This is a genomic window from Acaricomes phytoseiuli DSM 14247 (assembly GCF_000376245.1).
In the GTDB taxonomy this organism is placed as follows: Bacteria; Actinomycetota; Actinomycetes; order Actinomycetales; family Micrococcaceae; genus Renibacterium; species Renibacterium phytoseiuli.
On sequence record NZ_AQXM01000055.1, the window covers coordinates 1 to 57671 of the forward strand.

Sequence of the window (57671 nt, forward strand, 5' to 3'; positions counted from 1 at the left end):
AGTCGGATCCGCTTGTTCGCCTCGCGGAGCTGCTTACGCTCGTCCTCGGTCAGGCCCGGCACGCGCCCGTCTTCGATGTTTGCTTTTTTCAGCCAGTTGAACAACGAGGCTTCGGAAATCCCGAAGTCTCTCGCAATCTGCGATAACGGGGCCCGGGCTTTACGGGCCACAGCCACGACATCGTCACGGAACTCTTTCGGATAGGGCTTGGGCAAGAGATACATCCTTCCAGCGAGGACGAATCCTCACAGATCAGATGTCAACCAAACCCGGGGCAGACCCGGATGAGCCAGGTGCTCGCGGCGGAATGGGCACAGCACGGTATTACCGTGAATGCGGTCTCCCCCACCGTGGTGGAAACCGCTATGGGCAAAGAAGTCTGGGCTGGCGCAAAGGGTGATGCGTTCAAGGAAAAAATCCCGGTGGGGCGTTTCGCTCAGCCCGCTGAGGTCGCTGCGCTCATCGGATACCTGGCTTCGCCTGAAGCCGCGATGGTGACCGGCCAGAACATCGTCATCGACGGCGGCTACACAACCCTATAAGAGCTAGCTCTTCGCCGGCTCGGTGAGCGCCCGGACCGCGGAAACCACCACATCACGACGATCCGCAGTGCTCAGAGTGCTGGTCATCTGCAGGTATTCGGGGGTCTGTAGATCCCAGAGCGAGCTGAGATGCAGGATGAGCCCGAGCAGCACTTCTGGCGGGTAGGAGTCAGAAACGGCCCCGCGCCGCTGCGCTTCCGCAATGGCCGCAGCTTTCTTCTGATTGCTTTCCAGGACGGTCTGAATGATCGGCGCTTCCGGCTGACGTTCCAGGCGGTACCAGACGGCTAACCGGGCCAGATCCGGATGCTGCTGGTACCCATCAAAAAGCCGGCCGGCATATTCCGGCAGCTGATCAGCATCAATGGGAACCTCTCGGACGACCTCAGTGAGCTGCTCCGCGATCACCGCCTCGAAAAGCCCCTCTTTGCTTTTGAAGTAGTGATAAATCTGCGCCTTATTAGACTCTGCTTCACTGGCAATCCGGTCAACCCGGGCACCGGCGATACCGTAGTGCGCAAATTCGGCAACAGCGGCTTCGAGGAGGCGGTGCTTGGTCGCCTGAGCATCTCGGTTGTGGATGGGAGGCATAGCCATATCATGCCAACTAAACAGATAGTTGACAAGCCATTGAGACCAATCTAGGCTGCTATCAACTAGACAGTTAGAAGTTCATTGACCGAGAGGACCTTTCCATGCCGTACGACGTTCCCAGCCAGAGCGGCCGCCGCATCATCGTCACGGGTGCTAATAGTGGGACAGGAAAGGAAACTGCTACCCGCCTTGCCGCAGCAGGTGCTTCACTGATCCTCGGGGTACGGAACCTGGAAAAAGGCGAAGCTGCCAAACAAGATATTCTCCGACAGAGTCCCGGTGCAGAGATCGAAGTACGCCGGATAGATCTCTCCGATCTGGCAAGCATCCGGGAATTCGCCAACGGGATCCTGGATGACGGCAAACCGCTGCATGTTCTGATCAACAATGCCGGCGTGATGACCCCGCCAACCCGGGAAACCACCAAGGACGGCTTCGAGCTTCAGTTCGGCAGCAACTTCCTGGGCCCCTTCCTGCTCACTACGCTGCTTCTCCCCCGGCTGCTCGAAGCTGATAATCCACGTATCGCCACGATGAGCTCTAGCGCCGCCAATATCGGCTCCATCAACCATGATGATCTGCAAGCAGAGCAGAACTATCAGCCAGTCGCCGCCTATAACCAGTCCAAGCTTGCCGATATGCTACTCACCACACATTTGGCCGAGATCGCCGAACGAAAAGGCTGGCCCCTACTGAGCACCGGCGCTCATCCAGGGTTCACCCGCACCAATCTGCAGACGAGCGGACCTAATATGGGGACCGAGCGCAGCCGCCAGGCCTGGTTTCTCAATATCGTTCCCTCCATGGAGGTCAGCCAGGGCGCCGAACCGATCCTGCGAGCCGCTACGGATTCCACAGCGAAGCAAGGAGCCTACTACGGCCCCCGCTGGTTCCTGATCGGCGAAGCACGCCCGGCGCGGATCCCCCGCTCAGCTCGCAAAGCTGATGCGCAACTGCTCTGGGATGCCGCTGCCGAACTCACCGGCGCACCGGATATCAGCAAACTGTAGAATGCCGAAAGGGTGAGGGAAGAACTTAGTTCTTCCCTCACCCTTTCGACGCGTCTCCGGCTACTTACCGAGGAAGTTCTCGAAGCCCTTCGGTAGATTGATCGCCGAGGGATCAAAATCCTGGTTCTGCGCACCGAAGGCAGCACCAGACGCAGGGGCGCTGCGATTATTCCGCCGTTCCTCGGCCTCCCGCAACTCCTGAGCTGCTTTGGCAGGGTTACCGGAGCGGGCTTTTTTCTTCTTACCCGCAGCGGCTTTACCCTTTTTGCCACCGCCAAAACCGCCACCTGGCATACCCGGCATCCCGGGCATACCGCCGCCGGAGGCCATTTTCTTCATCATCTTCTGAGCCTGACCGAATCGCTCCAGTAGACCATTCACCTCAGAAACGTGCACACCGGAGCCCCGGGCGATACGGGCCCGGCGCGAGCCGTTGATGATCTTCGGCGCAACTCGCTCATGCGGTGTCATCGAGCGGACGATGGCTTCCACCCGGTCGATCTCGCGCTCATCGAACTGCTCGAGCTGCTGACGCATGTTCTGCGCACCGGGCATCATCATGAGCATTTTCTTCATGGAGCCCATATTGCGCAGCTGACTCATCTGAGCCAGGAAGTCGTCGAGGGTGAAGTCTTCCTGATCGGCGAACTTCTTCGCCATCCGCTCGGCCTCGGCCTTGTCCCAGTTCTGTTCGGCCTGCTCGATGAGCGTCAGGACATCGCCCATATCCAGAATGCGGGAAGCCATCCGGTCCGGGTGGAAGACCTCGAAGTCGTTCAGGGACTCACCGGTGGAGGCGAACATCACCGGTTTACCGGTCACCGTGGCCACCGAGAGCGCCGCGCCGCCGCGGGCATCGCCGTCCAGCTTGGACAGCACGATGCCGGTGAAGTCGACACCTTCGTCGAAGGCCAGCGCGGTGTTGACCGCGTCCTGGCCGATCATCGCGTCGATCACGAAGAGCACTTCATCCGGAGAGATCGCGGCCCTGATATCAGCGGCCTGGCGCATCAGCTCGGCATCGACGCCGAGCCGGCCAGCGGTATCGACGATCACCACATCGTGCAGCTTCGCCCGAGCCGAGGCTACGCCTTCCCGGGCGACCGCCACCGGATCACCCGTCGGGTCCTCGAACTCCGAGGAGACTCCCGGATGCGGGGCGAAGATCGCCACTCCGGCGCGTTCGGCGCCCACTTGCAGCTGGCGGACCGCGTTCGGTCGCTGCAGGTCGGCGGCCACGAGCAGCGGTGAGTGCCCCTGCCCTTTGAGCCATTTGGCCAGTTTGCCCGCCAGCGTGGTCTTACCAGCGCCTTGGAGACCGGCCAGCATGATGACCGTCGGCGGATTCTTGGCGAGCCGGATCCGCCGGGTCTCGCCACCCAGGATCTGCACCAGCTCTTCGTTGACGATCTTGACGATCTGCTGCGCCGGGTTGAGCGCGGCGGAGACCTCCGCGCCGAGCGCACGCTCGCGGATCCTGGCGGTGAAGTCGCGCACCACCGGGACCGCGACATCGGCATCGAGCAGAGCACGCCGGATCTCTCGGACGGTCGCATCGACCTCGGCTTCGGAAAGCTTGCCTTTACCGCGCAGGTTCTTGAAGGTTGAAGCCAGCCGATCAGAAAGTGAATTGAACACCGGTGCCGAATCTTTCAGAAGAAAACTATTATGTACTCCTTAAGAGTACCGTCCGAGAGAGTTTTCCGGGCAAGTCCGAGGCAGGCCTGAGCGCCTAGTCGTGGCATGCTGGACAGATGGGAAAGCCTCGTGAAACCACTCAGCAGACAGCCCCGCGAAGCCAGGACTCCGTGAGCGGCACCGGCCCCTCTGCGGAGCCGGAAGATGCCATTCGCACCCTTCTGATACTCGGCGCTACCGGGGATCTGACCGCTCGCCTGCTGCTGCCGGGGGTCGCCAGGCTCATTGCCTCCGGCCGCGCCTCGACACTGCGGCTGGTCGGTGCCGGGAACAGCGACTGGAGTCAGTCGCAATGGCGTGATGTGGTCTCCAAAGCGTTCACACAAGCTCTGCCAGAAGCGAACAGCTCGAATGAGCAGAAGCTGGCCGAGGTGCTCGAGGGAACCAGTTACGAGCAACTGGATGTGACCGAAGAAGGCGCACTGGCCGGGGTGCTGAACAAGCTCGAAGAAGCCGAGCAGACGCCGGTCGCGGTCTATTTCGCGTTACCGCCTGCGGTCAGCCAGAAAGCCTGCGAGCTGCTCTCACCAGAGGACGTTCCTCCGGGCACCCGGTTGGTCATGGAGAAGCCTTTCGGCTCGTCCGCAGCATCCGCGCATCAGCTCAATCAGGTTCTGGCGGCGCTCGTGCCGGAAGAGCGCATCCACCGGGTCGATCACTTCCTCGGCAAATCCACCGTCTTCAATATCCTGGGCCTGCGCTTCGCCAATCAGCTTCTGGAACCGCTCTGGAACGCCCGGCATATCCAGCAGGTCGAGATCATCTTCGACGAGGAGCTGGGGCTGGAGAACCGCGCCGGATATTACGATCGAGCTGGAGCGCTGCGGGACATGGTGCAGAGCCATCTGCTGCAGATCATGGCGATCATCGCCATGGAACCGCCCGCGACGCTTGATGAACGGGATGTCCGCGATGGTGTGTCCGCGGTGCTGCGGGCCAGCACAGCGGCACCGGAGCAGAGCCTCCGGGCGCGGTACACCGCCGGTCAGGTCTCCGGCGGTCAGGTGCCGGATTACACCGCAGAAGACGGAGTTGATCCCGGGAACAACACTGAGACCCTGGCACAGATCGAAGTGCGCATCAATAACTGGCGCTGGGCCGGCGTACCCTTCATCCTGCGCTCCGGCAAAGCGCTCGGAAAGACTCGCAAAGAGGCCGTGATCACCTACCTGCCCGTGCCGCATCTGCCCACGGGCTTCCGCGGCACGGATACGCCGACCCAGTTGCATATCGGCTTCGGCCCGGACACTCTGCAGTTGGATATCGATGTCAACGGCCCCGGCGATCTGTTCACCCTCAACAGCATCGAACTCTGCGCCGAACTAGCCGCTGACCCGCTGCTACCCTACGGCGAAGTGCTGGATAGCGTACTCAAAGGCGATCCGCTGCTGTCGGTGCGAGGCGATGCCGCAGAACTGTCCTGGGGCATCATCGAGCCGACGCTGGCGCATTGGGCGGAACAGGGGTCAGAGGGTCTGAGCGACTATCCCGCTGGCAGCCAGGGCCCCGAGGAGTGGACAACCAATAATCCTGAGTAACCCTGGATAGTGCCGGGTCAGCCCGCTCAGACCGCGGCGGGCCCGCGCTCCCCGGTACGGACGCGCATCGCCTCGTGCACCTCGACGGTCCACACCTTGCCGTCTCCGGCCCGCCCGGTATAAGAGGAAGAGATCAGCACATCGACGATGTCATCGACTTGCTCCTCGGTGGCGAGTATCTCGATCCGCACCTTCGGCAGCAGATCGACCACGTATTCGGCTCCCCGATAGATCTCGGTGTGCCCGCGTTGACGCCCGTAACCGTTCGCGGCGCTCACCGTGAGCCCCTGGACCCCGTAGCTTTCCAGCGCACCCCTGACTGCATCGAATTTCTCCGGGCGGATGATCGCCGTGATGAGCTTCATGCTTCCACCTTCCGCTGTCCATGGCCGGTGCCCTGACCTGAGGCATCCGCTGCTGTTCGCCCTGCGCCCTGCGCCGGCTGGAAGGCGCTGCCCACCCGGCCGCCGAACTCATAGGCTGTCTCGGCGTGCACGGAGAGGTCGATGCCGTTAATCTCGTGTTCCTCAGCTACTCGGAAACCCATGGTCTTATCGATGATCCATGCAATGACGAAAGCTATCGTAAACGAGTAGACCATGACGGCCAGGGAACTCAGCGCCTGCTTGCCGATCAGCTCCAGCCCGCCGCCGTAGAACAGCCCGGCGCCCTCGGCGGGCGAGCCGGGATCTGCCGCGAAGCCGATGAACAGCGTGCCGAGCAGCCCACCTACCAGGTGCACTCCCACGACGTCGAGGGAGTCGTCGTAGCCGAGCCGGTACTTCAGCCCCACCGCCAGGGCGCAGACCGCCCCGGCCAGCGCACCGAGCACGATAGACCACGCCGGGGTGATCGCCACTGCTGCCGGGGTGATCGCCACCAGCCCGGCGACGACCCCGGAAGCGGCACCCAGCGACGTGGCGTGGCCGTCCCTGATCTTCTCCACGAAGAGCCAGCCCAGAATGCCCGCCGCCGGAGCGACCAGCGTGTTGATCCAGGCGTACCCGGCAGTGGCATCGGCCGCCAACGCCGAGCCCGCGTTGAAACCGAACCAGCCGAACCAGAGCAGCCCGGCCCCGAGCATGACGAAGGGAAGGTTATGCGGCCGGTGGCTGGGATCCTTGCCGAAGCCCAGGCGCTTGCCCAGCACGAGCGCCACGGCGAGCGCGGCTGCCCCGGCGTTGATGTGCGCGGCGGTGCCGCCGGCGAAGTCGATGGCTCCGAGGCCCTGGCCGATCCAGCCCCCGATGGGGTTGCCATCGGCGTCTTCGTTGAAATCGAAGACCCAGTGCGCCACGGGGAAGTACACCAGAGTCACCCAGATCCCGGCGAAGAGCATCCAGGCACCGAATTTGGCCCGGTCCGCGATGGCACCCGAGATCAGAGCCACGGTGAGGATGGCGAAAACCGCTTGGAACCCGACGAAGACGATCTCCGGAATGGTACCGACGAGCGGAGCCTCTTCACCGGTATCGAGAACCCCGTTCAGGCCGAATTTCTCCAACGGGTTTCCGAGCAGGCCCGCGAAGAGGTCCGTGCCGAACGCCGCGGAATAGCCGAAGAGCACCCAGAGCACGGTCACTAGACCGATAGCCCCGAAGCTCATCATGATCATGTTCAGAACGCCTTTGGAGCGCGTCATCCCGCCGTAGAAAAAGGCTAGTCCTGGGGTCATCAGCAGCACGAGGGCTGCGGAGATCAGAACCCACGCAGTATCACCGGTGTTCATGGGCAAGCCCTTTCTCATCTCGAATCGGCTGGATCCAGGTCTGCCGGATCACAACGATGTTCACGGCAACTGGTGCCAGTAGATGAGATCGATTCTGCGCAACCGAGGTTTCCGCAGCGTCGGCAAGGTGTTGCCGGAGTGTTACAAGCCGTGAGGTGAGGTAAAGGCTATGTCACCGGTTCTTGTCCGGGATGTTACAGCGCACCCATGGTTCAGGCGCGTTTCCGCCGGTTCAGGCGAGCAGGGCGTCGATGAATTGTTCCGGGTCGAAAGGCGCCAGATCGTCCGGGCCTTCACCGAGGCCCACCAGCTTGACCGGCACGCCGAGGGTGTTCTGGATCGCGACGACGATGCCGCCCTTGGCCGTGCCATCCAGCTTGGTCAGAACGATTCCGGTGATATCGACGACTTCGGCGAAGACTTTCGCCTGGTTCAGTCCGTTCTGCCCCGTGGTGGCGTCCAGTACCAGGAGAGCCTCCCGTACCGGGGCTTGTTTCTCGATGACGCGTTTGACCTTGCCGAGCTCGTCCATGAGCCCTACTTTGTTCTGCAGCCGGCCGGCGGTATCCACCATGACCACATCGACTTCTTGCTCGATACCGGCTTTGACGGCCTCGTATGCCACCGATGCCGGGTCCGCACCGTCGGCATCGGATTTGACCGTGGGCACACCGACCCGGCTGCCCCAGGTGGCCAGCTGCTCCGCCGCCGCGGCCCGGAAGGTATCCGCCGCACCCAGTAGCACGTCTTTATCCTCGGCCACCAGAACCCGGGCGAGCTTACCCACCGTGGTCGTCTTGCCGACTCCGTTGACGCCGACCACGAGGGTCACCGCGGGCAGACCGCCTTGCGGCTCCGTGGCCAGCGAGCGGTCGAGGTCAGGGCCGAGCAACTTGATGAGCTCTTCCCGCAGCATCCCGTGCACTTCTTCCGGAGTGCGGCTGCCCATGATCTTCACGCGTTCGCGCAGGGTCTCTACCAGTTGCATGCTCGGTTCGGTGCCGATATCCGCCAGCAAGAGCGTCTCTTCGATTTCGTCCCAGGTGGATTCGTCGATCTTATCGCTGGCCAGCAGAGCGAGCAGACTGCGGCCGAGTGCGCTATTGGACTTGGCCAGGCGCGCACGGAGCCGCTGCAAGCGGCCGGCGACCGGCTCCGGCTGCTCGCGATGTTCCACAGGTTCTGCAGTATCCGGCAGTTCCGGCTCACCCGTCGTGGGCCCAGCCGTCCCGGCAGCTTCTGGTCCAGCGGGTGAATCCGGCCTCTGCGCCGTTTCATCTTGTGTTCCCGGCGGCTCAAGACCTTGATCAGGAACACTGCCGGCATCCTGATCCTCGGTTTTTGTCCAGGAACCCAGACCACTACGGGAAGCCCGGATCAGAACTGTGATCAGACCGCCTAGAACAGCGATCGCCACGACGAGGTACAAGATGACAAGCCAGAGATCATTCACATGTTCTAGCTTCTCATAGCGTGGGGGCTATCCCCATCCCCGGGCACAGCTCTCAGCAAAGCCCGGGGATTCCACTGACGGCTGCTCAGCCCTCGTCTTCGTCGTCGCTCAGCAGCCCGGCGTGGTCAGCGGCCACCGCGAGCTGGACCCGGTTATCTATGCCCACGCTGCGCATGATCTGGGCCAGATGAGCTTTGACCGTGGCTTCGCTGATATGCAGCAGAGTACCGATCTGCGCGTTGGTCAGACCGTTGGCGATAGCTCTGACGATCCGGCGATCGCGCAGGCTCAGCGAACTGAAACGCGCAGCGGAGGGGCTGTCCAGCTTGCGGAACGCCGAGAGCCGGCCCAGCTGCGGCCGGGAGGCGTAGACGACTCCCCCGGCGCTGATGATCCGGACGATCACCGCGATGTCTTCCAGCATCGACCGTTTATCCAGGAAGCTCGCGGCACCGGCTTCGATCATGGCCTCCATGCTGCCCATTGCCTCCACGGAGGCCAGCACGATGACTTTCGTGCGGGATCGTGCCAGGCGCAGTGAACGGAGAATAGCCAGACAGGTATCACTACCGATCTCGGTGTCGATCACTGCGATATCCGGCCGGTCAGTCTGCAATCTGCGCACAGCCTCGGCCTCAGTTCGACTGATGCCGTTGACTTCAATATAGCCTGCGGCGGCGAATAGCTGCGCTAGCCCCAGCCTGGTGAGGAAATCACCGCCAGCGATGTGGACCTTGATCGGTCTGGTCTCAGCCAATGATTCGGTGTTTATCGGCCGAGACTTCTCTGGCGGCTGAGTTAGGGTTGGTCTAGAGGCTGCTTGAAGGCTCACCCATGACTCCTATTCTCGTTCTCCACCAATGCCCGGTGGGTGGAACTAAGCCAAATGGCGAATCAGCCCGATATCTTGTACGGGCCGGACGCATCACGCTCGCGCCACATTGAGACTATCAGCCAGGATGAGCCGCCTGCGATAGCCAAGTGGCTATATCTTAAACGCAGGATCCGCAAGTTATTGCGCTTTCCCCTAATTTTGCACTAACTTACTTTGTTACCCGTGAGTTTTACTGGGGAGTAACATTCGTTAATTTCGTTAATTCAGGCCTCTGCGGAAATCCGCTGGCCGATCACGGCAGAGACTCCATCACCGCGCATGCTGACACCATAGAGTGCGTCGGCGACGTCCATGGTGCGCTTCTGGTGGGTGATGACGATGAGCTGACTCGATTCGCGCAGCTCTTCGAAGATGGTCAGCAGGCGGCCGAGGTTCGTATCATCCAGGGCGGCTTCTACTTCATCCATGACGTAGAAGGGCGAGGGCCGCGCCTTGAAAATGGCGACGAGCAGAGCGACCGCGGTCAGCGAGCGCTCACCGCCGGAGAGCAGCGAAAGACGCTTGATCTTCTTGCCCGCGGGGCGCGCTTCGACCTCGATTCCGGTGGTGAGCATATCCGAGGGGTCGGTGAGCACCAGCCGGCCTTCGCCGCCGGGGAAGAGCCGCCCGAAAACCCGCTCGAACTGCTGAGCGGTATCGGCGAAAGCCTCGGTGAAGACCTGCTCCACCCGTTGGTCGACTTCCCTGATGATGTCCAGGAGGTCTTTCCGACTGGATCTGAGGTCTTCGAGCTGACTGGCCAGGAACTGGTGCCGTTCCTCCAATGCGGCAAACTCTTCAAGCGCCAGCGGATTGACCTTGCCGAGTGTGCTGAGGTCCCGTTCGGCGCGGCGCAGCCGCTTCTCCTGCTCCGCCCGGACGAAAGGGACTCCTTCGGCACGGAGCGGCTGCCCGTCGGCATCGACCTCGACGCGCAGCTGCGCCCATTTGTCCCCATCCTGCATGTTCCCGCCCTGCCTCGGGCCGGATGGAATGAGTACCTGCGGCCCATACTCGGCCAGGAGATGCTCCGCGGTGAAACCGAGCTCCTCGATAGCGCGGTTCTCCAGGGCCTCAATGCGCAGGCGCTGCTGCGCCCGGGCCAGTTCATCCCGATGCACTGAGTCGGTGAGCTGCGCGAGCTCCGCCGCGAGCGCCTCGTTCCCGGTGCGCAACTCTGCCAGTTCTGCCTCCTGAGCGGTCTGACGCTCTTCAGCCTCGTCTCTGCTCCGGCCGGCCCGTTCGACGGAGACATCGGCGTACTGGAGCGCCGAGCCTGCTGCCCTAGCAACGGCAGCGGCCTTTTTCGCCTGGACCTGCCGTGCGCGCACCCGCTGCGCTGCCTGCGCCCTGGCTTTGCGTTCGTTCTGCGCTGCACGTTCGAGCGAGGAGGCACGTGAGTCGAGTGCGCTAAGCTGCTCCTCTCCACTGCGTAGCGCGAGGCGGGCATCCATCTCCGAAGCCCGTGCCGCTGCCGCAGCGGTCATCAGCTCATCACGCAGATCTGTGGCAGGCTCGGCTTCTTCCGGCGCGTCCTGGGCCGCGGTCAAGCGTTCCGAAGCTGCGGCGAGGGCTTGCCGTTCTGCGGTCAGGCTGCTTGCCGCAGCGTCGATGGCGCGCTCATGGCGCTCGCTTTCGGCGACTGCGGAGCGCAAGGTGCTGCCCAGGGTGCCGAGGCGCTCGGCGACCGAAGCCATTCGGGCGTCGGATTCGTTGAGGCGCTGCAAAGCGGTATCAGCATCCGCCCGGGCCTGCTCTAGGCGTCCGGTCAAGCCTGAGAGCTGAAAGTTCGCACGCTCGGCTTGCGCGGTGAGTTCGTTGATCCGTGATTCGGTCTCCTCGATCACGGCGAGCAACTCCAGTTGCGAGGGTGCCGAGGTTGACCCGCCCCGGACTGAGTAACGCGTGAAGACGTCGGCTTGCGCAGTGACCGCGGTGATCTCAGGATCGGCGTCGATAGCTATCGTGGCTTCAGCAAAGCCGGGAACCAATACCGTCTGGCCGAGCAGCCTGCGCACGAGCCAGACGAGCTCGGGATCCACCGTGACCGCGTCCACGGCGGCAAGCGCTGAGGGGATCTGCTCTGCGACTCGCCGAGCCGCCTGCTCGCTGACCTCTCCGGAGGCGCCGTGCTCCGGCTGAACAGGTACTGCGAGCAGGATCTCTAGCCGGCCGGCGTCATCCTGGCGCGCCCAGTCAACAGCAGAGGCGGCTGCATCGAAATCGGCCATCAGCACCGCGTCGGCTGCACTGCCCAGGGCCGCGGCGATGGCCGCTTCGTGACCGGATTGCACTGTGAGGGCCTCGGCTAAGGTGCGGAGCACGCCCTGATTTCCCGAGCTGAACAGGCGGTCGGAGCCATTCCGATGCTCCAGGCCCACCCGCAGCGCATCCCGCCGAGCGGTCAAGGATTCTCGCTCCCGTTCGGCCTGCTGCCGCTGCTCGGTAAGCTGAGTGTGCTCTGCCTCCAGCTGACCCAGCTCGTTGTTGATGGTCTCGAAATCGGCGTCAAGAGATTCCTCCCCGGCTTCCACCCCGGCAATCTGAGCCTCCAGGCTGGTGAATTCTTCTTGTGCATCTTGTCTGCGCTGCTGAGCCTCCTGCTGGGCTTGCCGGAGCCTGCCGAGTTCCGCTTCTGCGGCTTCGGCTCGTGAGCGGGCCGAACCCACTTGCCCCGCGATCCGCGCCAATGACTCTCGCCGATCCGCGCTGGCGCGCAGAATCAGGGTGAGCCGCTGCTCTTCGGCGGACACCGCGGCTTCCACCGATGTCTTAGACTCCACCGCTCGGGCCAGGGCCTCGGTGCGCTCCTGCACCTCGTGACGCAGCTGCTGCTGTTCGACGCGCAGCTGAGCCGCCTGCTGCTCCAGCCGTTCCGGCTCCCGCCCAGAGCCGAGATCATCGGAGGCCGCAGGAGCACCGAGCAGCCGGTGCCGTTCGGCGGCCAGGGAGGCAAGCGACCTCAGCCTCTCGCGCTGCGAGGAGATGCTGTACCAGGTCTCCCGGATTGCCCCGAGCCGGGAACTTGCAGCGGTCGCCTCCTGCTCCAGCTCGGCCTGCCTGCGGCGACGCAGCTCCAGAGCTTGTTCCACTTCGGCGCGCCGTTCCTTGAGGGAGGTTTCATCAGCTACGTCCTGCGCCAGGGAATCCTGCAACTGAACCAGATCATCGGCCATGAGCCGAGCCCGAGCGTCCCGGACCTCGAACTGCACGGTCTGGGCCCGGCGAGCGACTTCGGCCTGTCTGCCCAGAGGCGCGAGCTGCCGCCGGATCTCAGCGACCAGGTCTTCCAGGCGGGTGACATTGGCCTGCATTGCCTCTAGTTTGCGCAAGGTCTTCTCCTTGCGTCGCCGGTGCTTGAGCACCCCGGCGGCTTCTTCGATGAAGCCGCGGCGGTCCTCGGCGGTGGCGTGCAGCACTCGGTCCAGCTGCCCCTGGCCGACGATGACGTGCATTTCCCGGCCCAGCCCGGAATCGGAGAGCAGTTCCTGGATATCCAGCAATCGGCAGCCCTCGCCGTTGATGGCGTACTCGCTGCCGCCAGTGCGGAAAAGCGTCCGGGAGATGGTGACTTCGGTGTAGTCGATCGGCAGCGCACCATCGGAATTATCGATGGTCAGGGAGACCTGGGCACGGCCCAGCGGCGGCCTGCCCGCGGTACCCGCGAAGATGACGTCCTCCATCTTGCCGCCGCGCAGCGTTTTGGCCCCTTGCTCCCCCATCACCCAGGCCAGGGCGTCGACGACATTCGATTTGCCCGAGCCGTTGGGGCCGACCACCGCGGTCACTCCGGGCTCGAACTCGAAGGTCGTCGCCGAGGCGAAGGATTTGAATCCGCGCAGCGTGAGGCTTTTCAGATGCATGCGACGCCCGCTTCCCGGAAACTCATCCGACGCGCCTGGTTCGGGGCCGGCTCTGGCAACGCGGGCAGAAGTAGGAGGAGCGATTCATGAATGGCTCTCTCCTGATGAGACTCTGACAGCGCGAGCAGGGCTGCCCCTCCCGCCCGTAGGCCTGCAGGGAGCGCTCGAAGTACCCGGACGAGCCGTTGACATTGACGTAGAGCGAGTCGAAGCTGGTACCACCGGCGGCCAAGGCCGACCGCATGACCGCGCGGACTTCGGTGAGCAACGAGGAGATCTGAGGCCCGGTGAGCCGCGCGGCCGGGCGGGCGTAATGGATGCGGCTGGCCCATAGGGCCTCATCCGCGTAGATGTTCCCGATCCCCGAGATCAGGGTCTGATCCAACAGGGCGCGTTTGATCTCGGTGGCCTTGCGACGCAGCGTCCGGATAAAAGCGCGTTCGTCGAAATACGGGTCCAGCGGATCACGGGCGATATGCGCGGCTTCGGCGGCGATCAGCCCCGGGCGGTTATCCTCGTCCCCCGCGCCTGCCGGCAAGCCGTCCGGGGTGGGGATCAGCGGGGCCAGATGCATTCCGCCAAAGATCCTCTGGTCGATGAATCTCAGTTCCGGGGGCGCATCCGCCCGGGGTGCCAGACGCAGCCGGACCTTGAGATGACGTTCGTCGGGGTGGGATTCGGGCTGGATGAGTAGCTGGCCGCTCATGCCCAAATGCGCCAACAGCGCATAGTCTTCAGGAAGATAGGTTCCGGGGTCTGCGGTCGGATCAGAATCATTGCTACTCAGCGGCAGCCAGAGGAATTTACCGCGCCGCACGACTCGCTCCAGACGGCGCCCCAGCAACCGGGCCCGGAAGTCTTCCGTGCCACTCGCGTGGCGGCGCAGCGATCGCGGGTCCAGGACCTCGACATCTTCTATCACCCGGCCTGCGGCCCAGCGCTCGAGGCCGGATCGGACCACCTCTACTTCAGGCAGCTCAGGCACTTTTACGCCCCGTGATCAGACTTATCGGCATGCAGCTCTGAGGTTTCCGCGCTCTTGAAAGCCAGCCAGCTCCGTGCTGCTGCTTCCTGCTCGGCTTCTTTTTTGGAGTGCCCGCTTCCGTTCTCGTAACGGGTTTCACCGATGATCAGCGTAGCGTGGTAGATGCGGGCGTGATCCGGCCCTTCGCCGACGACTTCGTACCGCACCGAGCCAAGGTGGTTCATCGCGGCGTGCTCTTGGATGCTGGTCTTCCAGTCGGTCGCAGCCCCTAGCGCTTCGACGTTCCTGAGTAGTTCGCCGACCAGGCGCATCACCAGCTGCCGGGCGGCTTCGATGCCGTGACAGAGGTAGGTGGCCCCGATAATCGCTTCCATCGTGTCGGCCAGGATCGAGGCTTTGTTCTTGCCATGGGTGATCTGCTCGCCCTGACCCAGCAGGATGAAATCGCCGAGGCCCAGGCCTCGGGCGACGCCGGCCAGGGCACGAGTGCTGACCACCGCGGAGCGCCGCTTGGCCAGCTCGCCCTCGGCAAGGTCCGGGTTATCTCGGAACAATGCGTCCGTCACCGAGAACCCGAGAACCGAATCGCCGAGGAACTCAAGGCGCTCGTTGGTTGGAATACCGCCGTGCTCATAGGCATAGGAACGATGAGTCAGCGCAAGACGAAGAGTCTCGGCGTCGATATCGACGCCGAGACGCTTCTGAAGCGCGGTGTAATCAGGCACGCTCTGGCCTGCCCCGGCTTTGGACCCAGACCTCATCGTGGTCAGGCCAGACTCAGATGTCGGCGACCTTGCGGCCCTTGTACTCAAGGAAAAGCGGAGTACCGGCCGAATCGGAGACAACTTTGGCCTGGTGCGGCAGTGAGTACGTCACTTGACCGTTCTCGACAGTCTTGACCAGGTTAGGGGCAGCGGCCTTCCACTGAGAGCGGCGGGCTCGCGTATTGGAGCGGGACATCTTCCGCTTGGGAACAGCCACGGCTAACTCTTTTCTCTCGTCTACTTCTGCTCTGGATCTTCGGTGAAGCCACGAAGTGCATCCCAGCGAGGATCCACAGCCTCATGGTGGTGGCCGGGGTGGTCCGCCAAGTGCACTCCGCATTCGGAGCACAGGCCTGGGCAATCATCCCGGCACACCGGTTGGAACGGCAGTGCAGTGACTACCGCGTCCCGAAGCGCCGGGTCGAGGTCGATCATCTCGTCCTCGATCAGGCGCTGTTCATCATCAGCTTCTTCGTCTCCGCCCCGAGCCCGAACCGGCTCGGGAGCTTCGAAGAAGAACATTTCCTGGATATCGATATCGAAGTCACGCTCAAGAGGATCAAGGCATCGGCTGCACTCACCCGTCCCGTGGACGCGTGCGGCACCCGAGACGAAGATTCCCTCGTGCACGGCTTCTAAGCTCAGATCCAGGTCAACGGGTGACCCTTCCTGAACCGCGATCATGCCCGAACCGAGATCTCCCGGCGCGGGTATGGTCTGTTGGATCGACCGGGTGCTACCGGGGCTGCGACCGAATTCTCTGATCGCAACCCGGAGCGGCGATTCGCCGGAGCGGTGACTCGCGTTGATGATCGACTCCTGTTGAAAAATCTATGACCGACGAACTATCTTAGCCTGAAAGCAGAGTTCTACTCAAACGCCAGATTCTCAGCTTGGCTTTCCTCGGCCTTTGGTAGTTCTAATCTAGCTTTTGAGCTCGCGCAGAACGCCACGAGGCACATAGCCCGAGACGTCCCCTCCTAATTGCGTGACTTCTTTGATCATGGTCGATGACAGATGTGCGTACCGGGCCTCCCCCAGAAGGAAGACTGTTTCCACGCTGCTAAGCTGGCGGTTCATCACCGCCATCGGTGCCTCGTATTCATAATCCAGGGCGGAGCGCAAGCCCTTGACGATAGCGCTGGCTCCCCGCCGATGGCAATATTCAGCGAGCAGGCCATCATCCATCGGTTCCACGATGATGCCACTCAGCGAAGCGAAAGTCTCCTTAGCCATCGCCAGCCGCTCCTCCAGACTGAACCGGTACTTCTTGGAATAGTTCGTGGAAACCGCGACGATTACTTCATCGAAAAGGGCTGCGGCCCGAGTGATCACTTCAAGATGACCATTATGAATAGGATCGAAGGATCCGGGGCAGACAACACGTCGCATGAAGTTAATCTACCTCTTGATACATGCCGACCACACTACCGCGTAGCGTAAATTCACACATACATAACTGGCGCGACCCGAAATATAATCAGGGTTGAGTCACGACGACTTTGCCGCCACCGCTTTCCGCGATACGGTGCGCCTCGGCGATATCACTCACCGGCAGAATGTGATCGACCCTGGGCGTATACGAGCCCTCGCGGCCGAGCGCCGCTGCGTGCCTGAGCAACGCAGATTCGTTGCGGGCATTGACCTTATGGAGACCATATCGCGCTGCGCCTTCATCATCGATCACTGTCACCACGCGACCTGGGGACCCGGCAATCGTCACCAAATCTGGTAACGATGCTGACGGGGCGGCATGCAAAGCCGCGTCAACTCCGTCTGGGGCAATCTGTGCGACACGATCGATCAGACCCGGGCCATAGCTGACCGGGACCACGCCAAGAGATCTTAGGTAATCATGGCTCGCCTCCCGCCCGGAACCGATGACAGTCGCACCCGCCGAGAGCGCGATAGCAGCGGCGGCGCCACCAACAGCACCCGATGGGCCTTCGACAAACAGGGCCTTACCTTTCAGATCCCCGAGCACTTCCAGCGCAGCCTCTGCGGTAGCAGCAGCGAGCCCTGCCGCAGCGGCCTGGGCCATCGACCAGCCTTCCGGGATCACGCTCCACGCGGTGAGCACCGCGTATTCAGCGGTAGTATCACTTACTCCACCGAGGCCGAAGACTCTGTCGCCCACTGCAGTATCTGTGACACCAGCACCAACCTCATCGACCACTCCTGCGGCGTCCCGGCCTGGTATTGCCGGAAGGTTTAGCGGCATGACGTCCTGAAAGCCCCCGCCTCTTAAGAGGTAATCTATGGGATTCACGCTACTAGCCTCCACCTTGATGCGCACCGATCCTTCGATCGCGTGGGGCTCGGGGGCTTCATCAACAATCAGCACCTCCGGGGATCCGTAGCTATAGAAACGAGCGGCGCGCATGATATCTCCTATGGTTTGTGCTGAATTTATAGTGGGAGTAAATTTACTTTCCACGGAAAGTAAATTTACTATGAAACATTTTCCGCAGCAAGTAATGCTAAAATGTGAAGCGTGAATGACCACCTCTCCCCCCAACAGGAACGGGCTTTCACCCTGCTGTCCGGGGTAATCATGTGGCTGCCGTCCGAACTGGATGCTTATCTCGGAAGCACCGCCTCTCTCAGCTTTACGGAGTACCAAGTGCTGAGATGGCTTTCCAAGACCGGAGACCTCGAGGTGCACATGGGTCGCCTAGCAGCTACAGCCAGCGTCACACCCTCGCACTTATCGCGGATCATCGGAAGGCTTGAGAAGCGGAACCTGCTAAGCCGGAGCACGGACCCCTCCGATGCGCGCAAGACACAGGTCCAGCTGACACAGGAGGGCACCCAGTTGGTGAACCAAGTGGAACCCGGATTCGCCACCGAGATCCGCCGACGAGTTTTCGACCTACTCAGTGAAGGACAGGCAGAACATCTAGAAGACATCACCGAAGCTATTCTCCTATTTTTAAAGGAAGACTGCCTCCAATTCCTCCCACCCCGGAACGGCCAGCAGGCACGCCCGTCATGAGGGAGCCTCAGCGGATGCTCTCCGATTCCGGACTGCTGGCCCGGATCGTGCCGGATGAGCTGAGCGGCGGCAGCGTGCTGGAGATCGGCGGAGCCGAGCAGTCCCATGTGGACCTAGCGCAGCCGGCCCGGCTGCAGTATGAATACCTACACCGGATCGGCGCACTGCTCGATGCCTTCCGGCCAGCGGGGGAAGCGGTGTCGGTACTGCATCTCGGAGCCGGCGCACTCACCCTGGCCAGGCAAATCGCCGTGACCCGGCCAGGCTCGCAGCAGACTGCCATAGAACGCGAACGGGAGCTCCCAGGGTTCGTACTCGAATATTTGCCCTTACCTGCCGGCACCCAGCTGGACATGCTCGTCGGCGATGTCCGCTCGGACCTGGAGGCAGCCAAGGGAAACGGAACCCGCCGCTTCGACGCCATCGTGCTGGATATCTTCAGCGGCCTGCCAGTTCCCGAAGAGCTCATCGCACCGGAGTATTTCGCCGAACTGGCGGCCCTGCTCGCAGCAGGCGGAGTGCTCGTGGTGAATATCGGCGACGATCCGGGGCTGCCCCTGGTGAAACTGATCCAGCAGTCGGCAGGTCAGGTCTTCCCTGCCACCGCGCTCTTCGGGAACCAGCAGATGTTCAGCGGCCGCTACCCCGGGAACCTGATCTTCGCAGCGGTGGAACCGGGCACTCGGCGGTGGCCGGCAGCCTGGACCGAACAGCTCAATCAAGCCGGCCCGCATCCGGCACAGCTGCTGAGCGGTATGGAGCTTGAGGATTTCTGCCGTTGAGATTCAGACAGTCTCGGCGAACCAGAGCTGCGTCTCGCCATAGGCTTTTCCCGCGAAGCGTTCCATTCCCGCGGGCCAGTGCGGCTCCGGGGAGCGGCTTGAGCGTTCCACCACGATGACCGCATCTGCGGCGAGCTGCGGCAGCAGCAGTCCCAGCACCTCGGCCAGCTCCGCATCGCCCAGGGCGTACGGCGGATCCGTGAACACCAGATCCCAGCCCTGCCTGCCAGCCTCATCGGCTGCCGCGGAGCCGCTGTGCCTGCGTAGGAAGGCCTCCGCTTTGCCCTGATGCACCTGCACCGCCTCAGCACCCAGCACCCGGTTGACGAGCTGGGCATTACGACGGCAAGCCTCCGCTGCCCGGGCATTCGCCTCGATCAGCAGTACCTCCCTGGCGCCCCGGCTGGCGCTTTCGGCGCCGAGCGCCCCGGAACCGGCGTAGAGATCCAGCACCCTGGCATCCTGAAGAGCACCCAAAGCCTCCAGACGAGAGAACAATGCTTCTTTCACACGGTCCGTCGTGGGCCTGGTGCCTTCCCCGGGGACCGAAAACAGCGGATGACCTCCGGCGACACCGGCGATGATGCGGCTCATGACGCCTCAGCCCCGGTCAAGGAAAGCCTCGCGTTCCGGGTTCAGCGCCGCGTCAAGGGCCTCGAGCAGCGCCGGATGAAGCTTCAGTTCCGGATCCGCGCCGACCAGCTCGGAAGCATCCTGACGTGCTGTGTCGATGATGTCCTCATGGTCGATGACTCGCAGCAGTCGCAGCGCGGAGCGCCCGCCGGATTGACTCGCGCCGAGGATATCGCCTTCCCCGCGCAGTGCGAGATCCTCCTGCGAGAGCCGGAAGCCGTCCGTGGTCGCCGCGACCACATCGAGCCGCCGCCGGCTGGGGTGCTCCGGTTCGAGCTCTGTCACCAGCAGAGCGGTGCCCGGCAGACCGCCCCGGCCCACCCGTCCGCGGAGCTGGTGCAGCTGGGAGATACCGAAGCGATCGGCATCCAGGATCACCATCAGGGTCGCATTGGGCACATCCACGCCTACTTCTATCACCGTGGTGGAGACCAGGACCTTCACTTCTGCCGAGGCGAAGCCGGCCATGATCTCGGCTTTCATCTCGGTGTCCAGCTGACCGTGCAGCATCTCGATGCGCTGACCCTGAAGCGCCGGGGCGCGGCGGAGCATCTCCACCACATCCAGAACCCCTGCGGTCTGCCGTTCCCCCTCGCCGCCCGGTGCCGGATCCACAGGCTGATCCTCCGCTCCGGCTTCCGGCACGGAGCCGCCGATCCGCGGGCAGACCACGTAGACCTGATGCCCGGCATCAATCTCCTCCCGGCTGCGCTGCCAGATCCGCTGCGCCCAGGCCGGGTTCTCGGCCAGGCCCACAACGAAACTAGAGATCGGGGCACGCCCGGCGGGCAATTCGCGCAGCATCGAGGTCTCCAGATCACCGAAAACGGTCATCGCCACGGTCCGGGGTATCGGCGTCGCCGTCATCACCAACAGATGCGGCGGCGCATCGGCTTTATTGCGCAAGGCGTCGCGCTGCTCCACGCCGAAGCGGTGCTGTTCATCGACCACCACGAGGCCCAGATCGGCGAAGCTCACTTGATCCGCGAGCAGCGCATGCGTCCCGATCACGATGCCCGCAGCACCGGAGGCAGCGTCCAGCAGAGCTTTTTTCTTCGCGGCCGCAGGCATGCTGCCGGTCAGCAGCGCCACCCTGGTGCCACCTTCATGGCCGCCGAGCATACCGCCTTCGGCGAGCGAGCCCAGAGCCGCGACGATCGACCGGTAGTGCTGAGCAGCCAGGACCTCGGTAGGTGCGAGCAGAGCGGCCTGGCCGCCGGAATCGATCACCTGCAGCATCGCGCGCAACGCTACGAGGGTCTTCCCGGACCCCACTTCGCCCTGCAGCAGCCGCTGCATGGGGTGCGCCGCAGCCAGTTCCGCGGCCAGCTCACGGCCCACGGACTGCTGGCCACCGGTCAGGGTGAAAGGCAGTGCCGCATCGAAGGCAGCGAGCAGCCCGTCCTGATGCACGGGGCGGGGTACCGCCCGCTGCGTCTTCACCGCCTCCCGGCGGCGGGCCAGGGCGGTCTGCAGGACGAGCGCCTCCTGGTAGCGGAATCTGTCCCGTGCACGCTTCCAGTCCACGGGTTCTGCAGGGCGGTGGATCATCCGGTAGGCCTCAGCGAGTGCCGGGAATCCTTCCCGGGCCACGATCTCAGCGGGCAGCGGATCGACGAATCCGTCGAGGTCTACTGCGTCGAGCATCGCGGAGATCGCTTTGGCGGTCTTCCAGCTGGGGAGCTTAGCGGTTGCCGAGTACACCGGGATCGGCTGCCGTGCGAACGCTTCAGCATCCGCATCGGCATCACTGCTCTCGGCGTCGAGCAGCACATAGTCCGGATTGGTGAGTGTCAGCGAGCGGTTGAAGAATCCAACTTTGCCAGAGAACATCGCCCTGGTGCCAGGGCGCAGCTCCCGTTCAGCACGCCAGCCGTTGAAAAAACTGATACGCAGCATGCCGGCATCAGCCGGGTCGCCTGTTTCAGCGGCGTCAGCAACGGCGCCGCCATCCCCGGTGACGACGATCTCGGTGATGTTCCCTCTGCGCTGCCGCATGGGCCGGGTCCGTGCGCTCACTACCCGGGCAATCAGCGTGACATCCTCATCGAAGGGCAGTTCGGAGATCTGGGTCAGTTCGCCCCGGTTCAGGTAGCGGCGCGGGAAGAAATCCAGGAGCTCGCCCACAGTAGTCAGCCCGAGATGCTTCTCCAGGCTACTCGCCGAGGCTTTGCCGAGCAGTCGGCTAAGCGGCAGCGCACGGTCTCCTTGGGCTATGGCCGTATCAGTCATCGTCTTGACGCACCACATCGTCGGAGCGTAGATCTTTGATCTCGATGCTGAGTGGTTCGCTGAGCTCCTTGATGACGGCGAGCGCAGGAGCCGGGTCCGTCACGTGCACATGCACTCGCCAGCGGTAACCGCCGCTGGACTCCTCGATCTGCCCGACCGGGCTCATGATCACCGAATTGCCCAGCTCGTCGAGCCGCATCCGCAGACTTGCGGCTTCAAGCGGTGTGAGCACGATGGTGCACATCACCTCTACCCCGTCCATGCCGTGATCCGGGGCGGTGAGCTGACCGTGGCCGGAGTCGTAGCCCACCAGTTCCTCGAATAATTCATCGCGAACCGACTGGTGCAGAATCTCCGCTCGCAGGCAGTCCAGCACCAGCAGCAGGCCGACGCCTCCGGAGTCGACAACGCGGGCCCGGCGCAGCTCATCCAGCTGCGACTCCGTGGCGATAACAGCCCGGTAAGCGACTTCAACCGTATTCTCCAGGGCCGTGGAAAGCGCTTGATTGCTCTCGTCGCCGGCCACCGTGGCATCGGCCATGGCAGCGCCTTCTGCAGCGGCCTGCATCACGGAGAGCATGGTGCCGGGCCGGGGCTCGCTCAACGCAGACCAGGAGCGAATTTGAGCCCTCTGCAAAGCCGCCGCGAGCAAAGGGGCGTTGAGCCGCTGCGCACCGTGCAGGGGCTCGGCCAGCGCGGCCAGGAACACCGAGAAGAGCGTGCCGGAGTTACCGCGGGCCTGCTCCATGGCTGCCTGGGCGGCGGCATCGAGCACCGCACCGAGGTCACCGGCTTCGACTAGCTCAGCCCGCTGCTGCAAGCCGTGATTGGCGGAGCGGACCGTGGCGTACAGGTTGGTCCCGGTATCGCCATCGGCTACCGGGAAGATGTTGATCGCATTGAGCCGGTCAGAGTGGTTGGCGAGCGCTTCTTCGCAGCGCATCAGCCAACGCCTGATCGCCTGCGCATTCGAAGCGATCTTAATGTGCAAAATGGTCCCATCCTACGGTGTTATGAGGCCTGCCGGAGATCGTCACCCGGGCAGAGCTCTGCTCCATCGAGCCTACCGAACCGATCACCCGGAAACCATCAGGAAGCGCTGTGCCCGGACTGAAGCACGCTAATAAGCCGTAGTCCTCTCCCCCGCCCAGCACCCAGGTCATCGGATCCACCGCTAGCAGCCGGGCCGCTGAAGCAAGCGCCGGCAAATCACCGCGCAGCGCCTCCGCGTCGAGGTCAATGGCCACCCCGGAGGCCTCGGCGAGCCTTTCGGCGTCGCGCAGCAGACCATCGGAGATATCCATCGCGGCGCCGGCGCCGGCCCGCAGCGCGGCTGGCCCGGCGCCCAGAGGCGGCTGCGGGCGGCAGAACGTGTTGACCACCTGACGCTGATCGGCATCGAGGCCGCCGATGCTGTGGCGGCTCTCCAGAATCGCCCAGCCCGCTGCAGCTCGGCCCGGAGCACCCGCGAGCATCAGCAGCTGACCTTCGGCAGCCGTGGACCGCAGCAGCGGGGCGGCTCCGCCGAGATCGCCGAAGACGGTAATCGTGATCGCGAGTTCCCGGCCCTGGGAGAGGTCTCCGCCGACCACCGTGCACCGGTCTGCGCCGAGCTGATCGATGGCTTGCTGCAGTCCGGTGGCGAAGTCCTGCATCCAGTTCACCGGGGTGTGCCCGGGCATGCTGAGGCTCACCACCATGCCGGTGGCGTGGGCTCCCATGGCATTGATATCGCTGAGGTTCTGCGCTGCGGCTTTCCAGCCGACGTCGTAGCCGCTCGAGGAGTAGCCATTGGGCCAGACGAGCCGGAAGTCCGCATCCTGGACCAAGGTGTCCATCGATACCACGAGCCTGCCGTCAGGGGCCGGGATGACGGCGGCATCATCGCCCGGGCCGACCAGCACCTCGGTCGATTCGCGTAGCAGCGGAAGGATCCGGGAGATCAGCTGGGATTCGCTCAGTTCGCCCACCAGCAATTCCCCAGCGGCTCGCCCTTGGGAGTCTGCCGCAGCTTGCTCAGTCACCTCCCTACGGTATCGCACACCGTAAGCTGGAAGGCATGTTCTCTCGTCTTGGCGCTGCGTCTCGCCCGCTGATCCGGCGCAAGCCATGGGCTGCCACGGCACCCATCTGCTCCTTTGTCGTCCTGGCAGGATTGCTCGCGGCGTGCTCGCCTTCGGTCCGGGTGGCTCCGGCTCAGGCTTCGGCTGATCCGCGCTGCGCCGCGATGATGGTGGCGCTGCCGGATGTGCTCGACGGACAGCAGCTGCGGGAGACCAGCTCTCAGGGCACCGCCGTCTGGGGCGACCCCGCGAAGATCGTGCTGCGCTGCGGGGTGGCACCGCCCGGGCCGACGACGGACCCCTGCGCCACGGTCAACGGTGTGGATTGGCTGATCCGACAGGCTGAAGGAGCTGATGAAGCTGACTCGGAGCTCTACACGGTCACCAGTTACGGCCGCGTGCCGGCCACCGAGCTGACCTTCAGCCAGAAAGAGGTCTCCTCAAATAATATCCTGGCGCAGCTCACCACGGCTGCTTCGAAGATTCCGCAGCAGCGGCGCTGCCTCGGCCCTGCCGATCTCGCCACTCTGTGAGCGAGACGCCCCGATGTCAGCGCAAGCCCGCGGCCCGGGATAAGGCCAGCTGCAGCAACTCGTCGACCAGTTCGGGATAAGCCACCCCCGTGACCGACCACATGTACGGGTACATGGATTTAGAGGTGAATCCGGGCATGGTGTTGATCTCATTGATGAGCACGCGCCCGTCATCGGTGTAGAAGAAGTCGACCCGGGAAAGGCCCTCCGCACCGATCGCCTCGAACGCCCCTGCGGCCTGCTCTCTGATCTGCAGAATCGCCTCTTCCGGCAGATCTGCCGGGCAGCTGAGTTCCGCGCCCTGATCATCGAGGTATTTCGCCTCGAAATCATAGAGGTCATGTCCGCCTGTCGTGACGATCTCCCCGGGCAGCGTGGTCCTCGGCGCGGCTCCATCCCGGCCCTGTAGCACCCCACATTCGATCTCCCGGCCCGTGATCGCGGCTTCTACGATCACTTTCGGGTCCTCGGCGCGGGCCAGATCGATCGCCTCGATCAGCTCCTGCTCCGAGGTAGCCCGGCTGATCCCCACCGAGGATCCGGCGCGAGCGGGTTTGACGAAAACCGGCCATCCGAGCTCAGCGAGGCGGCCCAGGGTCTGCTCCCGGTGCTGCGTCCAGTCCCGGTGGGTGACCACCTGGTACGGCCCGATCTCGAAGCCCGCGCTGGTGAAAGCGCGCTTCATGAACTCTTTGTCCATGCCGATAGCTGAGGCTAGGATCCCGGCCCCGACATAGCGGATCTGCGCCAGCTCAAGATAGCCCTGAATAGTGCCGTCCTCGCCGTAGGGGCCATGGAAGAGCGGGAAGACGACATCCACTTCGCCCAGATCCTCGACCACCTCACCGGCGACGGCGTTCAGCAGCACAGCCCTTCCGTTGACCGGCGTGAGCAGTAAGGACTCCGGGCGATGCTCCGGCACCTGCGGCAAGCCGCCAGAGCCGAGCTGCCAGTCGTTGACTTCATCGCCTACGGGAACCCAACGCCCATCCCGGGTGACACCGATCGGCAGCACATCGTATTTCTCGGAATCGATCGCGCCCAACACCCCTGCTGCGGTGATGCAGCTGATCTGATGCTCGCTGGAGCGGCCGCCGAAGAGCACGGCGACACGCGGCCGCCCGCCTGCCCCGGACGTCATCGCGCGCTCGTGATCGGCAGTCATCAGCTGTACTCGCTTTCCGCTTTGAGGTCTCGGGCCAGAAGCCGCGGCCCGAGTTCGTCGACCGTGAGTTTACCGGAGAGCACCCCCACCATCGCTGCGGTGATGGGCATCTCGATCTCCAGTTTGCCTGCCAGCTCGTGCACTGCCGGGCCAGATTTGATGCCCTCTGCCGTCTGCGTCATCTTATCGGCCACCTGCTCAAGGCTGAGCCCCTGGCCGAGCAGTCTGCCCGCCGTGCGGTTGCGGCTGAGCGGAGACGAGCAGGTCGCCACCAAATCACCCAGCCCGGCCAGGCCTGCCATCGTCTCCGATTGACCGCCCAAGGCCACGGCCAGCCGGGTGGTCTCGGCCAGTCCGCGGGTGATCACCGAAGCCTTGGTGTTCTGCCCCATGCCCCGGCCATCGCAGATTCCCACCGCGAGGGCGATGACGTTCTTGACGATGCCGCCGATCTCAACCCCGGCCACATCGGTGGTGGTATACGGGCGGAAGTAGCTCGGCGCGCTGAGCCCGGCCACCCAGGCCGCGGTCTGCTCGTCGGTGCAGGCCACCACGGAAGCGGTGGGCTCCTTCCGGGCGATTTCCATCGCGAGGTTCGGCCCGGAGACCACGACGATCCGTTCCGAGGCTATTGTCAGTTCCTCAGCGATCACCTCACTCATCCGGGCATCACTGCCCAGTTCCAAGCCTTTCATGAGGGAGATCACTGTCACATCCGGGGCGAAGTGCTCCCGCCACTGCCGCAGTTGCGCGCGCAATGACTGCGCGGGCACGGCGAGCACCACGACATCGGCCCCCGCCAGCACCGCGGCCGGATCCTGATCTGCGCTGATGTTCTCCGGCAGCTGGATCTCCGGCAGGTACGCGCTATTGCGATGCTGGGTGTTGATCTCCTCGACTACTTCGGCCCGGCGCGCCCACAGCCGCACCGGAATCCGCGGCTGGGCATCGGCGAGGACTTTGGCGAAAGTCGTACCCCAGCTGCCTGCACTCAGCACCGCGATAGCTGACGGCTGCTGCAACTCGGTTCCGCCGCGCATCAAGGTTTTCCTTCTGAAGCGCCGTTGGGCCGGTGGTCACCGGGCTCCTGGGCGGCACCCGGAGCATGCCCCTGATCCATATCGCGGCCATGGTTGCTCTGCTGGTGCTGGGCCGGATCCCAGCGCTCAGCCGGCGGCTTCTCACCGCGCAAACCGGCGAGCAGCGCGGTGATATCGGCCAAAATGGCCTCGGTGGCGTCATGCAGCAGTTCACGAGTGAGCGGCTTATCCCGGAAAGCGCTGAGGTCAACCGGGTCGCCCACGATCACTCGGACCCTCTTACGGGGAAACGGGCGGAACATCTTGGCATATCGGGGGAAGAGTTCCTGACCGCCCCAGTGTGCCACCGGAATCACGGGAGTGCCGGTCTTCAGTGCAAGCCTAGCCGCACCGGTCCGCCCCTTCATGGGCCACAACTCAGGATCCGGGGTCAGCGTCCCTTCCGGGTAAATCACGATCGCCCCGCCGTCGTCGAGCACGGCCTGAGCCGTCTGCAGAGAGCGCCCACCGCCCGGGCCATCCCGGTCCACCGGGATCTGCCGGGCCCCGGAGAGCACCTGCTTGACCACCGGGATCCGGAAGAGCGAAGCCTTTGCGAGGAAGTGCGGCGGGAAACGTTTGTTGTAGAGCATATGCCCCACGATGATCGGGTCGATCTCCGTGCAGTGATTAGGGCAGACGATGATGCCCCGGCCGGCCGGCAGCTTCTCCGTATCGATCCACTTCTTGCTCAGAAAGAGGTTCATGATTGGACGCAGCAGGGAGGCCGTCATCCAGAACATCGCCCTGACCCCGGCCCCGCCGCGCGCGGATTCACCGCGAGAGGGTTCCGATGACTCAGGGGTCGATGGCTGAGACTCGGTCACCGAGCACGCTCCGCATGCAGGTCGATATCCGCGCCGAGCCCCTCGAGCTTATCGATGAAGTGCTCATAACCGCGTTTGATCACATCAATACCGGTGACCCGGGAGGTGCCGCTAGCGGCCAAGGCCGCGATCAAGTGGCTGAAGCCCCCGCGCAGGTCCGGCACATCGATCTGCGCACCACGCAGCGGGGTGGCACCGGAGATCACTGCGGAGTGCTGGAAGTTGCGCTGCCCGAAGCGGCAGGGAATGGAGCCGAGGCATTCCCGGTGGAGCTGAATATTTGAGCCCATACGCACCAGGGCGTCGGTGAATCCGAAGCGGTTCTCGTACACGGTCTCATGGACGATGGAGACGCCGTCGGCCTGGGTCAGGGCCACGACGAGGGGCTGCTGCCAGTCCGTCATGAAACCCGGGTGCACGGCTGTCTCGAGGACGAGCGGGCTGAGCGGGCCACCGGGGTGGTAGAAGCGGATTCCGTCATCCTCGATGTCCATTCCGCCGCCGATCTTGCGGAAGATGTTCAGAAAGGCCATCATGTCCCGCTGGGTGGCCCCGTCGACATAGATGTCTCCACGGGTCACCAGGGCTGCGGAAGCCCAGCTGGCTGCTTCATTGCGGTCCGACAGCGCGCGGTGCACGAAGCCGCCGAGCTGGGGAACACCTTCGATGCGGATGGTACGGTCTGTCTGGACGCTGATCAGCGCGCCCATCTTTTGCAGGACAGCGATGAGGTCGACGATTTCCGGTTCGGTGGCAGCACCGGTGAGTTCGGTGATGCCCTCGGCCCGGGTGGCTGAGAGCAGAACCTGCTCGGTGGCACCCACCGACGGGTACGGCAGGGAGATCTTGGCACCGTGCAGGCCGTGCGGGGCCGTGATCCGGATACCGGTATCCAGTTTCTCCACCACCGCACCGAATTTGCGCAGCACATCGAGGTGGTAGTCGATCGGCCGGTCGCCGATCCGACAACCGCCGAGATCCGGGATGAAGGCCTCGCCGATGGCGTGGATCAGCGGGCCGCAGAGCAGAATCGGAATCCGGGAATCCCCGGCATGAGTCTCGATGAGCGCGGTCGAAGCGGTCGTTACCCCCGTGGGGTCGAGCGTGAGATCACCGCTCACCGGGTCCTGGTCCACCCGGACACCGTGCAGCTGCAGAAGCGAGGTGACCACGTCGACGTCTTTGATCGCCGGCACATTACGCAGCAGCGATGCGCTGTTCCCTAGCAGTGCGGCCACCATGGCTTTGGGGACGAGGTTCTTAGCTCCCCTGACCTTGACCCGGCCGGAAAGCGGGACTCCCCCGCGAACGGTTAATACACTGCTCAATAAACTCACCCTATCGCTGCCCGCCGCTTACCCCGGGATGCCTCCATCTGAAGACGAAGCCGCCCCGGCCACCAGCCAAGCATAGTCGGCATCCAGCACCCTTCCAGGCGTCAGCGCCCGGAGAGTCCTCAGCGACGAATCATGAAACTGCTCACAGAGCGTTTGATGAGACGGAGATGGCCGGCAGGGTGCGCGGCATGAAGCCCGGGCGCTGCTCCTAATATTCTGCGATCTGCCCCTCATGGCGCAGGGTCAGGGCAATATCGTCAAGACCTTCCAGTAACCGCCAACGAGTGTAGTCATCGATCTGGAAGGCCGCGCTGATCGTTCCGAAGCTGACCGTTCTGGCCTGCAGATCCACAGCGATCTCAGTGCCGGGCTCGTTCTCCAGGACTTTCCAGATCAGCTCGATATCGTCTTGAGCCAGCTGCGCGGCAAGAAGGCCCTGTTTACCCGAGTTGCCGCGGAAGATATCGCCGAATCTAGCCGAGAGCACCGCTCTGAACCCGTAATCCTTAAGCGCCCAGACCGCGTGCTCCCGCGACGATCCGGTGCCGAAGTCCGGGCCGGCGACGAGCACCGAACCACGAGCGTACGGCTCCTGATTCAGCACGAAATCCTCCTGCTTGCGCCAGGAAGCGAAAAGCGCGTCGTCGAAACCGGTTTTACTGACGCGTTTCAGATAGACCGCCGGGATAATCTGGTCCGTATCGACATTCGACTGCCGCAGCGGCACGCCGATGCCTCGGTGAGTGCTGAAATTTTCCATAATCTGCCTTTGATCTGTCTATTGATCTGTCTATGTGGTGGCTCGTGGTTGACCCGCACTCAGGCGGCTGCGCCGGTGGGCTCAGCAGATATCTCGCCGTCTGGCCTGCCGCTGCCGGTTCCGGGCAACGGGGGCAGGTCCGATGGCGAGGAGAGCGTTCCGCGTACGGCAGTGGCCGCCGCGACGACCGGTGAGACGAGGTGGGTTCTGCCGCCCTTGCCCTGACGACCTTCGAAGTTGCGATTGGAGGTGGAGGCGCAGCGCTCCCCGGGGGCCAGCTGGTCCGGGTTCATGCCCAAGCACATGGAGCAGCCCGCGAAGCGCCATTCCGCTCCGAAGTCGCGAAAAACCCGGTCCAGCCCCTCGGCCTCGGCCTCCAGCCGCACCCGCGCGGAGCCAGGGACCACGAGCATGCGCACCGCGGGGTCTTTCTCCCGGCCGCGGAGCACATCCGCCGCCGCCCGCAGATCCTCGATCCGGGAATTCGTGCAGGAGCCCAGGAAGACGGTGTCCACCCGGATCTGCTTCATCGGAGTGCCCGGGGCCAGGTCCATGTACTCCAGAGCGCGCTCATAAGCGGCCTTCTCGTGATCGTCGCCGAAGTCTTCCGGCCTGGGCACCGCCTCGCTCAGCGGAACGCCCTGGCCCGGGTTCGTGCCCCAGGTGACGATGGGTTCCAGTTCATCGGCGTCGAGGAAGACTTCAGCATCGAATTCACCCCCCGGGTCGGTGGCCAACGACTCCCAGTGGCTCACGGCGGCTTCCCAGTCGGCGCCCTGCGGGGCGTGCGGGCGCCCCTTGAGGTAGTCGAAAGTGGTCTGATCCGGGGCGATCATCCCGGCCCGAGCGCCCGCTTCGATCGACATATTGCAGATGGTCATCCGCGCTTCCATGGACAGCGCCCGGATCGCCGAACCCCGGTATTCCAGGACATAGCCCTGACCGCCCCCGGTGCCGATCTTGGCGATCACGGCCAGGATGATGTCTTTGGAGCTCACCCCGGGGCGCAGCGCGCCCTCGACGTTGATCGCCATCGTCTTGAAGGGTTTGAGCGGCAGGGTCTGGGTTGCCATCACATGCTCTACCTCCGAAGTGCCGATCCCGAAGGCCAGGGCACCCACGGCACCGTGCGTGGAGGTATGCGAATCACCGCAGACCACGGTCATTCCGGGCTGGGTGAGGCCGAGCTGCGGGCCGACGATATGCACGATGCCCTGCTCCGCATCGCCCAGGGAGTGCAGCCGGACGCCGAATTCGCGGCAGTTCTCGCGCAGAGTCTCGATCTGGATCCGGCTGGTGGGGTCGGCGATGGGTTTATCGATGTCCAGGGTCGGCGTGTTGTGATCCTCCGTAGCGATCGTGAGATCCGGGCGGCGCAGCCCCCTGCCCGCGATCCGCAGCCCTTCGAAGGCCTGCGGCGAAGTCACCTCATGCTGGAGGTGCAGGTCGATGTAGAGCAGATCCGGCTCATCCTGCTGCCCCGGGCGGACGACATGGGCGGCCCATACTTTCTCCGCCAGGGTCCTGGGCGCGGGTTCGTCTGTTGAGCGTGATTCCGCTGCGCCTGGGGCGCTTGCCTCTGAGGTCTGGGTCACGATCGCCTCCTGTTTCAGCAGCCGCCGCCTGTGTTTCACCATGACAGCAGCTCCACTGTGACACCAGCCGCGGCGAAGGATCCAGAATGCCGATTAAGATCTCATATTTTGAGACGCTAATATCAGCTTATGAACAGTTCTCGACTCAGCGGCGTCGGCGTCATCGATAAAGCAGCCCAGATCCTCAACGCCCTGGAAGCCGGGCCGGTGTCCCTGACCCAGCTGGTCACCGCGACCGACCTGGCCCGGCCGACAGTGCACCGGCTGGCGCAGGCACTGAGCCATCATCGTCTGGTCAGCCGGGACGTCCGCGGGCGCTTCATCCTCGGCAGCCGCCTGGTGGAACTGGCTTCCGCTGCCGGGGAAGACCGGCTCATCGCCACCGCCGGGCCGGTTCTACTCACCCTGCGCGACGCTATCGGAGAATCCGCGCAGATCTTCCGACGGCAAGGCGACTGGCGGGTCTGCGTAGCTTCGGCGGAGCGGCCGATCGGGCTCAGGGACACTATTCCGGTGGGCGCGAAGCTCTCCATGAAGGCGGGCTCCGCCGCTCAAGTGCTGCTGGCCTGGGAAGATCATGAACGGCTGCTCGACGGTCTTCATGACGCGAAGTTCACGCCGACCACCCTGGCCGGAGTCCGCCGTCGCGGCTGGGCGCAATCGCTCAGCGAACGCGAAGCCGGAGTCGCCTCGGTCTCCGCACCGATCCGCGGGCCATCCGGCCGGGTCATCGCCGCGATCTCGGTCTCCGGGCCCATCGAACGCCTGACCCGCCAGCCCGGGCGCTTGCATGCGGAGACCGTATGCCATGCCGCGAAGACCTTGAGCGAGGCGCTGCGCGCCGGAACCGCAGAGACCGAAAAAACTCAGGAATCGCCTACCAGCACTCCGGGCGAAAAGTCCTGACAGCACATCTCAGTGCCCTCAGACAGCATCCTGCAGTGAAAAGGCCTCCAAGGCGGCCACCGTCGCCTCGCCCACGCCACGAGCACTCCTCGGATTCTGCCCGGTGATCAGACGGCCGTCCGCCACCACATGGCTTTCAAAAGGCTGATCAGCCTGTGAATACCAGGCACCACGGTCGATCAGCTCCTGCTGAGTGTCGAAAGGAACTGCATCAGCCCGTTGGGAGAGCTCCTCTTCGCGCCAGGAGAACCCGGTGAGTTGACGATCTGCCACGAGCGGGCCGCCGTCTGCGGCCTGCGCATCGATTAAACCCCCGACGCCATGGCACACCGCGGAGATCACCTTGCCGGCGCTGTCGAAATGGTGCAGCAGTTCCGCAAGCGGTTCGCCTCGGAAATCGAACATGACGCCGTGCCCGCCGGTGAGATAGATAGCATCGTAATCGGCAGGGTCCACTTCGGCGAGCGGAATCGTATCGATCAGCAGATCCATGAAATGCCGGTCTCGGTAATGCCTACCGGTGCCCTCCTGGGCTAGCATGTCATGGCGCAGGCTTTCCGGATCCAGCGGTACATAGCCGCCGCGCGGACTGGCGATCACCAGATGATATCCGGCCGCTTCAGCGACATCCCAGAAATGGGTGAGCTCTCCCAGCCATAGTCCGGTGCGGTAGCCGAGTTCGCGGTATTCACCTTCATTCGTGACGACTACCAGGATTTTCATCTTTGCCATCGCTTACCCCCTTGACCGTGAGCTTCGCCGCTCTGCTCCGAAATTATGCTGGGTGCTCGAGCTAGGTAAAAAAACTCCCCCGGCGCACCGGGTACGGGCTGGATGCGAGCATCAAAAATGCCCCGATCAGGTACCTGATCGGGGCATTCATGGTGACCCCAGCGGGATTCGAACCCGCGTTACCGCCGTGAGAGGGCGGCGTACTAGGCCGCTATACGATGGGGCCCTAGTTGCACTGTTTCCAGCGCTGGGATACCAGGACTCGAACCTAGAATGACGGTACCAGAAACCGTTGTGTTGCCAATTACACCATATCCCAAGGCTCACCTGGACTTCTCGGATCACATCCGTGGCCCAAGCGCCGGGATACTACTCTACCCGATGACTCACCAGCGGGACAAACCGAAGCCTCTCACGCTCGGATAATGCTCGGATGCTCTCTTCGGTCCGCAGCAACACGCAAAACGATCAAGGCCTCTACTATCGCAGCAACTCGCCCCCGAAAACCTTGACAGACCCTCTTTTGCCTGCGGTAGGTTACTAATTAGTAACCCGTAAATGTTGCCTAAATCACAAAGGAGCAGAGCAGAGTCAAACCCATCGGATCTTCCTGAAGAGCCCCGTCCTGATTGGAACTACCGTGTCACCTAGCAGAGTCGCTGGATCACCACGCACCTACCTCAAGCACAATATCGTCATCGCCATCCTGATCTTTTTACTGCTCGCACTCTTCGCGCTCTTCAGTTATGTGATGGCCAAGGTCACAGACGGCGGACGGCAGCTCACCGACGGCAGCGGCATCGTCTCGCAACGGGTCAACTCGATTCTGACCCCGGGTCTCATAGAGATGAACGATGGCGGCAAGCTGCTCAGCAATGAAGTACGCAACCGCCTCTCCCCCGGTGTCGATCAGCTCTTCAAAGGCGTGAACCAAGAACTGGTGCCAGGCGTCAACCAGCTCTACAGCGGCGTCAATGACGAACTCGCACCGGGTGTGCAGCAGCTCTACAGCGGGGTATCCGGCGAGCTGGCCACCGGTGTGCGGCAGCTTCAGACCGGAGTCAACGGCGAGCTGGTGCCGGGCATCAACCAGCTCTTCGGCGGAGTCAACCTGGAGCTCGTGCCCGGCGTCAACCAGCTGTCGAATGGTGTTTTCGGAGAACTCGTTCCCGGCGTACGGGAGCTGCAGAACGGCGTCCAGAACGAGTTGGCACCCGGTGTGCGGCAGCTGCAGGCCGGAGTCAATGGCGAAATGGTACCCAAGGTCCAGCAGTCCTACGACCGTGCTTTCAATGAACTGATCCCCAGCGTGGAAGAACTGCAGAACGGCGTCCAAGGAGAGCTGGTTCCCGGAGTCAAACAGATACGTCAGGGAATCGATGGTGAGTTAGCACCTGGAGTAAAGCAACTGCGCCAAGGCGTCAATGGCGAGCTGGTTCCTGGGGTGAACCAACTGGATCAGGGCGTTAACGGGGAACTCGTTCCAGGCGTACAGCAGCTAGCCGACGGAGTCCTCCCAGTCAAGACCAAATACAACGACAGCTGCTCAAATCTGAATGTCACCAGCATAGATCCTCAAACCACTTTGATTGACGGCATCAACTATCTCGCCGGACAGCACAGCCAGGCATACAAGAACAGCAATGGGCGGACCCAGGACTATCAGAATGCCTGCGGCTTAGCGAGACTCGCAGAAGGCCTGCAAACTGTGAAGGATCAACAGCCTCCGATTCCAGGCCTTTCAGATCTTTTCGTCATCATCCCCAAGAGCAACTTCGAAGAAATCCTGGCAGGCGCCAAACTTGCTGATCAAGGTGGGCAAGCCCTGGTTGAAGGGACTCAGGGCACGCCAGGACGGGGTGGCAAAAACCTCGTGACCGGGATAAATGAGTTGAAGGCCGGCGTGATCGGCCCACGACCCGACGGAGGCCCCAGCCTGCAACAAGGCGTCAACGAGCTCTATGACGGTGTGATCGGTCCGCGGCCGGACGGAGGCCGCAGCCTCTCCGTTGGCACGCAAGAACTCTACGACGGCGTCGTTGGCCCTGGTACACCGGATAATCCGAGCCTGAAGGAAAGCATTCAGGATCTCAAGGACGGAGTTATTGGCCCCCGGCCAGACGGAACCCCTGCTCTGAGTTCCGGTGTGCAGCAGCTGTACGACGGCGTCCTCGGCCCCCGGCCGGACGGAACACCCAGCCTGCAAGCAGGTGCTCAGCAGCTCAAAGAGGGCGTGATCGGCCCACGACCCGACGGAACACCCAGCCTGCAAGCAGGCGTACTACAACTCCGGCAAGGCGTCATGGGGCCCCGAACAGACAGCACGCCCAGCCTGCAAGCAGGCGTACTGCAATTGCAGCAAGGCGTGATCGGCCCGCGGCCGGATGGCACACCCAGCCTACAGAACGGCTTGCAGCAGCTCTTCGCCGGGGTGCTCGGCCCGCGGACAGATGGCACGCCGAGCCTGCTCAGCGGTGCGCAGCAGCTCAAGGACGGCGTCATCGGCCCCAGGCCGGACGGAACACCCAGCCTGCAAGCAGGTGCTCAGCAGCTCAAAGAGGGCGTGATCGGCCCTCGGCCGGACGGAACACCGAGCCTGAGCTCGGGCGTCGATGAACTCAAGTCCGGGGTGAGCGGCGCTAACGATGGCAAGGAGAACTTGGTTGATGGAAGCCAGCGGCTCTCCGAAGGCATCGGCACCGCCCTCGACGGCATGTACAACGACCGCCTCAAGGAGTCGCCGTACGGCCTCGCCGAAGGCACTCAAGTACTGGATGACGGGACGAATCAGCTCAAAACCGAGATCACACCGCTCAGCGTTCTCGATGGCGGCATTGGCGGTCTGCTGATCCTGTTGATCCTGCTGGTGTTGATCGTGGGCAGCAACATCGCCTTGATCATCCGGAAACGCCGGCCAACAACTCCTTAGGCATCATCTCCCCCCGGTCTAAGGCAACAGTATAAGCGGCGGCCCCTTCTTGGGGCCGTCGCTTATACTGTTTGCTCAGCGATATCGCCTCTGCAGGAGGTCTAGAACTCAGGGCTTCGTTGTTCTATGCTGCGGTTATGAGCCTGCGCTGGTACTCCACCGTCGTCGATAGCCGCAACATCCAGGAGCTCTCCCGCTGGTGGGCCGAGACCCTCGGCTGGCAGATCATCTTCGAAAGCGAAGACGAGGTCGCGATCGTTCCGGCCTGGGTATCCGTAGAGGAACTCAAGAAGACCTCCTGGGATCGCGTCAGCCCCGGTCTGGTCTTCGTTCCGTTTCCGGAAAGCAAAGAGACCAAGAACCGTCTGCACATCGACCTCGCGCCCTACATCACCGACGATCGGCAAGCGCTGATCGATGGTCTACTGGCCCGCGGAGCAGAGCTGGCCAATGTCGGGCAGCAGGATGATGCCACCTTCACCGTGCTCCGAGACCCCGAAGGCAACGAATTCTGCGTGCTCTCCGTGCGGGAAATCTAATCTCCAGCCCGGATGAACGAACCCCGCAACGCCCCGGCCCCGCTGAGCGGTCACGTTTGGCGGCTCAGCGCGCGTCGGAGCCGCCAAACGTGACCGCTCAGCGGGGGCCGGGGGCGTCAGCGGCCGGAGCGGAACTGGCGCAGCCTCGCCAGGGAGGATTCCTTGCCCAGGATCTCCAAGGATTCGAAAAGTGGCGGGGAGATCTTCCGGCCGGAAATCGCGGTGCGCACGGGGCCGAACGCCAGCCTCGGCTTCAAACCCAGGCCATCGATCAGCGCACCCCGTAAAGCAGTCTGAATATTCTCCGCATCCCAGGTCTCCAGCGGCTCCACCGCGGCGATCGCGGCATCGAGCACCTCGCCGAGGTTTTCCGGCAGCCCCTTGAGCGCATCCTGATCCGGCTCGATCTGCGCATCGGGGACGAAGAGGAAGCGCAGCATCTCCGACGCCTCGCCGAGCAGCTGGATACGCTCCTGAACCAGTGGCGCGGCCTCGGCCAGGATCTGCCGCTGCCGATCATCGAGCTCTTCACCCACTAAGTCAGCCGCCTGCAGATACGGAATCAGACGCTCTTCGAACACCTCAGGGGTCAACCGCCGCACATGCGTGCCATTGATCGCCTCCGCTTTCTTCACATCGAACCGCGCTGGGTTGCCCAGCACATCGTGGATATCAAAAGCAGCCACAAGCTCTTCGACCGTGAAGATATCCTCATCTGCGCTCAGCGACCAGCCCAGCAGCGCCAGATAGTTCAGCAGACCCTCTTTGACGAAACCCCAGTCCCGCAAAAGGAAGAGGCTCGATTCGGGATCCCGCTTGGAGAGCTTCTTATTGCCCTGGCCCAGCACATAGGGCAGATGTCCGAACTGCGGCAGATGTGCAGCCACGCCGACATCGTGCAAGGCCCGGTAGAGGGCGATCTGCCGTGGCGTCGAAGAGAGCAGATCCTCGCCCCGCAGCACGTGGGTGACTTCCATCAACGCATCGTCCACGGGATTGACCAGGGTGTACAGCGGAGCGCCATTGGGGCGGACCACCGCGAAGTCCGGCACGGAACCGGCTTTGAAGGTGATCTCACCCCGCACCAGATCCATGAACGTGATGTCCTCATCCGGCATCCGCAGCCGCAATGCGGGCTGGCGGCCTTCCGCGCGAAAAGCGGCGACCTGCTCCTCGCTCAGCTCGCGGTCATAGCCGTCGTACCCCAGCTTCGGATCCCGCCCGGCGGCCCGATGCCGCGCATCGACCTCTTCCGGTGTGGAATACGACTCGTAGACGTGCCCTGCGGCTTTGAGCTTGGCGATGACGTCCTGATAGATCTCGCCACGCTGGGACTGCCGGTACGGACCATGCGGCCCCCCGGTCTCGACACCCTCATCCCAATCGATGCCCAGCCAAGTCAGCGCCTCGAGCAGCTGCTGATAGCTCTCCTCGCTGTCCCGGGCCGCATCCGTATCCTCGATGCGGAAGATGAGCTTCCCGCCGGTATGCCGGGCATAGGCCCAGTTGAACAGTGCGGTGCGGATGAGACCGACGTGCGGAGTCCCGGTGGGCGAAGGGCAGAATCGGACGCGAACGGGAGTGTCAGCATCGACGGAAGGGATGTGAGTAGTCATGATGCACTCAGCTTATCGCCCCGCCGCCGCCACTTTTGATGCCTTCCGTGACTTTTGATGGTCACCGTAGGGCATCAAAAGTCACGGAAGGCATCAAAAGTGGATCAGAGCCCGGGGTTGCGGAACGTATTCGCCAGAGTGCCCAGACCTTCGATCTCCACTTCGAAGCGATCCCCCGCGGAGACGCGCCCGACGCCAGTCGGGGTTCCCGTCATGATGACATCGCCCGGAAGCAGCGTGAACGCCTGGGAAACTGCGGAAACCAGAGAGCTGACGCCCCAGATCATCTGCTGAGTACTGCCTTCCTGGACCACGTTCCCATTGAGCAACCCGCGGATCGTCAGATTGTCCGGATCCAGTTCGGTCTCGATCCAGGGCCCCAGAGGCGCCGAACCGTCGAAGCCCTTGGCCCGTGCCCACTGGCCTTCGGTGCGCTGAGCATCCCGTGCCGTGAGATCGTTGCCGCAGGTGTATCCGAAAACGACCTCGGCCACTCGCTCTTCCGGAACATCTTTGCAGATCCGGCCGATCACCACGCACAGCTCTGCCTCATAGGAGACCTCCTCGGAGAATTCCGGGAGCATGATCGGATCCCCTGGGCCGACCACCGCGGTATTCGGCTTGAGGAACATCAGCGGCGCCGGGGGGATCTGATTACCCATCTCTGCCACATGATCGGCGTAGTTTCGGCCGATGCCGATGATCTTGGAACGCGGGATGATCGGGGCCAGCAGCCGGACGTCCTCAAGCCGATGCGGCTCCCCTGCCGCTTCGATCTCGCTGAAGAAGGGGTCCCCCTTGATCGGCGTGACGTTCTCGGCGGCCTCATCGACAACACCGTAGATCGGATCAGAATCGAGCACGAACCGGGCTATACGCATGGTCCTACTATGGCAGATTCAGGCCAATCGGTGCAGCCAGCCGTGCCGGTCCGCCACGGTGCCGCTCTGGATGCCCAGGAGCTCCTCGCGGATGGCCATCGTCACCTCGCCTGCCGGTGCATCGGCGGATCCGATCTTCTCGGTCTCGTCCATGAGCATGCCAATCGGGGTGATCGCCGCCGCGGTACCGCAGGCGAAAACCTCGGTGATATCGCCGGAGGCCACGCCATCGCGCCACTCATCGAGGGTGATCGTGCGCTCCTGGACGTTCATGCCCCGGTCCCGGCCCAACTGCAGCACCGAATCCCGGGTGACCCCCTCCAGAATCGATCCGGAAAGCGCGGGCGTCACCAAAGAGCCGTCCCGGAAGACGAAGAAAACGTTCATCCCGCCGAGCTCTTCCACCGCATTGCCGTTGTCCTGGTCCAGGAAGAGCACCTGCTTGCAGCCGTGAGCTTCGGCTTCGAGCTGCGGAAGCAAGGAGGCGGCGTAGTTGCCACCGCACTTCGCCGCGCCGGTGCCGCCGCGGCCGGCCCGGGCGTAGTTCCGGGAGATCCAGATCGACACCGGCTTGATCTCACCGCCGAAGTAGTTCCCGGCAGGAGAGGCGATCACGCGGAAGGAGACTTCTCGCGCTGCGCGAACCCCGAGAAAAGCCTCGGTGGCGATCATGAACGGCCGGAGGTACAGGCTCTCCCCATCCCCGGAGGGCACCCACTCCTGATCCACGTCCACGAGCTGCTTGATGGCTTCCAGAAAGGCCGGCTCCGGTAGTTCAGGGAGCGCCAGCCGCTGCGCCGAGCGATTGAGCCGGGCGGCATTGCGCTCCGGCCGGAAAGTCCACACCGAGCCGTCGGCGTGCCGGTAAGCCTTGAGCCCTTCGAAGATCTCCTGACCGTAATGCAGCACCGAGGCTGAAGGGTCCAGGGCAATCGGCCCGTAGGGTTCCACCCTGGCGGTGTGCCAACCGGAGCCGGCACTGTAGTCAATCACCGCGGTGTGATCGGTGAAATAAGCGCCGAAGCCGGGATCAGCCAGGATCTCCTGCCGCTCCGCTGCACTGCGGGGCTCCGGGGAAAGCTGCCGTTCGAAGTTCAGCTCGGTGAGAGTCTCTGAGATGGCTCCTCCAGTGAATTCCCGGCCCAACAGGGCCTTCCGATCAATCCGCTCATCCGGGCCGATCACCCGTAATCACCCGTAGCAGTGCGGTATTGCGACTAACTGTACTCTGACGATACTCCGTTCATTCCGCTGCTCAACTTAGCAGCCCCGCGATGGCGTCGCCGACCTCGGCGGTGCTGCGCGCGCCGTCCCGTCGAGCCAGGTCATCGGCTACCGCGGCTTCGATCCTGGCCGCCTGATCGTAATGGCCCAGATGCTCCAGCAGCATCGCCGCGGAAAGGATCGCCGCGGTCGGGTCCGCCTTCTGCTGCCCAGCGATATCCGGAGCGGAGCCGTGCACGGGCTCGAACATGCTCGGTGAGCCCTCGCTCATCGTCAGGTTCCCGGAAGCAGCCAGGCCGATCCCGCCCGTCACCGCCGCAGCGAGATCCGTGAGGATGTCTCCGAAGAGATTATCGGTGACGATCACCTCGAACCGGCCCGGATCGGTGACCAGGAACATCGAGGCAGCATCCACGTGGAGGTAGTCCACGGCGACCTCCGGGAAATCGGCCGCGGCCTCCTCCACGATGCGTCGCCATAACCGCCCTGAATGCACCAGGACATTGTGCTTATGCACGTAGGTGAGCCGTTGCTTGCCTTCACCCTTCCGGGATGCGGCTCGCTGGAAAGCGTCGCGGACCACGCGGCGCACGCCGAAGGCTGTGTTCACGGAGACCTCATTCGCGACTTCGGCCTCGGTTCCGGCCCGCAAGCTGCCTCCGGTACCGGCGTAAGGGCCTTCCGTGCCTTCCCGGACCACCACGAAATCGATGGGATCAGTGGTCGCCAAAGGCGAGAGGACCCCGGGGAAAAGCCGGGCCGGCCGGAGGTTGATGTAGTGGTCCAGGCTGAACCTCAGCTTCAGCAGTAGCTCGCGTTCGATGAGTCCTGACGGAACCCTGTCGTCTCCCGGTGCCGCTCCTACCGCCCCGAAGAGAATCGCATCGTGACCACGAATGGCTTCGAGCGTCTCCGGATTGAGCGTTTCGCCTGTCTCCAGCCAGTGCTGTGCTCCCAAGGCGTATTCCGTCGGCTGAATCCGCACTCCGGAGGGGGCGAGCGCGGCCCGCAGCACTTTGAGGGCCTCGGTGATCACCTCGGGGCCGATGCCGTCACCGGGGATCACGGCCAAATCGATACTGGCGGGCGCACCATTCATCTGCACAGCGTACTCAGCAGGAAACCCTGACTTCCACGATTCGGCCAGCCGTCTCAGTCATTGGACATCTGAGATGCGACTCGGGGCATCGCCGCTAGGGAATCCCGACCGCGGGGCGGATTCACCACCCCGCCGTCCGACCCGTAAAGTCATTAACCATGCGCATGCACACGTTCAACGAGTGGCTCCGGAAGCATCGTTTCATCATCGACTGCGCCGGAGCGACACTGCTCTGGCTGGCCCTGGCCCTGCCAATGCTCGGTTCTGGCATCCTCGATTTCCTGGTCTCCACGCTGCTGATCGCGCCCTTGGCCTGGCGGCGCACCCAACCGGTCGCCGCCGGCTCGGTGATAGCCGGAGTAGCGATTCTGCAAGTGATTTTCGGAATGCTGCCCATGCCCGCCAACATCACGGTCATCCTGACGGTCTATGCGCTTTCGGCCTATGCTCCCCGATGGGCCAGCAAAGGCGGCCTCGGCCTCGCCCTGCTGGGCGGCATCCTGTTCGTCCTCCGATACGAATTAGGGCTCATCAGCCAAGAAGTCGCCACCAAACTGCCAAGCGCAGTGGTTATCGTGATCTTAATCTGGTCCCTGGTGTTCTGCAGCTGGGCCCTGGGAGACCTTAAGCGCACCCGCCGGTTGCGCGAACAGGCACTGGAAGAACGGGCCTGGCGCCTGGAGATCGAACAGCAGCAAGAACGTGACCTCGCCGCTAGCGACGAACGTGCTCATATAGCCCGGGAAATGCACGATATCGTCGCGCACTCGCTCTCCGTGATCATCGCGCAGGCAGACGGGGCACGGTACGCAGCAGACCACGACCCTGTCGCGGCACCAAAAGCCCTCGCCACCATCGCGGACACCGGACGCACCTCGCTCCGGGAAATGCGGCGGCTGCTGGGTGTGCTGCGCAGTGACCACGGCGACGAGCCCGCGCCGACCCGGCCGCTGCCGGGCCTGGAAGACATCCCCGATCTACTCGAAGGCTTCCGTTCATCGGGTCTCTCCGTCGAATCCACAGACGGCTCAACCGCCCTGCGAGCACTGCCCGCAGGAGCTGAACTGACCGTGTACCGAATCGTGCAAGAGGGATTGACTAATGCGCTCAAGCACGGTGGCCCGCAGGCCAGTGCCTGGCTGACTTTCGGCTGGGATCAGCGGGGCCTGCAGATCGAACTGTGCGATGATGGCCGCGGCGCCGCAGCAGAACCCACCGGCCCGTATGGCGGAAACGGTCTCCGGGGCATGGCGGAGCGGGTCAGGCTCTACGATGGGAGTCTGGAAGCCGGGCCGCGCACTAGCGGCGGCTTTCGGATCAGAGCATTTATCCCTTACACGGAGGCTTAGGATGACCCAGCAGACCGACCCCAGCGCCGTCTCGGCACCACCGGACCCGATCAAAGTCGCCTTAGTCGACGATCAGCAGCTGGTGCGTTCCGGGTTCACGATGCTCATCGATTCCCAGCCTGACCTCGAAGTCGTCCTGCAAGCCGGCGATGGCCCCGCCGCGCTGAGCGGATTGGCCGCCACCGCAGCCGATGTCGTGCTAATGGACGTGCGCATGCCGGGCATGGACGGGCTGGAGACCACCCGACGGCTTATGGAGCGGGTTCGCAGTGCTACCCCAGGCTCCCGGCTCGCCGCATTGAAGATCGTGGTACTCACGACCTTCGACCTCGATGAATACGCCCTCGCCGCGATTCAGGCCGGAGCGAGCGGCTTCCTGCTCAAGGACACCCCACCGGAAGAACTCCTGGAGGCCATCCGGACCGTGCACCGCGGCGATGCGGTCATCGCACCCTCGACGACGCGCAGGTTGCTGAACCATGTGGCCCCGATGCTCCAGGAGTCCAGCCCACAGAACACCGAACACCAAGAGGCCGTGAACCGTCTGACCACCCGGGAGCACGAAGTCTTCCTGCTCATCGCCCAGGGCCTGTCCAATCCGGAAATCGCGGCGCAGCTGTTCCTCTCCGAAGCCACTGTGAAGACCCACGTGGGGCACATCCTCAGCAAACTGGGCGCTCGGGACAGAGTGCAGATCGTGGTCATCGCCTATGAGACCGGAGCGGTTTCCGCGGGCTAGATCTCCGCCCGGTTGCACTACCTCGCAACCCCGGTAAAAGCCGGCTCTCCTACCTGGGTCTGATACCCGGCACCGAGAGCGAGCAGAGGTTCCACCTACGGTCCGATACGCATCGCGGTCCCGTTGCCTACAGTTGAAGCATGACTTCGCCTATCGAACAGATCCAGCCGAATGCTACGGGCACTACTGCGGTGAGCGCCCGGGGCCTGAAGAAGCACTACGGTTCCGGGGAGACCACAGTAGCCGCGCTCAAGAACATCGATGTGGACTTCGCCAGCGGAGAATTCACCGCCATCATGGGCCCCTCGGGAAGCGGCAAATCTACGCTCATGCACTGCCTCGCGGGGCTGGACTCGGTGGATTCCGGCAGCATCCGCATCGGTGATACAGAGATCACCGGGTTGTCCGATACCGCGTTGACCACACTGCGCCGGGATCGCGTGGGCTTCATCTTCCAGGCGTTCAATCTTGTTCCGACACTGACTGCAGAGCAGAACATCACGTTGCCGGTTTCGCTTGCCCGCGGGGCCGTGGATCAGGACTGGTTCAATTCGCTGACCACTACTCTCGGTTTATCGGACCGGCTCAGCCACCGGCCTTACCAGCTCTCCGGGGGCCAGCAGCAGCGCGTGGCGGTCGCTCGCGCGCTACTCACCCGGCCCGAGGTGGTCTTCGCCGATGAACCCACCGGCAACCTCGACTCCAAAGTGGGCGCAGAAGTTCTCAGCATGCTGCGGCGCTCGGCTCTGGAGATGGGGCAGAGCATCATCATGGTCACCCATGACCCGGTAGCCGCCTCCTATGCCAGTCGAGTGGTCATGCTCAGTGATGGCGAGCTGGTCGGCGAGCTCAACGCACCGACCCCGGAACGCGTGCTGGAAGCACTCAGCACTTTAGGAGCCTGAAAATGCTGCAGATAGCACTGTCCCAGATCAGGCTCAATTACCGGCGCTTCATCGCCATCGGGCTCGCGGTCGTCCTCGCGGTGGCATTCTTGGTCTCGACCTTGATCCTCAGCGCTTCGACGCAGGCCACGCTCAAGGCGAGTATTGGCGAGTCCTACGCTAAGGCGGATGTCGTGATCACCCCGCCTGTCGATAAAGGATTCAATCAGGCAGCAGTCGAGGCAATATCCGCGATCGGCAAGGATGGCGGCACGAAAGTGACAGCAGTCTACCCGGTGCTCAATCTGGTGGCGCAGGCACAGAGTAATTCCTCGGCTTTCACGGTGATGTTGCGGAATACCCCGGAAATCCAGCCCATGGAAGCCAGGGAGCTGAATGAGGGGGTTCTTCCCAGCGCACCCGGCCAGATCGCGATCGATGAGAGCACCGCCCGTCAGCAGTCGCTCGAACTGGGTTCGGAGATGATCGTTTCCATACTCGGTGTCACGGGCGGAATAACTTCTGCGGCCCCGCCCGAAGAGAGCGGCGCTCCGGAGCCCGAGCTCGCAACCCAGCGGATGGAAGTCGTCGGCATCGTCTCGGAGGGAACCGATCCGCTTGCTGCGGGCACCTCCACGATCCTAGCCAGCACGCAGACCGTCGCTGAGCTCTCCCCGCTGCAGCCGCTGACTTACTCTTCGATTCAGCTCGCACTTGATGATCCGATGGATGCAAGCACACGCATTGCCATCTCGGATGCGCTCAGCCAGGCGGGTGTCGATGGCAGCATCGTGCGCAGCGCCGATGAGCAAGTCAATGCTACCCTGAGCGGTTTGACCAAGGAGCAGGACATTCTGACCCAGGTTCTTCTGTCCTTCGTGGAGATCTCTCTTGTTGTAGCGGCGCTTGTAGTCTCCAATACCTTCGCCGTCCTAGTGGCGCAGCGCACCCGGGAGCTGGCGCTCCTGCGCTGCCTGGGGGCTAAGAGGGGCCAGATCCGTTCGTCAGTGATACTCGAAGCCACCCTGGTCGGCCTGTTCGCTTCGCTGTTCGGAGTTGGCCTGGGGGTGGGCGGCATGTACGCCGCGACCGCAGCTGCCAGGCAGATTCCGGGGCAGGAATTCGCAACTTTCAGCATGAACTGGAGCACTCCGGTGGCCGGGGTTGTGGTCGGGGTACTACTCGCCGTCGTGGCAGCGCTGGCCCCGGCGCGGGCCGCCACCGCGGTGGCTCCGCTGGCCGCACTGCGTCCGGCTGAAGATGTGGCCTTGACTAACCGTCGAGGCCGGATCCGGCTCATCCTGGGCCTGATCCTCTTGGTGCTCGGTTCGCTTCTGCTGGTTTTGGGGGCAGCAGTAACGGATATAGCAATAGCACTGCCGGGTGGTCTGCTGTCCTTCTTAGGCATCCTGTTCTGCGGAACACTGTTCCTGCCGAAGCTGGTTGCGTGGGTGGGGCGCCTAGCCGCACCGACGGGAGTTCCGGGCAGCCTGGCCGCACTGAACGCGATCCGCAACCCGGGCAGGACGACGACAACGGCTTCAGCGCTGCTTATCGGGGTCACCCTGGTCTCGCTGATGCTCACGGGCGCATCCACGTCCCGGGCCGCTTTCGTCGACAGCTTGGACAAGCGCTACCCGGTGGACATTTCCGTGGCACCCGGTGCTTACTCTGATAGAGCCATGAACACCGTGGCGGGCATGGATGGAGTCGAGGCGACTGCACAGCTGCCGGTAGTAGGCACAGCAACGATCGATTCGGTTTCGCAGCCGGTCCTCGGGATCAGCTCTGCCGATATCCAGGGGCTGCTCAGCAACCCGGGGAACCGCCCCGCAAACGGTCAGATCCTCGTCCCCGAGGGGACTTTAGTGGATACAGTGACCGTGACCACTACCGATAACGGGCAGCAAACACTGCCTGCGGCCACGGCAGCCAGCCGGGATCTGCCGCTGCTGGTCAGCACGGATACCCTGCCGGCGCCTTCAGCTAGTGAGGGGGGCACCCGGAAGAGCGGGCTCTGGCTCAAGCTCAACCCGGCAGCCGATGCAACCCAGATCCAGGACCTGCGCAAACAAATAGCCGCAACTCTGCGCATCGAGGAGTTCCAGATCTCCAGCGCTGCGCTGGCAAAAGAATCCTTCAATCAGGTGATCGATATCCTGCTGATCGTGGTGATGGGGCTCCTGGCCGTCGCTGTCCTGATCGCGCTGATCGGCGTAGCTAATACGCTCTCGCTCTCCGTTCTGGAACGGACCCGGGAGAATGCGCTGCTCCGTGCGCTGGGTCTGACCAGGCGTGCGCTGCGCGGCATGCTGGCCTACGAGGCGGTTCTGATCGCGGTAGTCGCAGCCTTGGTCGGCGCGGGTCTCGGAGCAGTGTACGGCTGGCTCGGGGCGCAAGCGGCTCTCGGCAAATTCGCCACGGTGAGTCCGGAGATTCCTTGGCTTCAGCTGGTACTGGTCGTCGCTATCGCAGCGATCGCGGGGCTGGCCGCCTCGGTGCTTCCAGCACGCCGGGCCGCGAAGCTCTCGCCGGTCGAGGGGCTGGCTACCGAGTAGTTTCCCAGCGGACCACCCCTTCGCTGAGTGGTCAGGTGCGGCGGCTTAGAGCGAGGCTAAGTCGCCGCACCTGACCACTCAGCGAAGGGGCTCCGTAGTTTCTTCATAGCGCGGGAAGATCGGCTCCGGCGCGGGAAGCTCCGTACCAGGGGCCAACCGCGCCGATATCGCAGTGAAATCCCTGGCCGATTCGGGGACCCCGAGCAGGTCGAGAAGCTTCGCCGCGGACTCCGGCATCACCGCCTGGATCAGCAACGCTACGATCCGCAGCACTTCGAGGGTGACGTACAGTACGGTGGCCATCCGCTCCGGGTCGGTCTTCCGCAGTACCCAGGGCTGCTGCTCGGCGAAATACGCATTCGCATCGCCGAGCACCGTCCAGATCGCCTCCAGCGCGCGGTGGAACTCCTGGACGTCATAGGCGGCGCGGTTGATCGGTAGCAGTTCAGCAGCGGCATCCAGCATCCGCTGATCCGCCTCGGTGAATGCTCCCGGCTGCGGCACCGCGCCCTGGCAGTTCTTGGCCACCATCGACAGCGAGCGCTGGGCCAGATTGCCGAGGTTATTGGCGAGGTCCGAGTTCTTCCTGCTGACGATCGCCTCGTGGCTGTAATTGCCGTCCTGACCGTAACTGACCTCGCGCAGCAGGAAGAAACGCACAGCATCCAGCCCGTACTCCTCCACCCAGTCGGCCGGGGCGACCACATTGCCCAGCGACTTGGACATCTTGACCCCGTTGTTGAACAGGAAGCCGTGAATCATCACGCGCTTAGGCAGCTCGATCCCGGCGCTCATCAAGAACGCGGGCCAGTACACCGCATGGAACCGGGAAATATCCTTGCCGATGATATGCACATCCGCGGGCCAGTAGCGGCGCATCCTGGTCTGATCCGTCGGGAAACCCGCACCGGTCAGGTAGTTCGTCAGCGCATCCACCCAGACGTACATGACGTGTTTGTCATTGCCGGGCACCGGGATCCCCCAGTCGAAGGAAGTCCGGCTGATCGATAGATCCTGCAGCCCGGATTCCACGAAGCTGATGACCTCATTGAACCGGTAGCGGGGAGCCGCGAACTCCGACTGCTCCCGGTAGATTTCCAGAAGCTTGTCCTGGTAGGCGGAGAGCCGGAAGAAATACGATTCCTCCTCGGTCCAGGAGACCTCGGTGTCAGTGGCGATGGCGAAACGCTTCGGCTGCGCCTCGCCTTCGACCTCACGCAGCTCGGTCTCCTCCTCGGTGTAGTACGCCTCGTCGCGCACCGAATACCAGCCGGAGTATTTGTCGAGGTAGATATCCCCGCGCGCTTCCATCCGCCGCCAGAGTTCCTGCGCTGCCACACGGTGGTCCTCGTCTGTGGTGCGGATGAACCGGTCGTAGCTGCTGCCGATCAGATCGTGCACCGCGCGGAACTCGGCAGAGTTCTGATCCACCAGCTCTTTCGGGCTGACTTCTCGCTGCTGCGCGGCCTGCTGCACCTTGAGTCCGTGCTCGTCAGTGCCCGTCATATAGAACACATCGAAGCCGTCGAGCCGTTTGAATCGGGCCAGTGCATCCGCTGAAACGAACTCATAGGCATGGCCGATATGCGGCGAGCCATTGGGGTAGGAGATCGCCGTGGTCACGTAGAACGACGTTTTAGTCTCAGCCGCATCAGTGGCGGCCAGGGAATCAGTCACCCTGTAGAAATTACCGGCAGCGGCGGGTCATGTCGAAACCATGACGACATCAGAGGTGCTGCAGACACCGGGTTCAAGCGTCTGGTTCAGCCTGCCAGATCGACCTCGCGGGCAGTGCTCGCCTCGATCGCATTGCGCAGGGTATCCAGCACTTCCTGGGGCACCGCGCTATCGACGGTGAGCAGGCACAGCGCCTGCCGGCTCTGCGGATCCTCATTGTCCCGCCGCGCCACCTGCATTCCGGCGATATTGATGCCGTTCTCCCCCAGCAGCCCGCCCAGGGTACCGATGACACCGGGCCGATCCTGGTAGCTGAGCACGATGAGATGATCGCTGATCGGCATCTCGACATCATAGCCGTTGACACCGACCAGCTTCTCGATCTGCTTGGGCCCGGTCAACGTACCCGCCACGGATAGCTGGCTGCCGTCGGAGAGCGCCCCGCGCACGGTGAGCACATTGCGGTAATCCGCCGCATCAGCCGTGGTCATCAGCCTCACATTGACACCGCGCTGCTCGGCGAGCACGCGGGCGTTGACATAGGAGACCTGCTCCGAGACCACATCGGTGAAAACGCCTTTGAGCGCAGCCAGTTCCAGTGCCTTGACGTCTTTATCCGCAATCTCCCCCGCGACCTCGATGTCGATCTGCGTCACCGAATCATGGGTGAGTGCGGTGAAGATCCGGCCCAGCTTCTCGATGAGCGGGATTCCTGGACGCACCGCGGCATCGACCATGCCGCCGGCCACATTGACCGCATCCGGGACGAGTTCCCCGGCGAGCGCCAGGCGCACCGAGCGCGCCACGGAGACCCCGGCTTTCTCCTGGGCTTCATCGGTCGATGCCCCCAGGTGCGGGGTGACCACCACGTTGTCCAGCTCGAAGAACGGCAGGTCGGTACTGGGCTCGGTAGCGAAGACATCGATGCCTGCACCCGCGATCTTCCCCTGTTTCAGGGCTTCATATAGGTCAGCCTCGTCGATGAGCCCGCCGCGAGCGACATTGATGACGTATGCGGTATCTTTCATCTTCTCGAACGCGGCAGCGTCGATCATGCCCACGGTCTCCGAGGTCTTGGGCATGTGAATGGTGATGAAGTCAGCCTGTTCGAAGAGCTCGTCGAGGCTCACCAGCTGCACCCCGAGCTGCGCTGCCCGGGCACTGGTCACATAAGGGTCATAGGCCAGGATCTCGGTTTCGAAGGCTTGCAGCCGGGCCGAGATGAGCGCCCCAATGCGGCCCAGGCCGATAATGCCGACTTTCTTCTCGTACAGTTCTCTGCCGGTGTACTTCGAGCGCTTCCACTCCCCCGCTTTGAGGGCAGCATTGGCCGCGGGGATGTGCCGGGCGAGGGCCAGGATATGGCCGATGGTCAGCTCTGCCGCGGAGACGATATTGGACGTCGGCGCATTGACCACCATGACACCGGCCTGAGTCGCGGCCTTGATATCGACGTTGTCCAGGCCAACCCCGGCGCGTGCGATCACTTTCAGCCGGGGCGCGGCGGCAATGGCCTCTGCGTCTACCGAAGTCGCGGAGCGGACCAGGATGGCATCGGCGTCGCTGATATCGGCGAGCAGACGGGACTGGTCGGCACCGTCGGTGTAGCGGATCTCGAGGTCCGGGCCGAGGGCCGCCACCGTGGCCGGTGATAGCTCTTCGGCGATGAGCACAACGGGTTTTGACGAGCTGATGCTTGACACGAGGGCCCCTTCATCTGCGGCAGATGTGACGGTGAAAGAAAAGACTCAGTAGTACCAACGAGGGATGCGGGGATGGGCCCGGGCAGTTGCCCGGGCGCATCCCTCATGACTACCGGCCGACGCTTCCCTCGGTGTAGTCATCATCGGTTTTGATCCAGGAGAAGAGCTTGCGCAGTTCCCGGCCGGTGGCTTCGATCGGGTGCTGCTCGCCCTTGGCCCGCAGCTCCTTGAACTCGGGCGCCCCGGCGTCCTGGTCATCGATGAACCGCTTGGCGAAACTGCCGTCCTGGATGTCCTTGAGCACTTCTTTCATGTTCTCTTTGACCCGGGGGTCGATCACCCGGGGGCCGGAGACGTAATCGCCGTACTCTGCGGTGTCGGAGACGCTCCAGCGCTGCTTGGCGATGCCGCCCTCCACCATCAAGTCAACGATGAGCTTCAGCTCATGGAGCACCTCGAAGTACGCGACCTCCGGCTTGTAGCCGGCTTCGGTGAGCGTTTCGAAACCGTACTGGATCAGCTGGGACGCACCGCCGCAGAGCACTGCCTGCTCGCCGAAGAGGTCTGTCTCGGTCTCCTCAGCGAAGGTCGTCTCGATCACGCCGGCCCGGGTCCCACCGATGGCCTTCGCGTAGGAGAGCGCGAGTTCCTTGGTATTGCCGCTCGGATCCTGCTCCACTGCGATGAGATCAGGCACGCCGCGCCCGGCCTCGAACTCCCGGCGCACGATATGCCCGGGGCCTTTGGGGGCGACCAGCGCGACGTCGACATCGGCGGGCGGCTGGATGTACCCGTAACGGATGTTGAACCCGTGGCCGAAGAACAGCGCATCACCGGCTTTGAGGTGATCTTTGATCGACTCGGCGTAGACCGTGCGCTGCACTTGATCCGGGGTGAGCACCATGATCAGATCGGCCTCGGCCACCGCATCGGCGACGCTCAGCACGCGCAGGCCTTCCGCCTCGGCCTTGGCCCGAGAGGCCGAGCCCTCGGCCAGCCCTACCCGGACGTCAACACCGGAATCGCGCAGGCTCAGCGCATGGGCGTGGCCCTGGCTGCCGTACCCGATGACCGCGACTTTCCGGCCTTGGATGATCGACAGATCAGCATCGTCGTCGTAATACATCTCAGTCACTCTGGGGTGCTCCTTATATCTCTATATCTCTCGGGATATCTCTCGGGCGGAAAGGAATTGTCGGGTTTGGATCAGGCGCTTCGCAGCGCTCTTTCGCTCATGGAACGGGAGCCCCGGCCGATCGCCAAGGTCCCCGCCCGGACGATCTCGCGAATGCCGAAAGGCTCCAGAACGTTGAGCAATGCGCCCAGCTTCTCCGGGTGGCCGGTGGCTTCGACGATCAGGGCGTCCTGCGAGACATCGACGATCGAGGCCCGGAACAGGTCGACCGCCTGGGTCACCTGGAGCCGGGTCGCGGCATCGGCCCGCACCTTGACCAGGATGTGATCGCGCTGCACCGAGGCGTCCGGAACCAGCTCGACGATCTTGATGACATTGACCAGCTTGTTCAGCTGCTTCGTCACCTGCTCGATGAGATCGCCCTCCGCATCGACGACGACGGTCATCCGGGAGACCCCCGGAGCCTCGGTGGGGCCGACGGCCAGGGAGTTGATGTTGAAGGCACGGCGGGCGAAAAGGCTGGCCACGCGGGTCAGCACGCCGGGCTTGTCTTCGACGAGAACGGAAAGGGTATGCCTAGTCATGCTCAGTCCTCCTCTTGCCACTGCGGGGTCAGATTCCGGGCCACCTGGATCAGATCATTGCTGACTCCGGAGGGCACCATGGGCCAGACCATCGCGTTCGGGCTCACCACGAAGTCCACCAGCACGGGGCGGTCGTTGACCGCGAGCGCCTGCTCGATAACGGCGTCAATATCGGATTCCTGCTCGCAGCGGATCCCCACGCAGTCGTAGGCTTCGGCGAGCTTGACGAAGTCGGGCACCCGGATCGTGTCATGGCCGGTGTTGAGGTCCGTATTGGAGTAGCGGCTCTCGTAGAAGAGCGTCTGCCACTGCCGGACCATGCCGAGCGAAGAGTTGTTGATCACCGCGACTTTGATCGGGATGTTGTTGATCCGGCAGGTTGCGAGCTCCTGATTGGTCATCTGAAAGCAGCCGTCGCCGTCGATCGCCCAGACCACGCGGTCGGGGTTGCCCACTTTGGCACCCATCGCCGCCGGCACCGCGTAGCCCATCGTGCCGGCACCGCCGGAGTTGAGCCAGGAATGGGGCCTTTCGTAGTTGATGAACTGCGCCGCCCACATCTGATGCTGACCCACGCCGGAGACATAGACGCCTTCCGGGCCGGTGAGCGCTCCGATCCGCTGGATCACCTGCTGGGGTGCGATGAGGCCGTCCTCTGGCTCAGTCCAGCCGAGCGGGTAGGTGCTCCGTAGGCTATCTAGGAACCGCCACCAGGCGCTGAGATCCGAGGCGCCCGAACTGTCAAATTCGGCACGAACCGCGTCGGCGAGATCCGGCAGGATCTCCTTGACCGCGCCGACGATCGGCAGGTCCGCGAAGCGATTCTTGGAGATCTCGGCAGGGTCGATGTCGATGTGGATGACTTTGGCCTGCGCCGCGAAGCTGCTGAGCATCCCGGTCACCCGATCATCGAAACGGGTGCCCAGTGCGATGAGCAGATCGGATTGCTGCAGCGCGGTGACCGCGGAGACCGAGCCGTGCATACCGGGCATGCCGAGATGTTGGGGGTGGGAATCCGGGAAGGCACCCCGTGCGGTCAGCGTTGTTACTACTGGAGCGCCGAGCAGTTCGGCGAGTTCCCGCAGCTCGGCCGAGGCATGCCCCTTGATGATTCCGCCGCCCACGTAGAAGGCCGGCCGCTGGGCGTGCTTGATCATCCGGGCGGCTTCGCGGAGCTGCTTGGCGTGGCCGCGCAGCACGGGCCGGTAGCCGGGAAGCTCGATGGTTGGCGGCCAGGAGAAGGTCATCTGGCTCTGCTGGGCGTCCTTGGCGATGTCCACGAGGACCGGGCCAGGGCGTCCGGTTGCCGCCAGATGAAAAGCCTCCGCGAGCACTCGCGGAATGTCCTGTGCATCGGTGACCAGATAGGAGTGCTTGGTGATCGGCATCGTGATCCCCACGATGTCGGCCTCCTGGAAGGCATCGGTGCCGATCACCGCGGAGGAGACCTGGCCGGTGATGGCGACGAGCGGCACGGAATCCATATGCGCATCCATGATCGCGGTCACGAGATTCGTCGCACCGGGGCCGGAAGTCGCTACGCAGACCCCCACCTTGCCGGTGACCATGGCGTAGCCCTCTGCCGCGTGCCCTGCGCCCTGCTCATGCCGGACCAGGATGTGGTTCATCGAGGAGGCCATGAGCGGATCATAGGTGGGCAGGATCGCACCCCCGGGGAGACCGAAGATATCGGTGACGCCGAGTTCTTCGAGCGATCGCACCACAGCGGCCGAACCGGTCATCTGCTCTGGCACTACGGAGCCTCGCGGGCCGGGCACTAAGCTTCCCGGCTGCTCGGCTCGGCTCACGGACTTGGCTGGGCCACCGTGCTTGACGCCGCTCGCACCCCGGCTGGCCAGCAGTGCTGGGCTCGCCTGAGCGCTCGCGGAGGAGCCGGCGGTCGAACCTTCGCTCATCGGACTCACCTTTCACTTCCTGCATTCTGGCAGGCATCTGCCGGAACACTAGACCTAGTTCTCTGCGATGCCCAGCGGGCACCGTCGAGGAAACCTACGCCTGCATCCGGCGGTCAGTCGGAAGCAGCAATGAAAAAACCCCTCAGCCTGGTGAGGCTCTGAGAGGGGTTTGCGCGTGCTCTGCAGCTCGGGCTATTACTAGCCGGACAGTGTGTGCCTTGTGGGCTAACCTGTCACGCGCTCGGCGACGAGGACGACGCCGAGAACCGAAATAATTCGCTCGAACTGCATGAAGTAAGTTTCATGCCTCGGCTTCTAGCTGTCAAACACCCTAGTAGTCGTCTCACTATACGGACGCCCTATCCATTAAATGGACATTAACTAGAGCCCTAACCCGTATACGCCCCCTGCGCGGCCGAATGCACGAGCTTGGCGTACTTGGCCAAAACCCCTTTGGTGTAGCGGGCCGGCAACGGCGCCCAGCCCTGGCGGCGACGAGCGAGCTCGGCCTCATCGACGAGCAAGTCGATGCTGCGCTCCGGGATATTGACGCGGATCCGATCGCCGTCCTGGAGGAACGCCACAGGGCCGCCATCCACGGCTTCCGGCGCAACATGCCCTATACACAGGCCCGTGGTGCCGCCGGAGAAGCGGCCATCGGTCAGCAGCAGCACATCCTTACCCAGACCCGCGCCCTTGATCGCCGCGGTGATCGCGAGCATCTCCCGCATGCCGGGGCCGCCTTTGGGGCCTTCATAGCGGATCACGACGACATCCCCGGACTGGATCTCGCCATTGGTCAGCGCATCCATGGCCGCCCGCTCCCGTTCGAAGACCCTAGCCGGCCCTTCGAACACCTCGGCATCGAAGCCCGCGGTCTTCACCACGGCGCCCTCCGGGGCCAAGCTGCCATGCAGAATCGTCAGCCCGCCGGTGGCGTGAATCGGGTTGTCCAGGTCCCGGACCACATCGCCGTCCAGGCCTTCGAGGTCCAGCTCAGCCAGGTTCTCGGCCACGGTCTTACCGGTCACCGTCAGCGCATCCCCGTGCAGCAGACCGGCATCGAGCAGGGCCTTCATGACCACCGGCACCCCGCCGACCCGGTCGAAGTCCAGGGCGACGAACTGCCCGAAAGGCTTCACATCGGCCAGATGCGGCGAGCGCTTCCCGATCTCGGTGAAGTCCTCCAAGCTCAGCTCGACTCCGGCCTCCTTGGCGATCGCCAGCAGGTGCAGCACGGCGTTAGTGGAACCGCCCAGCACCATCGCCACGGTCGCCGCGTTCTCGAAGGCTTTACGAGTAAGGATATCGCCCGTGGTGATGCCCTGGCGCAGCATCTCCACCACGGCCTCCCCGGACTTGCGGGCGAAGTAATCACGCCGGCGGTCCGTGGCCATCGGCGAGGCAGAACCGGGAAGGCTCATACCCAGGGCTTCGGCGACGCAGGCCATGGTGTTGGCTGTGTACATCCCGCCGCAGGCGCCCTCCCCCGGCGCGAAAGCGCATTCCACCCGCCGGAGATCATCGCGGCTCATCGTGCCCGCCTTGCAGGCACCGACGGCCTCGAAAGAGTCGATGATGGTGATCTCGCGTTCGCTGCCGTCACTGAGCTTCACCCTTCCGGGCAGAATGGACCCGGCGTAGACGAAAACACTCGCGAGATCGAGCCGAGCCGCGGCCATGAGCATTCCGGGCAGTGATTTATCGCAGCCCGCCAGCAATACTGTGCCATCGAGTCTCTCCGCCATAACCACGGTCTCCACGCTGTCTGCGATGACCTCGCGGGAGACCAGGGAGAAATGCATGCCCTCATGGCCCATGGAGATCCCATCGGAGACCGAGATCGTGCCGAATTGCAGCGGGAAGCCCCCTGCGGCATGCACACCGGTCTTGCTGGCCTGCGCGAGCCGCTCCAGGGAAAGGTTGCAGGGCGTGATCTCATTCCAGCTGGAGGCGACGCCGATCTGCGGCTTCTCCCAGTCGTCGTCCCCCATACCGACGGCGCGGAGCATGCCCCGGCTCGTAGTCGCTTCGATGCCATCCGTCACGGCACGGCTGCGGGGTTTGATATCTGGTGTGCTGTCCGTAGGAGCCTCAGCATCGGCGTTCATGAGGCGAGTCTATGCCTGGGCCGAGGCGCCGCCGAATCGTGCCGCCTCTATGACGCCCCACCCCGTCGCCCGTTTTTGATGCCTTCCGTGACTTTTGATGGTCTACGGACCGCATCAAAAGTCACGGAAGGTATCAAAAACGAGGGGAAGTCGGTCGATTTCGTGGATGCCTCCGCGAGCAGGTAACATTACATGTCGTTGCAGAACGCACCTCTAGCTCAACTGGCAGAGCAATTGACTCTTAATCAATGGGTTCCGGGTTCGAGTCCCGGGGGGTGCACAGAGCAGTATAGAGTCTCGTCACTTGGGTGACGGGACTCTATTTTTATGCGTTTTCAGACCTCGACTTCAGATCTCGATGCTCTCCCCGGGCCTCAGATGCTGGTACTGGATACCGTAGAGCCCTGCGATCTGGGTGAGCATCCGCTCCATCACGCTGAACCCGATATCGCTGAGCAAGGCGTCATGGATCTGGTAGACCATAGGGGCTCGCACCGCCGTGACGAAGTCGATCATCTCCGACATTTTGGCCCACGGAGCGTGCAATGGCACCAGAAGTGTCTGCACCTGGATGTCCTCTGGAACGATGAGCGCATCACCGGGGTGGTAGACCTTGCCGTCGATCACATACCCCAGATTGGCGACGATCGGCACGCGCGGGTGGATCAGGGCGTGCTGGCCGCCATAAGCGTGTACGGTGAAGCCCGCCGTCTCAAACTCCTCACCCGGTTCGACCGTTTTGATCTGCCCGGAAACCTCCGGTGCTGCTTCACCAAGCTGCTTCGTCACCGATCCGGGTGCGTGGAGCAGCAGATCCGGATCAGCCTGGAGCGCTGCAGTCACCGCATCGATATCGATATGATCCATGTGCTCATGGGTGACCAGAACAGCATTCACACCGGATAACGCCGTCTCCAGCTCCGAGAAAGAGCCCGGGTCGAACACAATGGCTTTTCCGTCTTTCTCGAGCTTGACGCATGCATGGGTGAATTTCGTGAGGCGCATGCTTCCACACTACGCCTGTGCAGTAATCCTGCGATTCCACCGCCTACTTACAGGCTAACCCCAGCAAACCGGGAGGGGCAGCCGGCAGTATAACTGATAGCCTTAATGAACGGGGTGGAGAACGTCCCGGCAGAATCTGCGAGTATCAGCACTGAGGGGTTGTCATGACACAATCGCCCACCGGCCCGACCTCGGTACAGAGCCCCATAAAAGAACAGCGTGTCACAAAACAGCGACTCGCGGTCAGCGCGGCTTTGGACCAGTTAGAGGATTTCGTCAGCACGCAGGAGCTGCACCGCATTCTGCATGATCAGGGAGCCACAGTCTCCCTGGCCACTTCTTATCGGATTCTGCAGTCTATGGCTGAAGAAGGCGCGATCGATGTGCTGCGCACCGAGGACGGTGAGGCGATCTACCGTCGTTGCGCAGCGACAACGCACCACCATCATCTGGTCTGCAAAGAGTGCGGCAAAGCCGTGGAGATCGAAGCCCCCGAGGTGGAGAGCTGGGCGAGGCAGGTCGCCCAGCAGCAGGGTTTCCGCGAAGTCAGTCATGTGCTCGAAATGATCGGGGTATGCACTGACTGCGATCCTCTACCCTTAGGCAGCACTACCGGCGGGGCTCCGACTCTGCGTGCCGCCGGCACCGCGGGCGGAGTGCTTGCGCTTCCAGGCGATGAGACGGCAGATCACATAGATCATGAAGGAAAGCGTGGTCACATAGGGGCTGACCGGTAACGTGCTGCCCAGTGCCAGCAGGATGCCGCCGACTACTGCGGTGAGGGCGAAGAGCACGCTGAGCAGCACCACGAGCCGAGGCGTGGCCGTCAGCTGCATGGCCGCCGCCGCAGGGGTGATCAGCAGCGCAAGAACCAGCAGCGCTCCCACGATCTGGAGCGATAGCGCGACGGAGATCCCGAGTAGAAGCATGAAAAGCAGTGAGAGCGCGCGCACGGGAACGCCACGGGCTTCTGCGATTTCCGCGTCCGCACTGGCGAAAGTCAGCGGCCGCCAGATCACCGCGAGCGCCACGA

The 57671-nt window shown here is 63.3% G+C and carries 50 protein-coding genes, 3 tRNA genes and 1 pseudogene (1 of these 54 running past the window's edge); 15 read left to right on the plus strand and 39 right to left on the minus strand.

Features of this window, described 5'->3' with window-relative positions:
* The coding region (locus C501_RS14595; RefSeq protein ID WP_026174664.1) for a transposase at positions 1-215 on the minus strand (215 nt) is incomplete at its 3' end.
* A gap of 69 nt (positions 216-284) precedes the next feature.
* Between C501_RS14595 and C501_RS0105865 the strand changes: the two genes are divergently transcribed.
* Positions 285-542 carry an SDR family oxidoreductase gene (locus tag C501_RS0105865; protein ID WP_018134701.1) on the plus strand — a complete coding sequence of 86 codons (258 nt, stop codon included), beginning with the start codon at positions 285-287 and terminating at the stop codon, positions 540-542.
* Between the two features lie 3 nt (positions 543-545).
* Here the strand turns inward: C501_RS0105865 and C501_RS0105870 are convergent, their stop codons facing one another.
* A complete protein-coding gene (locus C501_RS0105870; protein WP_043568382.1) occupies positions 546-1133 on the minus strand; it encodes a TetR/AcrR family transcriptional regulator in 588 nt (195 codons plus the stop codon).
* Positions 1134-1237: 104 nt separating this feature from the next.
* Between C501_RS0105870 and C501_RS0105875 the strand changes: the two genes are divergently transcribed.
* Complete coding sequence (locus C501_RS0105875; protein ID WP_018134703.1) at positions 1238-2146, plus strand: SDR family oxidoreductase; 909 nt, start codon at positions 1238-1240, stop codon at positions 2144-2146.
* A 60-nt stretch (positions 2147-2206) separates the two neighbouring features.
* Here C501_RS0105875 and ffh read toward each other — a convergent pair whose 3' ends face one another.
* The gene (gene ffh, locus C501_RS0105880; protein WP_018134704.1) at positions 2207-3784 is read right to left on the minus strand and encodes a signal recognition particle protein; all 1578 of its coding nucleotides are present in this window, start codon (positions 3782-3784) and stop codon (positions 2207-2209) included.
* 116 nt (positions 3785-3900) lie between these two features.
* On the opposite strand from ffh, the gene C501_RS0105885 reads away from it, so the two are divergent.
* Positions 3901-5382 carry a glucose-6-phosphate dehydrogenase gene (locus tag C501_RS0105885; RefSeq protein WP_018134705.1) on the plus strand — a complete coding sequence of 494 codons (1482 nt, stop codon included), beginning with the start codon at positions 3901-3903 and terminating at the stop codon, positions 5380-5382.
* Between the two features lie 26 nt (positions 5383-5408).
* Here C501_RS0105885 and C501_RS0105890 read toward each other — a convergent pair whose 3' ends face one another.
* From C501_RS0105890 to C501_RS0105945, 11 genes are all read right to left on the minus strand, one after another.
* Entirely contained in the window at positions 5409-5747 is a 339-nt protein-coding gene (locus C501_RS0105890) for a P-II family nitrogen regulator (RefSeq protein WP_018134706.1), read from the minus strand.
* Complete coding sequence (locus tag C501_RS0105895; protein WP_018134707.1) at positions 5744-7111, minus strand: ammonium transporter; 1368 nt, start codon at positions 7109-7111, stop codon at positions 5744-5746. The genes C501_RS0105890 and C501_RS0105895 overlap by 4 nt, the downstream gene beginning before the upstream one ends.
* 232 nt (positions 7112-7343) lie before the next feature.
* Positions 7344-8564, minus strand: coding sequence for a signal recognition particle-docking protein FtsY (ftsY, locus tag C501_RS0105905; protein WP_018134708.1), 1221 nt, complete (start codon positions 8562-8564; stop codon positions 7344-7346).
* Positions 8565-8649: 85 nt separating this feature from the next.
* Positions 8650-9321, minus strand: a complete 672-nt coding sequence (locus C501_RS0105910) for a response regulator transcription factor (protein ID WP_018134709.1) — start codon at positions 9319-9321, stop codon at positions 8650-8652.
* 341 nt (positions 9322-9662) lie between these two features.
* Positions 9663-13301, minus strand: coding sequence for a chromosome segregation protein SMC (smc, locus tag C501_RS0105915; protein WP_018134710.1), 3639 nt, complete (start codon positions 13299-13301; stop codon positions 9663-9665).
* Between the two features lie 22 nt (positions 13302-13323).
* Positions 13324-14286 carry a bifunctional DNA-formamidopyrimidine glycosylase/DNA-(apurinic or apyrimidinic site) lyase gene (gene mutM / locus C501_RS0105920; RefSeq protein ID WP_018134711.1) on the minus strand — a complete coding sequence of 321 codons (963 nt, stop codon included), beginning with the start codon at positions 14284-14286 and terminating at the stop codon, positions 13324-13326.
* Between the two features lie 2 nt (positions 14287-14288).
* Positions 14289-15047 (minus strand): ribonuclease III, encoded by a 759-nt coding sequence (gene rnc / locus C501_RS0105925; RefSeq protein WP_051064485.1) that lies wholly within the window; start codon positions 15045-15047, stop codon positions 14289-14291.
* A gap of 16 nt (positions 15048-15063) precedes the next feature.
* Positions 15064-15267 (minus strand): 50S ribosomal protein L32, encoded by a 204-nt coding sequence (rpmF, locus tag C501_RS0105930; RefSeq protein WP_018134713.1) that lies wholly within the window; start codon positions 15265-15267, stop codon positions 15064-15066.
* A gap of 20 nt (positions 15268-15287) precedes the next feature.
* Positions 15288-15860 (minus strand): YceD family protein, encoded by a 573-nt coding sequence (locus C501_RS13955; RefSeq protein ID WP_156807658.1) that lies wholly within the window; start codon positions 15858-15860, stop codon positions 15288-15290.
* A gap of 114 nt (positions 15861-15974) precedes the next feature.
* A complete protein-coding gene (gene coaD / locus C501_RS0105940) occupies positions 15975-16442 on the minus strand; it encodes a pantetheine-phosphate adenylyltransferase (protein ID WP_018134715.1) in 468 nt (155 codons plus the stop codon).
* 88 nt (positions 16443-16530) lie between these two features.
* Positions 16531-17433, minus strand: a complete 903-nt coding sequence (locus C501_RS0105945) for an NADP-dependent oxidoreductase (protein ID WP_018134716.1) — start codon at positions 17431-17433, stop codon at positions 16531-16533.
* Between the two features lie 111 nt (positions 17434-17544).
* Between C501_RS0105945 and C501_RS0105950 the strand changes: the two genes are divergently transcribed.
* Together C501_RS0105950 and C501_RS0105955 are read left to right on the plus strand one after the other, a co-directional pair.
* Positions 17545-18045: a MarR family winged helix-turn-helix transcriptional regulator gene (locus C501_RS0105950; RefSeq protein ID WP_018134717.1), complete on the plus strand. Its 501-nt coding sequence runs from the start codon at positions 17545-17547 to the stop codon at positions 18043-18045.
* Positions 18042-18827 carry a spermidine synthase gene (locus tag C501_RS0105955; protein ID WP_018134718.1) on the plus strand — a complete coding sequence of 262 codons (786 nt, stop codon included), beginning with the start codon at positions 18042-18044 and terminating at the stop codon, positions 18825-18827. Before C501_RS0105950 ends, C501_RS0105955 begins: the two co-directional genes overlap by 4 nt.
* A gap of 3 nt (positions 18828-18830) precedes the next feature.
* Here the strand turns inward: C501_RS0105955 and rsmD are convergent, their stop codons facing one another.
* From rsmD to C501_RS0105975, 4 genes are read right to left on the minus strand one after another with little or no spacing between them, the layout of a single operon-like run.
* Positions 18831-19421: a 16S rRNA (guanine(966)-N(2))-methyltransferase RsmD gene (rsmD, locus tag C501_RS0105960; RefSeq protein WP_018134719.1), complete on the minus strand. Its 591-nt coding sequence runs from the start codon at positions 19419-19421 to the stop codon at positions 18831-18833.
* A gap of 6 nt (positions 19422-19427) precedes the next feature.
* On the minus strand, positions 19428-21692 hold the full coding sequence (locus C501_RS0105965) for an ATP-dependent DNA helicase RecG (protein ID WP_018134720.1): 2265 nt from the start codon (positions 21690-21692) through the stop codon (positions 19428-19430).
* On the minus strand, positions 21685-22635 hold the full coding sequence (locus tag C501_RS0105970) for a DAK2 domain-containing protein (protein WP_018134721.1): 951 nt from the start codon (positions 22633-22635) through the stop codon (positions 21685-21687). The genes C501_RS0105965 and C501_RS0105970 overlap by 8 nt, the downstream gene beginning before the upstream one ends.
* A gap of 37 nt (positions 22636-22672) precedes the next feature.
* Complete coding sequence (locus C501_RS0105975; RefSeq protein WP_245532422.1) at positions 22673-23716, minus strand: thiamine-phosphate kinase; 1044 nt, start codon at positions 23714-23716, stop codon at positions 22673-22675.
* A gap of 35 nt (positions 23717-23751) precedes the next feature.
* On the opposite strand from C501_RS0105975, the gene C501_RS12685 reads away from it, so the two are divergent.
* Complete coding sequence (locus C501_RS12685) at positions 23752-24288, plus strand: DUF3515 domain-containing protein (protein WP_026174667.1); 537 nt, start codon at positions 23752-23754, stop codon at positions 24286-24288.
* A 16-nt stretch (positions 24289-24304) separates the two neighbouring features.
* Here the strand turns inward: C501_RS12685 and C501_RS0105985 are convergent, their stop codons facing one another.
* The 6 genes from C501_RS0105985 to leuC form a co-directional block, all read right to left on the minus strand.
* Entirely contained in the window at positions 24305-25453 is a 1149-nt protein-coding gene (locus tag C501_RS0105985; RefSeq protein ID WP_018134724.1) for a D-alanine--D-alanine ligase family protein, read from the minus strand.
* Positions 25453-26493 carry an NAD(P)H-dependent glycerol-3-phosphate dehydrogenase gene (locus C501_RS0105990; protein WP_018134725.1) on the minus strand — a complete coding sequence of 347 codons (1041 nt, stop codon included), beginning with the start codon at positions 26491-26493 and terminating at the stop codon, positions 25453-25455. The genes C501_RS0105985 and C501_RS0105990 overlap by 1 nt, the downstream gene beginning before the upstream one ends.
* Positions 26493-27275, minus strand: a complete 783-nt coding sequence (locus C501_RS0105995; RefSeq protein ID WP_018134726.1) for a lysophospholipid acyltransferase family protein — start codon at positions 27273-27275, stop codon at positions 26493-26495. The genes C501_RS0105990 and C501_RS0105995 overlap by 1 nt, the downstream gene beginning before the upstream one ends.
* 80 nt (positions 27276-27355) lie before the next feature.
* Positions 27356-28687 carry a UDP-N-acetylglucosamine 1-carboxyvinyltransferase gene (murA, locus tag C501_RS0106000; protein ID WP_026174670.1) on the minus strand — a complete coding sequence of 444 codons (1332 nt, stop codon included), beginning with the start codon at positions 28685-28687 and terminating at the stop codon, positions 27356-27358.
* A 217-nt stretch (positions 28688-28904) separates the two neighbouring features.
* Positions 28905-29456, minus strand: a complete 552-nt coding sequence (gene leuD / locus C501_RS12690) for a 3-isopropylmalate dehydratase small subunit (RefSeq protein WP_018134728.1) — start codon at positions 29454-29456, stop codon at positions 28905-28907.
* Positions 29457-29515: 59 nt separating this feature from the next.
* Positions 29516-31093: a 3-isopropylmalate dehydratase large subunit gene (leuC, locus tag C501_RS0106010; RefSeq protein WP_018134729.1), complete on the minus strand. Its 1578-nt coding sequence runs from the start codon at positions 31091-31093 to the stop codon at positions 29516-29518.
* An 87-nt stretch (positions 31094-31180) separates the two neighbouring features.
* On the opposite strand from leuC, the gene C501_RS0106015 reads away from it, so the two are divergent.
* Positions 31181-31957, plus strand: coding sequence for an IclR family transcriptional regulator (locus tag C501_RS0106015; RefSeq protein WP_018134730.1), 777 nt, complete (start codon positions 31181-31183; stop codon positions 31955-31957).
* Positions 31958-31975: 18 nt separating this feature from the next.
* Here the strand turns inward: C501_RS0106015 and C501_RS0106020 are convergent, their stop codons facing one another.
* From C501_RS0106020 to C501_RS0106030, 3 genes are all read right to left on the minus strand, one after another.
* Positions 31976-32689, minus strand: coding sequence for a type 1 glutamine amidotransferase domain-containing protein (locus tag C501_RS0106020; RefSeq protein WP_018134731.1), 714 nt, complete (start codon positions 32687-32689; stop codon positions 31976-31978).
* A 150-nt stretch (positions 32690-32839) separates the two neighbouring features.
* Positions 32840-32915: transfer RNA gene (locus tag C501_RS0106025), tRNA-Glu, on the minus strand.
* Between the two features lie 21 nt (positions 32916-32936).
* Positions 32937-33008 (minus strand) — tRNA-Gln (locus C501_RS0106030).
* A gap of 321 nt (positions 33009-33329) precedes the next feature.
* On the opposite strand from C501_RS0106030, the gene C501_RS0106035 reads away from it, so the two are divergent.
* Together C501_RS0106035 and C501_RS0106040 are read left to right on the plus strand one after the other, a co-directional pair.
* A complete protein-coding gene (locus C501_RS0106035) occupies positions 33330-35618 on the plus strand; it encodes a hypothetical protein (protein ID WP_018134732.1) in 2289 nt (762 codons plus the stop codon).
* 137 nt (positions 35619-35755) lie between these two features.
* The gene (locus C501_RS0106040) at positions 35756-36157 is read left to right on the plus strand and encodes a VOC family protein (RefSeq protein WP_026174671.1); all 402 of its coding nucleotides are present in this window, start codon (positions 35756-35758) and stop codon (positions 36155-36157) included.
* 116 nt (positions 36158-36273) lie between these two features.
* Here the strand turns inward: C501_RS0106040 and gltX are convergent, their stop codons facing one another.
* The 4 genes from gltX to C501_RS0106060 form a co-directional block, all read right to left on the minus strand.
* Positions 36274-37773, minus strand: a complete 1500-nt coding sequence (gene gltX, locus C501_RS0106045; RefSeq protein WP_018134734.1) for a glutamate--tRNA ligase — start codon at positions 37771-37773, stop codon at positions 36274-36276.
* Between the two features lie 104 nt (positions 37774-37877).
* Positions 37878-38654, minus strand: a complete 777-nt coding sequence (locus C501_RS0106050) for a fumarylacetoacetate hydrolase family protein (RefSeq protein ID WP_018134735.1) — start codon at positions 38652-38654, stop codon at positions 37878-37880.
* 18 nt (positions 38655-38672) lie between these two features.
* Positions 38673-39773, minus strand: coding sequence for a branched-chain amino acid aminotransferase (locus C501_RS0106055; protein ID WP_026174672.1), 1101 nt, complete (start codon positions 39771-39773; stop codon positions 38673-38675).
* A 136-nt stretch (positions 39774-39909) separates the two neighbouring features.
* Positions 39910-40977, minus strand: coding sequence for a 3-isopropylmalate dehydrogenase (locus C501_RS0106060; RefSeq protein ID WP_026174673.1), 1068 nt, complete (start codon positions 40975-40977; stop codon positions 39910-39912).
* Positions 40978-41135: 158 nt separating this feature from the next.
* Between C501_RS0106060 and C501_RS0106065 the strand changes: the two genes are divergently transcribed.
* The 4 genes from C501_RS0106065 (at position 41136) to C501_RS0106080 (ending at position 46507) form a co-directional block, all read left to right on the plus strand.
* The gene (locus tag C501_RS0106065) at positions 41136-42326 is read left to right on the plus strand and encodes a sensor histidine kinase (RefSeq protein WP_026174674.1); all 1191 of its coding nucleotides are present in this window, start codon (positions 41136-41138) and stop codon (positions 42324-42326) included.
* A 1-nt stretch (position 42327) separates the two neighbouring features.
* Complete coding sequence (locus C501_RS0106070) at positions 42328-43065, plus strand: response regulator (protein WP_018134739.1); 738 nt, start codon at positions 42328-42330, stop codon at positions 43063-43065.
* 140 nt (positions 43066-43205) lie between these two features.
* Positions 43206-43970, plus strand: coding sequence for an ABC transporter ATP-binding protein (locus C501_RS0106075; RefSeq protein ID WP_018134740.1), 765 nt, complete (start codon positions 43206-43208; stop codon positions 43968-43970).
* Positions 43971-43972: 2 nt separating this feature from the next.
* Positions 43973-46507: an FtsX-like permease family protein gene (locus C501_RS0106080; protein WP_018134741.1), complete on the plus strand. Its 2535-nt coding sequence runs from the start codon at positions 43973-43975 to the stop codon at positions 46505-46507.
* Between the two features lie 78 nt (positions 46508-46585).
* Here C501_RS0106080 and metG read toward each other — a convergent pair whose 3' ends face one another.
* From metG to ilvD, 6 genes are all read right to left on the minus strand, one after another.
* Positions 46586-48184, minus strand: a complete 1599-nt coding sequence (gene metG / locus C501_RS0106085; protein ID WP_018134742.1) for a methionine--tRNA ligase — start codon at positions 48182-48184, stop codon at positions 46586-46588.
* Between the two features lie 86 nt (positions 48185-48270).
* Positions 48271-49878: a phosphoglycerate dehydrogenase gene (gene serA, locus C501_RS0106090; RefSeq protein WP_026174677.1), complete on the minus strand. Its 1608-nt coding sequence runs from the start codon at positions 49876-49878 to the stop codon at positions 48271-48273.
* A 118-nt stretch (positions 49879-49996) separates the two neighbouring features.
* Positions 49997-51022 carry a ketol-acid reductoisomerase gene (gene ilvC, locus C501_RS0106095; RefSeq protein ID WP_026174678.1) on the minus strand — a complete coding sequence of 342 codons (1026 nt, stop codon included), beginning with the start codon at positions 51020-51022 and terminating at the stop codon, positions 49997-49999.
* A gap of 71 nt (positions 51023-51093) precedes the next feature.
* The gene (gene ilvN, locus C501_RS0106100) at positions 51094-51606 is read right to left on the minus strand and encodes an acetolactate synthase small subunit (RefSeq protein WP_018134745.1); all 513 of its coding nucleotides are present in this window, start codon (positions 51604-51606) and stop codon (positions 51094-51096) included.
* 2 nt (positions 51607-51608) lie between these two features.
* Entirely contained in the window at positions 51609-53522 is a 1914-nt protein-coding gene (locus C501_RS0106105) for an acetolactate synthase large subunit (RefSeq protein ID WP_018134746.1), read from the minus strand.
* 389 nt (positions 53523-53911) lie between these two features.
* Positions 53912-55633, minus strand: coding sequence for a dihydroxy-acid dehydratase (gene ilvD / locus C501_RS0106110; RefSeq protein ID WP_018134747.1), 1722 nt, complete (start codon positions 55631-55633; stop codon positions 53912-53914).
* Between the two features lie 207 nt (positions 55634-55840).
* Here ilvD and C501_RS0106115 point away from each other — a divergent pair.
* A tRNA-Lys gene (locus tag C501_RS0106115) sits at positions 55841-55913 on the plus strand.
* A gap of 68 nt (positions 55914-55981) precedes the next feature.
* Here C501_RS0106115 and C501_RS0106120 read toward each other — a convergent pair.
* Positions 55982-56638, minus strand: a complete 657-nt coding sequence (locus C501_RS0106120; protein ID WP_018134748.1) for an MBL fold metallo-hydrolase — start codon at positions 56636-56638, stop codon at positions 55982-55984.
* A gap of 164 nt (positions 56639-56802) precedes the next feature.
* Here C501_RS0106120 and C501_RS14735 point away from each other — a divergent pair.
* A pseudogene (locus C501_RS14735) lies at positions 56803-57225 on the plus strand (Fur family transcriptional regulator); the annotation flags it as partial.
* Between the two features lie 12 nt (positions 57226-57237).
* On the opposite strand, the gene C501_RS0106130 reads toward C501_RS14735, so the two are convergent.
* On the minus strand, positions 57238-57671 hold the 3' end of the coding sequence (locus C501_RS0106130; RefSeq protein ID WP_026174679.1) for a metal ABC transporter permease. 463 nt of this gene lie beyond the right edge of the window; 434 of the gene's 897 nt are visible here — the last part of the coding sequence; the start codon falls outside the window, past its right edge; the stop codon is at positions 57238-57240.

What these genes read in the sequence shown, in the direction of transcription:
- C501_RS0106080 (WP_018134741.1), top strand. Translation starts at nt 43,973, where the DNA reads ATGCTGCAGATAGCACTGTCCCAGATCAGGCTCAATTACCGGCGCTTC.
- C501_RS0105945 (WP_018134716.1), bottom strand. Translation starts at nt 17,433, where the DNA reads ATGCGCGCCGCTCGTTTCTATAGCTACGGATCCCCGGAGGTGCTGATT.
- C501_RS0106020 (WP_018134731.1), bottom strand. Translation starts at nt 32,689, where the DNA reads ATGGCAAAGATGAAAATCCTGGTAGTCGTCACGAATGAAGGTGAATAC.
- C501_RS0105895 (WP_018134707.1), bottom strand. Translation starts at nt 7,111, where the DNA reads ATGAACACCGGTGATACTGCGTGGGTTCTGATCTCCGCAGCCCTCGTG.
- C501_RS0105970 (WP_018134721.1), bottom strand. Translation starts at nt 22,635, where the DNA reads ATGCGCTGCGAAGAAGCGCTCGCCAACCACTCTGACCGGCTCAATGCG.
- C501_RS0105995 (WP_018134726.1), bottom strand. Translation starts at nt 27,275, where the DNA reads ATGTTCTGGATGACGGCCTCCCTGCTGCGTCCAATCATGAACCTCTTT.
- C501_RS0106060 (WP_026174673.1), bottom strand. Translation starts at nt 40,977, where the DNA reads ATGAATGGTGCGCCCGCCAGTATCGATTTGGCCGTGATCCCCGGTGAC.
- C501_RS0105985 (WP_018134724.1), bottom strand. Translation starts at nt 25,453, where the DNA reads ATGACTGCCGATCACGAGCGCGCGATGACGTCCGGGGCAGGCGGGCGG.
- ilvN (WP_018134745.1), bottom strand. Translation starts at nt 51,606, where the DNA reads ATGACTAGGCATACCCTTTCCGTTCTCGTCGAAGACAAGCCCGGCGTG.
- rsmD (WP_018134719.1), bottom strand. Translation starts at nt 19,421, where the DNA reads ATGAGCCGCATCATCGCCGGTGTCGCCGGAGGTCATCCGCTGTTTTCG.
- C501_RS0105990 (WP_018134725.1), bottom strand. Translation starts at nt 26,493, where the DNA reads ATGCGCGGCGGAACCGAGTTGCAGCAGCCGTCAGCTATCGCGGTGCTG.
- C501_RS0106105 (WP_018134746.1), bottom strand. Translation starts at nt 53,522, where the DNA reads ATGAGCGAAGGTTCGACCGCCGGCTCCTCCGCGAGCGCTCAGGCGAGC.
- C501_RS0105870 (WP_043568382.1), bottom strand. Translation starts at nt 1,133, where the DNA reads ATGCCTCCCATCCACAACCGAGATGCTCAGGCGACCAAGCACCGCCTC.
- C501_RS0106015 (WP_018134730.1), top strand. Translation starts at nt 31,181, where the DNA reads ATGAACAGTTCTCGACTCAGCGGCGTCGGCGTCATCGATAAAGCAGCC.
- C501_RS0105885 (WP_018134705.1), top strand. Translation starts at nt 3,901, where the DNA reads ATGGGAAAGCCTCGTGAAACCACTCAGCAGACAGCCCCGCGAAGCCAG.
- C501_RS0106050 (WP_018134735.1), bottom strand. Translation starts at nt 38,654, where the DNA reads ATGCGTATAGCCCGGTTCGTGCTCGATTCTGATCCGATCTACGGTGTT.
- C501_RS12685 (WP_026174667.1), top strand. Translation starts at nt 23,752, where the DNA reads ATGTTCTCTCGTCTTGGCGCTGCGTCTCGCCCGCTGATCCGGCGCAAG.
- gltX (WP_018134734.1), bottom strand. Translation starts at nt 37,773, where the DNA reads ATGACTACTCACATCCCTTCCGTCGATGCTGACACTCCCGTTCGCGTC.
- ilvD (WP_018134747.1), bottom strand. Translation starts at nt 55,633, where the DNA reads ATGAACGCCGATGCTGAGGCTCCTACGGACAGCACACCAGATATCAAA.
- rnc (WP_051064485.1), bottom strand. Translation starts at nt 15,047, where the DNA reads ATGAGGTCTGGGTCCAAAGCCGGGGCAGGCCAGAGCGTGCCTGATTAC.
- C501_RS0106065 (WP_026174674.1), top strand. Translation starts at nt 41,136, where the DNA reads ATGCGCATGCACACGTTCAACGAGTGGCTCCGGAAGCATCGTTTCATC.
- C501_RS0106070 (WP_018134739.1), top strand. Translation starts at nt 42,328, where the DNA reads ATGACCCAGCAGACCGACCCCAGCGCCGTCTCGGCACCACCGGACCCG.
- C501_RS0106120 (WP_018134748.1), bottom strand. Translation starts at nt 56,638, where the DNA reads ATGCGCCTCACGAAATTCACCCATGCATGCGTCAAGCTCGAGAAAGAC.
- C501_RS0105875 (WP_018134703.1), top strand. Translation starts at nt 1,238, where the DNA reads ATGCCGTACGACGTTCCCAGCCAGAGCGGCCGCCGCATCATCGTCACG.
- leuC (WP_018134729.1), bottom strand. Translation starts at nt 31,093, where the DNA reads ATGGTGAAACACAGGCGGCGGCTGCTGAAACAGGAGGCGATCGTGACC.
- C501_RS0105890 (WP_018134706.1), bottom strand. Translation starts at nt 5,747, where the DNA reads ATGAAGCTCATCACGGCGATCATCCGCCCGGAGAAATTCGATGCAGTC.
- C501_RS0105955 (WP_018134718.1), top strand. Translation starts at nt 18,042, where the DNA reads ATGAGGGAGCCTCAGCGGATGCTCTCCGATTCCGGACTGCTGGCCCGG.
- smc (WP_018134710.1), bottom strand. Translation starts at nt 13,301, where the DNA reads ATGCATCTGAAAAGCCTCACGCTGCGCGGATTCAAATCCTTCGCCTCG.
- C501_RS0105865 (WP_018134701.1), top strand. Translation starts at nt 285, where the DNA reads ATGAGCCAGGTGCTCGCGGCGGAATGGGCACAGCACGGTATTACCGTG.
- C501_RS0106040 (WP_026174671.1), top strand. Translation starts at nt 35,756, where the DNA reads ATGAGCCTGCGCTGGTACTCCACCGTCGTCGATAGCCGCAACATCCAG.
- C501_RS0106075 (WP_018134740.1), top strand. Translation starts at nt 43,206, where the DNA reads ATGACTTCGCCTATCGAACAGATCCAGCCGAATGCTACGGGCACTACT.
- C501_RS0105965 (WP_018134720.1), bottom strand. Translation starts at nt 21,692, where the DNA reads ATGACTGATACGGCCATAGCCCAAGGAGACCGTGCGCTGCCGCTTAGC.
- leuD (WP_018134728.1), bottom strand. Translation starts at nt 29,456, where the DNA reads ATGGAAAATTTCAGCACTCACCGAGGCATCGGCGTGCCGCTGCGGCAG.
- coaD (WP_018134715.1), bottom strand. Translation starts at nt 16,442, where the DNA reads ATGCGACGTGTTGTCTGCCCCGGATCCTTCGATCCTATTCATAATGGT.